The 55795-nt window shown below is 69.8% G+C and carries 59 protein-coding genes, 3 tRNA genes and 1 pseudogene (1 of these 63 cut by a window edge); 50 read left to right on the plus strand and 13 right to left on the minus strand.

The features are described 5' to 3' along the window. Nucleotides 1–216, plus strand: a pseudogene (locus N865_RS22965) (hypothetical protein); the annotation flags it as partial. Nucleotides 217–241: 25 nt separating this feature from the next. Here N865_RS22965 and N865_RS03005 read toward each other — a convergent pair. Next, entirely contained in the window at nucleotides 242–1582 is a 1341-nt protein-coding gene (locus tag N865_RS03005) for an AI-2E family transporter (protein WP_157557537.1), read from the minus strand. Nucleotides 1583–1713: 131 nt separating this feature from the next. Here N865_RS03005 and N865_RS03010 point away from each other — a divergent pair. The 6 genes from N865_RS03010 to N865_RS03035 all read left to right on the plus strand — a co-directional run bounded on the left by N865_RS03010 (nucleotide 1714) and on the right by N865_RS03035 (nucleotide 4294). Beyond that, a tRNA-Thr gene (locus tag N865_RS03010) sits at nucleotides 1714–1786 on the plus strand. A gap of 42 nt (nucleotides 1787–1828) precedes the next feature. Beyond that, nucleotides 1829–1902, plus strand: a tRNA-Met gene (locus tag N865_RS03015). Nucleotides 1903–2049: 147 nt separating this feature from the next. Then, nucleotides 2050–2220, plus strand: a complete 171-nt coding sequence (gene rpmG, locus N865_RS03020) for a 50S ribosomal protein L33 (protein ID WP_034801502.1) — start codon at nucleotides 2050–2052, stop codon at nucleotides 2218–2220. An 82-nt stretch (nucleotides 2221–2302) separates the two neighbouring features. Continuing rightward, on the plus strand, nucleotides 2303–2749 hold the full coding sequence (locus tag N865_RS03025) for an FAS1-like dehydratase domain-containing protein (protein WP_034801504.1): 447 nt from the start codon (nucleotides 2303–2305) through the stop codon (nucleotides 2747–2749). Continuing rightward, a complete protein-coding gene (locus tag N865_RS03030) occupies nucleotides 2749–3210 on the plus strand; it encodes a MaoC family dehydratase (RefSeq protein WP_051510020.1) in 462 nt (153 codons plus the stop codon). The genes N865_RS03025 and N865_RS03030 overlap by 1 nt, the downstream gene beginning before the upstream one ends. 10 nt (nucleotides 3211–3220) lie before the next feature. Further along, nucleotides 3221–4294, plus strand: coding sequence for a UDP-N-acetylmuramate dehydrogenase (locus N865_RS03035; RefSeq protein WP_034801506.1), 1074 nt, complete (start codon nucleotides 3221–3223; stop codon nucleotides 4292–4294). A gap of 109 nt (nucleotides 4295–4403) precedes the next feature. On the opposite strand, the gene N865_RS03040 is transcribed toward N865_RS03035, so the two are convergent. From N865_RS03040 to N865_RS03055, 4 genes are all read right to left on the minus strand, one after another. Continuing rightward, nucleotides 4404–5081, minus strand: a complete 678-nt coding sequence (locus tag N865_RS03040; RefSeq protein WP_157557538.1) for a DUF4352 domain-containing protein — start codon at nucleotides 5079–5081, stop codon at nucleotides 4404–4406. A 136-nt stretch (nucleotides 5082–5217) separates the two neighbouring features. Then, on the minus strand, nucleotides 5218–6243 hold the full coding sequence (locus tag N865_RS03045; RefSeq protein ID WP_034801510.1) for an adenosine deaminase: 1026 nt from the start codon (nucleotides 6241–6243) through the stop codon (nucleotides 5218–5220). A gap of 78 nt (nucleotides 6244–6321) precedes the next feature. Next, on the minus strand, nucleotides 6322–6858 hold the full coding sequence (locus tag N865_RS03050) for a DUF5709 domain-containing protein (RefSeq protein WP_051510022.1): 537 nt from the start codon (nucleotides 6856–6858) through the stop codon (nucleotides 6322–6324). Then, complete coding sequence (locus N865_RS03055; protein ID WP_051510024.1) at nucleotides 6855–8201, minus strand: PLP-dependent aminotransferase family protein; 1347 nt, start codon at nucleotides 8199–8201, stop codon at nucleotides 6855–6857. The genes N865_RS03050 and N865_RS03055 overlap by 4 nt, the downstream gene beginning before the upstream one ends. 270 nt (nucleotides 8202–8471) lie before the next feature. Between N865_RS03055 and N865_RS03060 the strand changes: the two genes are divergently transcribed. The 7 genes from N865_RS03060 (at nucleotide 8472) to N865_RS03090 (ending at nucleotide 15343) form a co-directional block, all read left to right on the plus strand. Then, nucleotides 8472–8544 (plus strand) — tRNA-Trp (locus N865_RS03060). A 156-nt stretch (nucleotides 8545–8700) separates the two neighbouring features. Further along, the gene (secE, locus tag N865_RS03065) at nucleotides 8701–8970 is read left to right on the plus strand and encodes a preprotein translocase subunit SecE (RefSeq protein ID WP_034801513.1); all 270 of its coding nucleotides are present in this window, start codon (nucleotides 8701–8703) and stop codon (nucleotides 8968–8970) included. Nucleotides 8971–9046: 76 nt separating this feature from the next. After that, a complete protein-coding gene (gene nusG, locus N865_RS03070) occupies nucleotides 9047–9925 on the plus strand; it encodes a transcription termination/antitermination protein NusG (protein WP_034801515.1) in 879 nt (292 codons plus the stop codon). A gap of 83 nt (nucleotides 9926–10008) precedes the next feature. Then, nucleotides 10009–10440, plus strand: coding sequence for a 50S ribosomal protein L11 (rplK, locus tag N865_RS03075; protein ID WP_034801518.1), 432 nt, complete (start codon nucleotides 10009–10011; stop codon nucleotides 10438–10440). Nucleotides 10441–10589: 149 nt separating this feature from the next. Next, on the plus strand, nucleotides 10590–11309 hold the full coding sequence (gene rplA, locus N865_RS03080; protein WP_034801520.1) for a 50S ribosomal protein L1: 720 nt from the start codon (nucleotides 10590–10592) through the stop codon (nucleotides 11307–11309). A gap of 625 nt (nucleotides 11310–11934) precedes the next feature. Further along, nucleotides 11935–13794 (plus strand): gamma-glutamyltransferase, encoded by a 1860-nt coding sequence (ggt, locus tag N865_RS03085; RefSeq protein ID WP_034801522.1) that lies wholly within the window; start codon nucleotides 11935–11937, stop codon nucleotides 13792–13794. Between the two features lie 346 nt (nucleotides 13795–14140). Continuing rightward, a complete protein-coding gene (locus N865_RS03090; RefSeq protein WP_034801523.1) occupies nucleotides 14141–15343 on the plus strand; it encodes a thiolase family protein in 1203 nt (400 codons plus the stop codon). A 105-nt stretch (nucleotides 15344–15448) separates the two neighbouring features. Here the strand turns inward: N865_RS03090 and N865_RS03095 are convergent, their stop codons facing one another. Beyond that, a complete protein-coding gene (locus tag N865_RS03095; protein ID WP_157557539.1) occupies nucleotides 15449–16297 on the minus strand; it encodes a DUF3152 domain-containing protein in 849 nt (282 codons plus the stop codon). A 367-nt stretch (nucleotides 16298–16664) separates the two neighbouring features. On the opposite strand from N865_RS03095, the gene rplJ reads away from it, so the two are divergent. Continuing rightward, nucleotides 16665–17276, plus strand: coding sequence for a 50S ribosomal protein L10 (gene rplJ, locus N865_RS03100; protein ID WP_034801524.1), 612 nt, complete (start codon nucleotides 16665–16667; stop codon nucleotides 17274–17276). A 60-nt stretch (nucleotides 17277–17336) separates the two neighbouring features. Then, nucleotides 17337–17723, plus strand: coding sequence for a 50S ribosomal protein L7/L12 (gene rplL, locus N865_RS03105; protein ID WP_034801527.1), 387 nt, complete (start codon nucleotides 17337–17339; stop codon nucleotides 17721–17723). 422 nt (nucleotides 17724–18145) lie between these two features. On the opposite strand, the gene N865_RS03110 is transcribed toward rplL, so the two are convergent. Both N865_RS03110 and N865_RS03115 read right to left on the minus strand, forming a co-directional pair. Next, entirely contained in the window at nucleotides 18146–19267 is a 1122-nt protein-coding gene (locus N865_RS03110; RefSeq protein ID WP_034801530.1) for a pyridoxal-phosphate-dependent aminotransferase family protein, read from the minus strand. Nucleotide 19268: 1 nt separating this feature from the next. After that, nucleotides 19269–20639: an FAD-binding oxidoreductase gene (locus N865_RS03115; RefSeq protein WP_322786050.1), complete on the minus strand. Its 1371-nt coding sequence runs from the start codon at nucleotides 20637–20639 to the stop codon at nucleotides 19269–19271. Nucleotides 20640–20747: 108 nt separating this feature from the next. Here N865_RS03115 and N865_RS03120 point away from each other — a divergent pair, with 108 nt between their 5' ends. The 3 genes from N865_RS03120 (at nucleotide 20748) to N865_RS03130 (ending at nucleotide 23937) form a co-directional block, all read left to right on the plus strand. Further along, on the plus strand, nucleotides 20748–21785 hold the full coding sequence (locus tag N865_RS03120; protein ID WP_157557540.1) for a hypothetical protein: 1038 nt from the start codon (nucleotides 20748–20750) through the stop codon (nucleotides 21783–21785). An 81-nt stretch (nucleotides 21786–21866) separates the two neighbouring features. Beyond that, a complete protein-coding gene (locus tag N865_RS03125; protein ID WP_034801542.1) occupies nucleotides 21867–22829 on the plus strand; it encodes a nitrilase-related carbon-nitrogen hydrolase in 963 nt (320 codons plus the stop codon). 100 nt (nucleotides 22830–22929) lie between these two features. Further along, on the plus strand, nucleotides 22930–23937 hold the full coding sequence (locus N865_RS03130; protein WP_034801543.1) for an agmatine deiminase family protein: 1008 nt from the start codon (nucleotides 22930–22932) through the stop codon (nucleotides 23935–23937). Nucleotides 23938–24026: 89 nt separating this feature from the next. On the opposite strand, the gene N865_RS03135 is transcribed toward N865_RS03130, so the two are convergent. Further along, nucleotides 24027–24716: a DUF4282 domain-containing protein gene (locus N865_RS03135; RefSeq protein WP_157557541.1), complete on the minus strand. Its 690-nt coding sequence runs from the start codon at nucleotides 24714–24716 to the stop codon at nucleotides 24027–24029. A gap of 428 nt (nucleotides 24717–25144) precedes the next feature. Here N865_RS03135 and rpoB point away from each other — a divergent pair, with 428 nt between their 5' ends. The 7 genes from rpoB (at nucleotide 25145) to tuf (ending at nucleotide 38182) form a co-directional block, all read left to right on the plus strand. Further along, nucleotides 25145–28627 carry a DNA-directed RNA polymerase subunit beta gene (gene rpoB, locus N865_RS03140; RefSeq protein WP_034801545.1) on the plus strand — a complete coding sequence of 1161 codons (3483 nt, stop codon included), beginning with the start codon at nucleotides 25145–25147 and terminating at the stop codon, nucleotides 28625–28627. A 122-nt stretch (nucleotides 28628–28749) separates the two neighbouring features. Next, nucleotides 28750–32646: a DNA-directed RNA polymerase subunit beta' gene (locus N865_RS03145; protein WP_034801546.1), complete on the plus strand. Its 3897-nt coding sequence runs from the start codon at nucleotides 28750–28752 to the stop codon at nucleotides 32644–32646. 114 nt (nucleotides 32647–32760) lie between these two features. Beyond that, on the plus strand, nucleotides 32761–33399 hold the full coding sequence (locus tag N865_RS03150; RefSeq protein WP_322786051.1) for a hypothetical protein: 639 nt from the start codon (nucleotides 32761–32763) through the stop codon (nucleotides 33397–33399). A 373-nt stretch (nucleotides 33400–33772) separates the two neighbouring features. Next, nucleotides 33773–34147 (plus strand): 30S ribosomal protein S12, encoded by a 375-nt coding sequence (gene rpsL / locus N865_RS03155; protein WP_020143255.1) that lies wholly within the window; start codon nucleotides 33773–33775, stop codon nucleotides 34145–34147. After that, on the plus strand, nucleotides 34147–34617 hold the full coding sequence (rpsG, locus tag N865_RS03160) for a 30S ribosomal protein S7 (protein WP_034801547.1): 471 nt from the start codon (nucleotides 34147–34149) through the stop codon (nucleotides 34615–34617). The genes rpsL and rpsG overlap by 1 nt, the downstream gene beginning before the upstream one ends. Before the next feature lie 150 nt (nucleotides 34618–34767). After that, a complete protein-coding gene (gene fusA / locus N865_RS03165) occupies nucleotides 34768–36885 on the plus strand; it encodes an elongation factor G (protein WP_034801548.1) in 2118 nt (705 codons plus the stop codon). Between the two features lie 103 nt (nucleotides 36886–36988). After that, nucleotides 36989–38182 (plus strand): elongation factor Tu, encoded by a 1194-nt coding sequence (tuf, locus tag N865_RS03170; RefSeq protein WP_034801550.1) that lies wholly within the window; start codon nucleotides 36989–36991, stop codon nucleotides 38180–38182. A 605-nt stretch (nucleotides 38183–38787) separates the two neighbouring features. Here the strand turns inward: tuf and N865_RS03175 are convergent. From N865_RS03175 to N865_RS03190, 4 genes are all read right to left on the minus strand, one after another. Then, entirely contained in the window at nucleotides 38788–39897 is a 1110-nt protein-coding gene (locus N865_RS03175) for a serine hydrolase domain-containing protein (protein WP_051510026.1), read from the minus strand. Nucleotides 39898–40000: 103 nt separating this feature from the next. Further along, complete coding sequence (locus N865_RS03180; RefSeq protein ID WP_051510029.1) at nucleotides 40001–40927, minus strand: LLM class flavin-dependent oxidoreductase; 927 nt, start codon at nucleotides 40925–40927, stop codon at nucleotides 40001–40003. Beyond that, nucleotides 40924–41760 (minus strand): class I SAM-dependent methyltransferase, encoded by an 837-nt coding sequence (locus N865_RS21570; protein ID WP_051510031.1) that lies wholly within the window; start codon nucleotides 41758–41760, stop codon nucleotides 40924–40926. Before N865_RS21570 ends, N865_RS03180 begins: the two co-directional genes overlap by 4 nt. Before the next feature lie 70 nt (nucleotides 41761–41830). Then, nucleotides 41831–42601, minus strand: a complete 771-nt coding sequence (locus N865_RS03190; RefSeq protein WP_051510034.1) for a DUF2785 domain-containing protein — start codon at nucleotides 42599–42601, stop codon at nucleotides 41831–41833. Between the two features lie 128 nt (nucleotides 42602–42729). Between N865_RS03190 and N865_RS03195 the strand changes: the two genes are divergently transcribed. The 24 genes from N865_RS03195 to N865_RS03310 all read left to right on the plus strand — a co-directional run. Continuing rightward, nucleotides 42730–44040, plus strand: coding sequence for a M18 family aminopeptidase (locus N865_RS03195; protein WP_034801552.1), 1311 nt, complete (start codon nucleotides 42730–42732; stop codon nucleotides 44038–44040). A 418-nt stretch (nucleotides 44041–44458) separates the two neighbouring features. Further along, the gene (rpsJ, locus tag N865_RS03200) at nucleotides 44459–44767 is read left to right on the plus strand and encodes a 30S ribosomal protein S10 (protein ID WP_009775966.1); all 309 of its coding nucleotides are present in this window, start codon (nucleotides 44459–44461) and stop codon (nucleotides 44765–44767) included. 13 nt (nucleotides 44768–44780) lie between these two features. Then, nucleotides 44781–45431, plus strand: coding sequence for a 50S ribosomal protein L3 (gene rplC, locus N865_RS03205; protein ID WP_034801554.1), 651 nt, complete (start codon nucleotides 44781–44783; stop codon nucleotides 45429–45431). A gap of 5 nt (nucleotides 45432–45436) precedes the next feature. Continuing rightward, nucleotides 45437–46042, plus strand: a complete 606-nt coding sequence (gene rplD / locus N865_RS03210) for a 50S ribosomal protein L4 (protein WP_034801556.1) — start codon at nucleotides 45437–45439, stop codon at nucleotides 46040–46042. Continuing rightward, complete coding sequence (gene rplW / locus N865_RS03215) at nucleotides 46039–46338, plus strand: 50S ribosomal protein L23 (RefSeq protein ID WP_034801558.1); 300 nt, start codon at nucleotides 46039–46041, stop codon at nucleotides 46336–46338. Before rplD ends, rplW begins: the two co-directional genes overlap by 4 nt. Nucleotides 46339–46369: 31 nt before the next feature. Continuing rightward, nucleotides 46370–47206: a 50S ribosomal protein L2 gene (gene rplB / locus N865_RS03220; RefSeq protein WP_026864142.1), complete on the plus strand. Its 837-nt coding sequence runs from the start codon at nucleotides 46370–46372 to the stop codon at nucleotides 47204–47206. Between the two features lie 15 nt (nucleotides 47207–47221). Then, nucleotides 47222–47503, plus strand: a complete 282-nt coding sequence (gene rpsS, locus N865_RS03225; RefSeq protein ID WP_034801560.1) for a 30S ribosomal protein S19 — start codon at nucleotides 47222–47224, stop codon at nucleotides 47501–47503. A 26-nt stretch (nucleotides 47504–47529) separates the two neighbouring features. Further along, nucleotides 47530–47898: a 50S ribosomal protein L22 gene (gene rplV / locus N865_RS03230; protein WP_051510037.1), complete on the plus strand. Its 369-nt coding sequence runs from the start codon at nucleotides 47530–47532 to the stop codon at nucleotides 47896–47898. After that, nucleotides 47898–48722 carry a 30S ribosomal protein S3 gene (rpsC, locus tag N865_RS03235; RefSeq protein ID WP_034801564.1) on the plus strand — a complete coding sequence of 275 codons (825 nt, stop codon included), beginning with the start codon at nucleotides 47898–47900 and terminating at the stop codon, nucleotides 48720–48722. The genes rplV and rpsC overlap by 1 nt, the downstream gene beginning before the upstream one ends. Before the next feature lie 2 nt (nucleotides 48723–48724). After that, nucleotides 48725–49144: a 50S ribosomal protein L16 gene (rplP, locus tag N865_RS03240; RefSeq protein WP_034801566.1), complete on the plus strand. Its 420-nt coding sequence runs from the start codon at nucleotides 48725–48727 to the stop codon at nucleotides 49142–49144. Continuing rightward, a complete protein-coding gene (gene rpmC / locus N865_RS03245) occupies nucleotides 49144–49521 on the plus strand; it encodes a 50S ribosomal protein L29 (protein ID WP_034801568.1) in 378 nt (125 codons plus the stop codon). The genes rplP and rpmC overlap by 1 nt, the downstream gene beginning before the upstream one ends. Next, on the plus strand, nucleotides 49518–49814 hold the full coding sequence (rpsQ, locus tag N865_RS03250; RefSeq protein WP_034801570.1) for a 30S ribosomal protein S17: 297 nt from the start codon (nucleotides 49518–49520) through the stop codon (nucleotides 49812–49814). Before rpmC ends, rpsQ begins: the two co-directional genes overlap by 4 nt. A 75-nt stretch (nucleotides 49815–49889) precedes the next feature. Next, a complete protein-coding gene (gene rplN / locus N865_RS03255) occupies nucleotides 49890–50258 on the plus strand; it encodes a 50S ribosomal protein L14 (protein WP_034801572.1) in 369 nt (122 codons plus the stop codon). Between the two features lie 2 nt (nucleotides 50259–50260). After that, on the plus strand, nucleotides 50261–50638 hold the full coding sequence (rplX, locus tag N865_RS03260) for a 50S ribosomal protein L24 (protein ID WP_034801574.1): 378 nt from the start codon (nucleotides 50261–50263) through the stop codon (nucleotides 50636–50638). 3 nt (nucleotides 50639–50641) lie between these two features. After that, entirely contained in the window at nucleotides 50642–51211 is a 570-nt protein-coding gene (rplE, locus tag N865_RS03265) for a 50S ribosomal protein L5 (protein ID WP_034801576.1), read from the plus strand. Between the two features lies 1 nt (nucleotide 51212). Continuing rightward, nucleotides 51213–51398, plus strand: coding sequence for a type Z 30S ribosomal protein S14 (locus N865_RS03270; protein WP_013493557.1), 186 nt, complete (start codon nucleotides 51213–51215; stop codon nucleotides 51396–51398). Between the two features lie 125 nt (nucleotides 51399–51523). Further along, the gene (rpsH, locus tag N865_RS03275; protein ID WP_034801578.1) at nucleotides 51524–51922 is read left to right on the plus strand and encodes a 30S ribosomal protein S8; all 399 of its coding nucleotides are present in this window, start codon (nucleotides 51524–51526) and stop codon (nucleotides 51920–51922) included. A gap of 12 nt (nucleotides 51923–51934) precedes the next feature. Next, nucleotides 51935–52471 (plus strand): 50S ribosomal protein L6, encoded by a 537-nt coding sequence (gene rplF, locus N865_RS03280; RefSeq protein ID WP_034801579.1) that lies wholly within the window; start codon nucleotides 51935–51937, stop codon nucleotides 52469–52471. Nucleotides 52472–52474: 3 nt separating this feature from the next. Continuing rightward, nucleotides 52475–52849, plus strand: coding sequence for a 50S ribosomal protein L18 (rplR, locus tag N865_RS03285; RefSeq protein ID WP_034801581.1), 375 nt, complete (start codon nucleotides 52475–52477; stop codon nucleotides 52847–52849). Between the two features lie 43 nt (nucleotides 52850–52892). Then, nucleotides 52893–53561 carry a 30S ribosomal protein S5 gene (rpsE, locus tag N865_RS03290; RefSeq protein ID WP_034801583.1) on the plus strand — a complete coding sequence of 223 codons (669 nt, stop codon included), beginning with the start codon at nucleotides 52893–52895 and terminating at the stop codon, nucleotides 53559–53561. Beyond that, a complete protein-coding gene (gene rpmD, locus N865_RS03295) occupies nucleotides 53561–53743 on the plus strand; it encodes a 50S ribosomal protein L30 (protein ID WP_034801586.1) in 183 nt (60 codons plus the stop codon). Before rpsE ends, rpmD begins: the two co-directional genes overlap by 1 nt. A gap of 2 nt (nucleotides 53744–53745) precedes the next feature. After that, nucleotides 53746–54228: a 50S ribosomal protein L15 gene (gene rplO, locus N865_RS03300; RefSeq protein ID WP_034801587.1), complete on the plus strand. Its 483-nt coding sequence runs from the start codon at nucleotides 53746–53748 to the stop codon at nucleotides 54226–54228. A 165-nt stretch (nucleotides 54229–54393) separates the two neighbouring features. Beyond that, the gene (secY, locus tag N865_RS03305) at nucleotides 54394–55719 is read left to right on the plus strand and encodes a preprotein translocase subunit SecY (RefSeq protein WP_034801589.1); all 1326 of its coding nucleotides are present in this window, start codon (nucleotides 54394–54396) and stop codon (nucleotides 55717–55719) included. After that, a protein-coding gene (locus N865_RS03310; RefSeq protein ID WP_034801591.1) for an adenylate kinase crosses the window boundary here: on the plus strand, nucleotides 55719–55795 show its start. It continues 493 nt past the right edge of the window; 77 of the gene's 570 nt are visible here — the first part of the coding sequence; it begins with the start codon at nucleotides 55719–55721; its stop codon lies off the right edge, out of view. Before secY ends, N865_RS03310 begins: the two co-directional genes overlap by 1 nt.

The following is a 55795-nucleotide window of genomic DNA, read 5'->3' on the forward strand; positions in this document are numbered from 1 at the left end:
ACCGCGGACCGGCAGGTGGCGGTCCTCAGCGCCCGCCAGGAGGAGGTCACCGAGGGCATCGCCGACCTCGAGCGTCAGCTCGCGACGGCTCGGGACCGCCTCGCCAGGGTCACGTCCGAGCTCACCGAGGCGAGCGGCATACGGGATGCGCGCGAGGCCGAGGAGGAGGCTGCGGAGACGGCGCTGCGCGACCTCGACGCCGAGGACACCGAGTGAGCCGGGCCTGGCCGTCCGGGCGGCGTCAGGCGGGGGTGTGGCGGCGCCGCCCCGTTGGCCTCGGGATGGTCATCCTCCGAGCGCGCCGGACCGGTTCGCGAGGGGCGCCGCCGGGGCCGTCAGGGTCGTCGCCGTCCTCCCTCCAGCGGGCCTCGCCCGGCTGGGGCTCGGCGATGTGCGGGAGCAGCTCGTACTTGTTGGAGTAGATCTCGAAGAGCGCGAGCATGAGCGCCGCCATGGGCACGGCGACGAACGCCCCGGCCACGCCGAAGAGCGCGGCGCCGAACATGACCGCGCCGAAGGACACCGCCGGGTGCATGTCGACGGCCTCCGCCGAGATGCGCGGCTCGAGCGTGACGTTCTCGACCTGCTGGTAGACGAGGGCGAAGGCGAGGACTGCGAGCCCCTGCCAGGGCTCGTCGCCGATGAGGCCGATGACGACCGGCAGGGCGATCGCGATGTAGGTGCCGATGGTCGGGACGAACTGGGCCACGAGCCCCGTCCAGATGCCGAGGGCGAGCCAGTAGTCCATCCCGATGATGAGCATGAAGACCGCGGCGAGCGACCCGCAGATCGTCGCGAGGACGAGCCGCGCCGAGATGTAGCCGCCGGTCTTGGCCACGGCGAGGTCCCAGGCGACGACGAAGACCTGCTGCCGCCGCGGCGGGACGAGACGGGCCACCCAGCGGCGCAGTCGCGGGCCGTCGGCGGAGAAGTAGAAGGTGAAGAACGAGAAGGTCAGCAGGCTCCCGGCCGTGGAGACGATGGCGCCGATCACCCCGATGAGGCCACCGGCGAGCCCCTGGGCGGCGTTGGCGATGGTCGACGAGGTGACCCCGAAGGTCTCGACGAGGGTCGTGTAGTCGAGCTTGAGCCCGAACCGCTCGTTGGCCCAGGCCGTGAGGTCCGCGATGAGCTGCGGGATGGACTTCGCGAACGTGGCGAGCTGCTCGCCGAGGAGCCGGCCGAACGAGATCAGGAAGACGATGCTGAAGAGCAGGACGCCGAGCATGACGATGCCGGTCGCGAGGCCGCGGCGCATCGACCGGCCGAGCCTGGAGACCGCCGGCTCCATGGCGATCGAGGCGAGCAGGGACATGACGAGCGTGAAGATGACCGTGCCGGCATCGTCGAGGACCCACCTGCCGAACGCGGCCAGGGCGACGACGACCACGAGGATCCACCCGGCCCGCCAGAGGCTGGTCCGGTCGAAGTGGATCCGCACGTCCATCGCGTCCTCAGGGATCTGCGGAGGGTCCTTGCGCAGCGAGGGGGCGATGTCGTGCATGCGTCCGTCTGGGCCGTCTCCATCGGCCCGGACACCCGGAACCGGGTCGGGGGCCTCACCCGTGTCGAGTCCGGTCATGCCTCGATCCTCTCAGGAGCAAGGGCCCGGGCGCAGTTGGGACATTCTCGATTTCGTATCCGCGCCCGGAAGCGTGTAGTCTCACCGACGCAACAGACCGGCCGCGGCGACGTTCTCAAGGCGCCGGTCTCGCCCCAATAGCTCAGTCGGCAGAGCGTTTCCATGGTAAGGAAAAGGTCTAGGGTTCGATTCCCTATTGGGGCTCTGGTCGGTCGGCCGCTCCGTGCGAGCGGCACGACAGCCCATGGCGGGGTAGCTCAGCTGGTTAGAGCGCACGACTCATAATCGTGAGGTCGCGGGATCGAGCCCCGCTCCCGCTACCGAGGCGCGAACCGGGCTCGAGCTCGATTTCTCGAATGGCCCGGTGTCGCGTAATCTTGACTGTCGCGCCTGCGTGTCGTCTTGCGACGCGGCGCGGAGCCCGTCGCAAGACCCGATTCAGTACGTTCCCGAAAGAGCAGGTTGCCGTGGCCAGCAAGAGCACCGACGTCCGTCCGAAGATCACCATGGCGTGCGTGGACTGCAAGGACCGCAACTACATCACGAAGAAGAACCGTCGGAACAACCCCGACCGCCTCGCGATGAACAAGTTCTGCCCGAAGTGCGGCAAGCACACGGAGCACCGCGAGACGCGCTGACCCAGCGCCCCAACGCTTCGACCGCTCCCTCGGCCCCCGGCCGGGGGAGCGGTTTCGTTCCTCCCGTGGATAGGGTGCGCGTATGCCGGTGAACGCAGACTTCCAGGGGCGGGTGTACCCGCCCACCGAGACCTACACGGTCAGTGCCGCCAAGATCCGAGAGTTCGCCGAGGCGGTCGGCTCGGCCGACCCGGTCCACACCGACGCCGCGGTGGCCCGCTCGCGCGGATACGCCGACGTCATCGCGCCGCCGACCTTCGCGGTCCTCATCGCGCAGCAGTGCGATGCGCAGCTGATCCGCGACCCCGAGGCCGGGATCGACTTCTCGCGCGTCGTCCACGGCGAGCAGAAGTTTACCCACCACCGTCCGCTCACAGCCGGCGACGCGATCACCGGGACGCTCCACGTCGACGCCGTCCGTGAGGCCGGTGGCCACGCGATGGTCACGACCCGCACCGAGCTCGCCACCGAGGCGGGAGAGGCCGTCTGCACGGCCACGTCGACGATCGTCATCCGAGGAGCAGAGTGATGGCCGCAGACCAGTCCCGGACCGAGCCCACCAGCCCCGCCGTGCGCACGTTCGCGGACGTCGCGGTCGGCGACGTCCTGCCCCCGAAGACGATCCACATCGACCGGGCGACGCTCGTCCGGTACGCCGGCGCGTCGCTCGACCGCAACCCGATCCACTGGGACGAGCGCTTCGCGAAGGGCGTCGGCCTGCCTGACGTCATCGCCCACGGCATGTTCACGATGGGCGCGGCGGCCACGGTCGTCACCGACTGGGTCGGCGACGCCGGACGCGTCGTCGACTACGGCGTGCGCTTCACCAAGCCCGTCGTCGTCCCCTACGAGTCGGGTGCCGACCTCGAGGTCTCGGGAGTCGTCAAGGCCGTCGACCCGGAGACCCGCAGGGTCACCGTCGAGCTCACGGCGACCGCAGCCGGCGAGAAGGTCCTCGGTCGGGCCCTCGCCGTGGCCCGGCTCGACTGAGCGGCAGACCGTGCAGGAGCACCACGACGTCCCCTTGTCGACGCTGACGACGATGCGGGTCGGCGGTCCGGCCGCCCGCGTCGTCACCGTGGAGACGACCGACGAGCTCGTCGACGCCGTCCGTGAGGTCGACGATGCCGACGAGCCGCTCCTCGTCGTGTCCGGCGGGTCCAACCTCGTCGTCTCCGACGCCGGCTTTGCCGGGACCGTCGTGCGCGTCGCGACGAGCGGGATCACGCCCGAGTCGGCGGACGCCTGCGGCGGCGCCGTCGTCCGCGTCGCGGCCGGCGAGGTCTGGGACGACGTTGTCGCCCGCGCCGTCGACGAGGGGTGGGCCGGCGTCGAGGGGCTGAGCGGCATACCTGGCCTGACGGGGGCGACCCCCCTGCAGAACGTCGGCGCCTACGGCCAGGACGTGTCCCAGACGATCGCCCAGGTGCGCACGTGGGACCGCGAGGAACAGGCCGTCAAGACGTTCTTCAACGCCGACTGCAGGTTCACCTACCGTCACTCGCGCTTCAAGGGGACCGACCGCTACGTCGTCCTCGACGTCCTGTTCCAGTTCGAGCTCGCCGATCTCTGCCGTCCCATCGCGTATGCCGCCCTCGCCGACGGTCTCGGGGTCGACCTCGGCGCCCGGGTGCCGTTGTCGGACGCGCGCGAGGCCGTCCTCGAGCAGCGTCGGCGCCGCGGGATGGTCCTCGACGTCGACGACCCCGACACGTGGTCGTGCGGGTCCTTCTTCACCAACCCGATCCTGACCCGCGACGAGTTCGACGCGTTCGCGGAGCGCGCGGCGCAGCGGCTGGGCTTCGATGCTCCGACCCCGCCGCGCTTCCCGGAGCAGGACGGCCGGGTCAAGACGAGCGCCGCCTGGCTCATCGAGAAGGCCGGCTTCGGCAAGGGCTTCGGGCTCCCCGGCCCCGCCGCGCTCTCGACGAAGCACACCCTCGCCATCACGAACCGCGGCGGCGCGACGGCCGCGGACGTCCTCGGCCTGGCCCGTCAGGTCCGCGCCGGGGTCCGGGAGGCGTTCGGGGTCGAGCTGGTCAACGAGCCGGTCCTCGTCGGCGAGAGCCTCTGAGCGCATTCCCTGTCGAGCGGACAGCGCACGACGCGGAACGGCCCCGGTCCAGTGGGACCGGGGCCGTTCCGCGTCGCGCGAGGCTCGGGGTGGTCGAGCGGTGGCGTGCTCAGCCGCTCAGCTTGACCGTGAAGGCCTGGGCGGGGATCGCCGAGTTGGTCGTGGTGACCTTGTACGACGGGCGCTGGAACTTGAGGACCACGGGTCCGGTCGAGCCCTTGTCGATCTTGAAGAAGAGCCAGCCGTCCTTGGTCTCGCCGCGCTTCGCGGTCGCGAGCGGGGTGCCGAACGTCGTGCCGAACTCCGTCGTCGGAGCGACGAAGGCCCCGGTCGGCCCGACCTGCAGGCTGAACATGGTCGGGTCGATCGTCGCCGAGTAGCGCTTGCCTGCGACGTTGTGCAGCGACACCCCGACGATCTCGAAGTTGGCTGCGCTGACGGGGTTGCCGGCGGGCCACGGGATCGAGCGCGAGAGGGTGACGGCGGTGATCGTGTGCCCGAGGACCGGGTCCTTGATCGTCGCGTTGATCTTCGTGTCGGTCCGCGTCGCCGTGGCCGACGGGGTGTCCGACGTCGTCGGGACGCTCGACGTCGTCGAGGAGCCGGTCGATGTGCCGGGCGCCGTCGTCGCTCCGGCGGGGGCGGTGGGAGAGGAGGTCACGGCGTCCTCACCGCTGCAGGCGCCGAGCGCGAGCAGCGGCACGAGGACGCCGGCTACGGCGAGGCGTCGCAGCGTGGTCGTGGGGTCGCCGAGGTGGCCGTGCTGGGGCGTCGTCAAAGGTGTCATGGCCCGACCAGCATGACCTCCGACGTGCGCGCGGGGCAAACCAGGACGCGGTCGTCGCGGTCAGCCATCGAGGATGCTCCGGTCCGTTCTGCCCCGGTTTGGTCACTCGGGCCACGCACGGTCATGGCCGAGCGCGTCACGTGGTCGTGAGCCACGTCTCGATGTCGGCCACGGCCGCCTTGCGGACGTGCTCGGGCGCCCTGCTGGCCGTCAGGGAGCTCGTCGCGAAGGCCGCGAGGCCGGCGTCGTCGAAGCCGAGGTCGCGGGCGGCGGCATACTGCGCCGCGAGGCGGCTGCCGAAGAGCAGCGGGTCGTCGGCCCCCAGCGCGATCCCGATCCCGGCGTCGACGAGTCGGCGCAGGGGGACCTCCGCGGCCGCGGCGTAGACCCCGAGCGCGACGTTGCTGCCGGGGCAGACCTCGAGGGTCACCCCCGCCTCGGCCACGGCGTCGAGGACCTGCGGATCCTCCACGCAGCGCACGCCGTGCCCGATGCGGTCCGGGGCGAGGTGCTCGAGGGTCTCCATGACCGACTGTGCCCCGAGGAGCTCGCCGCCGTGCGGGACGAGCGCGAGCCCCGCCCGACGCGCGATGGCGAAGGCGGGTGCATACTCCTCCGTCACGCCACGACGCTCGTCGTTGGACAGGCCGAAGCCGACGACCGTGCCCGCGTCGTCACCGGCATACCGCGCGGCGAGGCGGGCGAGGGTGCGCGCCTCCAGGGGATGGCGCATGCGGCTCGCGGCGACGACGACGGCCACGCCGATCCGGCCCGACGCGGAGACGGCCCTGGCCTCGTCGAGGACGATCTCGAGCGCCGGGGTGATCCCGCCCACGAACGGGGCGTAGGACGTCGGGTCGACCTGGATCTCGAGCCAGCGCGAGCCCTCGGCGGCGTCGTCCAGAGCCGCCTCGCGCACGACCCGGCGCATGTCCGACTCACCGCGGACGCAGGCCCGGGCCGCGTCGTAGAGCCGCTGGAAGCGGAACCACCCCCGCTCGTCGGTCGCCCGGGCGAGGTGCGGCGGCCAGGCGGTCAGGAGCGCGTCGGGCAGCCGGATGCCGTGGTGCACGGCGAGGTCGCGGACCGTCTCGACCCGCATCGAGCCGGTGAAGTGCAGGTGCAGGTGGGCCTTGGGCAGGTCCTGCACCGAGCGCGTCATGCGGGCCAGTGTGGCATCGCCGACCCCCGAGTGCTCCTGGGGGCCCGCTGCGCCGTCCGACCGGACCTCGAGAGCGGGTCAGCCCTCGTCGTCGCCCTCGTCGGACGCGGGGCCGCCGGTGTTGGCGATGATGTGCATCGCGGCCTCCTCGGCCGATGCGGCCGCGCCGTCGACACCCACGTCGCGGGCCCACACCTGGCTCTCCTCGTCCTCGTGGGCGCCCTCGTCGTCGGCGACGAGCCGCCCGGCCCGGGCGTCGCCCACCTCGGAGTCACCCAGCCAGTCGTCCTCGGCGTCGATGGAGTCGGGGTCGTCGCCGCCGACCCGCTCCTCGTCGAGACCGCTCTCGTTGAGCGGCGCCCCGTAGGCCGAGTTGGGGTCGGGCACCTCCTGCTGGATCCGCTGGTCGATCGTCTCGTCGAGGGACTGCTCGTAGGCGGTCGTGCCGAAGGCGGTGGAGCCCTGGGCCCTCTCGCTCGGGGAGTACCCCCGGTCGAGGGCGTCGTCGACGTCGTCGGCGTCGAGGGTGTCCTCGGGCTGGAGCTGGTCCTCGTCGTCGACGCTGTAGCTGGTCAGGTCGTCGTCGAGGTTCTCGTTGGGCACATCGCTGGTCATCGGGCCACTCCTTCGGTCTGCTGCACGCCTGTCGCGTCGTCCTCGGTGGGACCCGACCGGTCTGCCGTGATCTTCTCGGCCGCGGCGAGCGCGACGCAGGTCGCCACGCCGGCCATGGCCGTGCGCACCTCGTCGAGCACCGGGAACGTCGGTGCGAGGCGGATGTTGCGGTCGCGCGGGTCGTGGCCGAGCGGGAAGGACGAACCGGCGGGCGTCAGGGCGATGCCCGCCTCCTTGGCGAGCGCGACGACGCGGGAGGCGGTGCCGTCGAGGACGTCGAGGTTGACGAAGTAGCCGCCGGTCGGGCGGGTCCACTCGGCCACGCCCAGGCCCGCGAGGCCCGACGTCAGGGCCTCGTCGACCGCGGCGAACTTCGGGGCGATGATCTCGCGGTGCTTGCGCATGTGGGCGCGGACCCCTTCGGCATCCCCGAAGAACTCGACGTGCCGCAGATGGTTGACCTTGTCGGGCCCGATGGAGCCCATCGACAGGTGCTTGAGGTACCACGCGATGACGGGCTTCGACGCGGCGAGGACGGCGACGCCGGCACCCGCGAAGGTGATCTTCGACGTCGAGGCGAACATGATCGGCCGGTTCGGGTGCCCGGAGGCCGCCGCGAGCGTGAGGATGTCGGCGCTCTTCGCCTCGACCTCGGTGAGGTGGTGGAACGCGTAGGCGTTGTCCCAGAAGATCGTGAAGTCGGGCGCCGCGGTCGGCATCGCGGCGAGGCGTGCGGCGACCTCCTGCGAGACGACGGCGCCGGACGGGTTGGCGTAGGTCGGCACGATCCAGATGCCCTTGATGCTCGGGTCGTCCTTGACGAGCGCCTCGACGGCCGGCATGTCGGGACCGTCCTGGTGCATGTCGACGGTGACCATCTCGATGCCGAACGACGCGAGCATCGAGAAGTGCCGGTCGTAGCCGGGGACGGGGCAGATGAAGCGGACCTTCTCCTCCTGCGACCACGGCCGGGGCGAGTCGACGCCCCCGAAGAGGAGGAAGTCGACGATGGTGGAGTACATCATCGTCAGGCTGGAGTTGCCCCCGCAGATGACCTGGTCGGGGGAGGTCCAGAGCAGCTCGGCGAAGATCTCGCGGAGCTGGGCGAGGCCCTCGAGGCCGCCGTAGTTGCGCACGTCGACACCGTCGCGGTCCGTGGCCGTGCTCGGCAGGTGGAGCAGGTCGTTGGACAGGTCGAGCTGGGCCGGCGCGGGCTTGCCCCGCGTCAGGTCGAGCTTGAGGCCCCGGGCGCGCAACGCCGCGTAGGCCTCCTGCTGCTCGGCGAGGAAGCCGGCCAGCTCGTCGTCGGACAGGGACGCAAGGGGGGTGCGCGGGTCGGTCACCTCCCGATCCTCCCACTCCTTCGCGGCGTCGTGGCAGGACGGTCCGTATGCCGGGTGCCTGGCGCCCGACGTGGACGCGACGGCCCGCGAGTGGGTGTCGGCTACGTCTCCGTCGGGTTTCGGCAGGTCTTCGGCGGCGGTCCGGCAGGTCCTCACGGGGCCGGTTCGCCATGGCCCCTGATGTCCCGTATGATCTTCCTTCGGACGGCTGCCGCTGGCCACGCTGGCGCGTGCCGTCCACCCAGCCGAGGCACCCACCGGTCTCGGCAAAGGGCAATAGCTCAATTGGTAGAGCTCTGGTCTCCAAAACCAGCGGTTGGGGGTTCGAGTCCCTCTTGCCCTGCGCATCCGGTCGACGTCCACCAGGCGTCGACGGTGGTGTCCGCGTCGATGCGGTTGCATCGGCGCACATGGTCGTCGTGCAGATGGCGGCACGCGGCTCAGCCCAGCGTCCTGGGCACCTGTCGCGGGCCGGGTACCCAGGCAGAAAGAAGGAATCGTGACGGAGACGAGCGCCAAGCGCGGGTCCGGCCGGGCTGACAGGACCCGTGGCGGCAACCCCGTTTCTCGGTTCTTCGGCGCGGTGAGCCTCTTCGTGCGCCAGATCCTCGACGAGTTGCGCAAGGTCGTGCGCCCGACGGGTCCCGAGCTCGTCCGCTACACCACGGTCGTCGTCGTCTTCGTCGTCATCATGATGGCGCTCGTGTCGGTCCTCGACTTCGGCCTGAGCAAGCTCATCTCCTGGGTCCTCACGGGCACCCCGATCTGAGGTCGCCCGTGGCCGGCCCACGGAAGTCAGCACCAGCCCGAGAGGCTGGACCACCAGCAAGGAAGTAGGTCAGAGCGTGTCCGAGCAGATCGCCCCCGAGGGCGCAGCGAGCACCGAGCACATCGAGAGCGACGTCGAGGACCTCGGCGCCGAGTCCGGTGTCGCCTCGCAGGTCGACGCCTCGGACGCTGCCGACGCCACCGAGACCGAGTCCGTCCAGGCAGAGTCCGTCGAGACCGGGTTCGTCGAGCCTGAGTTCGTCGAGGCCGAGTCCGTCGAGACCGAGTCCGTCGAGACCGCCGCGGACGGGGCCGACGCGCCTGCCGCTGAGGCCGAGGCCGAGGTCGACCCCGTCGCCGCCTTCAAGGCCGACCTCCGCTCGCGCTTCGGCGACTGGTACGTCATCCACTCCTACGCGGGCTACGAGAACCGGGTCAAGACCAACCTCGAGACGCGCATCCAGACCCTCAACATGGAGGACTTCATCTTCGAGATCGAGGTCCCCATGGAGGAGGTCACCGAGATCAAGAACGGGCAGAAGAAGCTCGTCCGCCGCGTCCGGATGCCCGGATACGTCCTCGTCCGCATGGACCTCACCGACGAGAGCTGGGGCGCCGTGCGCCACACCCCGGGCGTCACCGGCTTCGTCGGCAACGCGCACCAGCCGGTGCCGCTGTCGATCGACGAGGTCTTCACGATGCTTGCCCCCAACCTGGAGACGGCCGCCGCCAAGGGCGAGTCCGGCGCCGCCGCTGCCTCCGCAGCCCCGAAGACGGCCGCCGTCGTCGACTTCGAGGTCGGCGAGTCCGTCACCGTCATGGAGGGTCCGTTCGAGACCCTCCCCGCCACGATCTCCGAGATCAACACCGACACGCAGAAGCTCAAGGTGCTCGTCTCGATCTTCGGCCGGGAGACCCCGGTCGAGCTCTCCTTCTCCCAGGTCGCCAAGATCTGACCGAAGGACGTCCGGTCCGCAAGGACGCTGCAACCGGGTCATCGCCCACGGCGTAGGCCCACCCACCAAGAAGGCAAGGAACCATGCCCCCCAAGAAGAAGGTCGCCGGCTTCATCAAGCTGCAGATCCAGGCCGGTGCGGCCACCCCGGCCCCGCCCGTCGGCCCGGCGCTCGGTCAGCACGGCGTCAACATCATGGAGTTCGTCAAGGCGTACAACGCCGCGACGGAGGCCCAGCGTGGCAACGTCATCCCGGTCGAGATCACGGTCTACGAAGACCGCTCGTTCACGTTCGTCACCAAGACGCCCCCGGCCGCCGAGCTCATCAAGAAGGCTGCCGGCGTCGCCAAGGGCTCCGGCGAGCCCCACAAGACCAAGGTCGCCAAGCTCTCGCGCGAGCAGGTCCTCGAGATCGCCCGCACGAAGATGGAGGACCTCAACGCCCACGACGAGGAGATGGCGGCCCGCATCATCGCCGGCACCGCTCGTTCGATGGGCATCGACACCGAGCTCTGAGCCGACCCGGTTCGAGCTCGACCACCGGCGCGAGCCAGCTCGCGCCGGTGGGCCCGCCCAGCGGCATACGGCCGAGGGAGCGGGCCCACGTGGGAGGACCAGCGCTGGTCCGTCACCACGACTCCACCAGGAAACCATCAGGAGCAGAAATGAAGCGCAGCAAGAACTACCGCGCCGCCGCCGAGCTCATCACGCCCGGCAAGATCTACGCGCCCCTCGAGGCCGTCCGCGTCGCGAAGCAGACCGCCAAGGCGAAGTACGACGAGACCGTCGAGGTCGCCATGCGCCTCGGCGTCGACCCGCGCAAGGCCGACCAGGCCGTCCGCGGCACGGTCAACCTCCCGCACGGCACGGGCAAGACCGCCCGCGTCCTCGTCTTCGCCAACGGCGACAAGGCCGACGCCGCCCGTGAGGCCGGCGCCGACTTCGTCGGCTCGGACGACCTCCTCGAGAAGGTCGCCGGCGGCTGGCTCGACTTCGACGCCGTCGTCGCCACGCCCGACCTCATGGGCAAGGTCGGTCGTCTCGGCAAGGTCCTCGGCCCGCGCGGCCTCATGCCGAACCCGAAGACCGGCACCGTGACGATGGACGTCGCCAAGGCCGTCACCGACATCAAGGGCGGCAAGATCGAGTTCCGCGTCGACAAGCACGCCAACCTCCACTTCATCATCGGCAAGGTCTCCTTCGACGAGGCCAAGCTCGTCGAGAACTACGCCGCCGCGCTCGAGGAGATCCTCCGTCTCAAGCCGTCCTCCTCCAAGGGCCGCTACATCGAGAAGGCCACCGTCTCCACGACGATGGGCCCGGGCATCCCGCTCGACTTCTCCAAGACGCGCAACCTCCTCGTCGAGGAGGACGCACAGGCCTGATCGCCTGAGCTTCTGCCGAGAGCCCGTCACCCCTCGTGGGTGGCGGGCTCTCGGCATCTGCGTATGCCGTTGGGCTGAGGCGGTGCGTCGCCTGCCGGCGCTCGCGGCGGGTGAGTCGCCTCCCGAGGCTCGCGGCGAGAGCGCGTGCCGTTGGGCTGGGGGGTGCGTCGCCTGCCGGCGCTCGCGGCGAGAGCGCGTGCCGTTGGGCTGGGGCGGCGCGTCGCCTGCTGGCACTCGCGGCGAGAGCGTCGACGGCCGGTTCGTCGCGATTGTGACCTTCCGGCGAACGCCGCCCGCCGCCGATGCCGCTCGCCCCGGCAGACGAAGCACCTGCGGATGGTGACGCGCGTTGCCCCTTCACCGAATCGTCATCGCCTTGGTTCGTCGTCGCGCCTCACCAACTCGGCCGGGGCGGACTTGTTCTGGGGTTTCGGCCCGGATCGCCTGGATTTGTTCGCCGGGGCGGACTTGTTCTGGGGTTTCGGCCCGGATGGCCGGATCTTCTTCGCCGGGGCGGACTTGTTGTGGTCTGGGGTGCGCGGATCCCTTCGCCTCTCGGAGCTCGCCCGGAACTGGGCGGGGCTCTCGGCCCGCTCGGGTGGGTCTGCGGGTCTACTTTCGACAGATGAGTCGACAAAACAGACGTAACAGGCGCTGGGTGGTCGCCCTCACGGCCACCGGACTCCCGCTCGCGCTCATCGCGCCCCAGGCTGCGGCTTCGGGAACGAGCGGCACAGGCTCCACGACCAACCGAGGGTGGCACGGCCACCCGACCGACCTGCCGAAGGTCCCCCTCATGGTCGGGGGCGGGGGAGCGGTCAGCTCCGTCGACCGCGACGCCTCCCAGGTGGGCATCGACGTTCTCGCGCGGGGTGGCAACGCGGCCGATGCCGCCATCGCCACGGCCGCGGCGCTCGGGGTGACCGAGCCTTACAGCACCGGCATCGGTGGTGGCGGCTTCCTCGTCTACCGCGACGCACGCACCGGGGCGGTCTCGACGATCGACGGCAGGGAGACGGCCCCGTCGACCTTCACGGACACGACGTTCACGAGCGGCGGTAAGCCGATGGACTTCACCACTGTCGTCAACTCCGGCCTCTCGGTCGGGGTGCCCGGAACGCCGGCCCTCTGGGACAAGGCCCTGCGCGACTTCGGCACGCTCTCGCTCAACGACGCGCTGAAGCCGGCCGAGCGCCTCGCAGCCCAGGGATTCGTCGTCGACCAGACCTTCCACGACCAGACCGTGGCCAACGCGGCACGGTTCGCGCGGTTCCCCGAGACGGCTCGGGTCTTCCTCCCGGGCGGGCAGGCGCCCGCGGTCGGCTCGACCTTCACGAACCCGGACATGGCTCGGGCCTACCGGACCCTGCGCACCCAGGGCGTCTCGGCGCTCTACGACGGTCCGCTCGGCCAGGCGATCGTCAACGAGTCCAACGCACCGCACACCGTGCCCGGGATGCCGGTCATGCCCGGGCAGCTGACGATGAACGACCTACGGGACTACCGAGCGCTGGCCAAGGCCCCGATCCACTCGCAGTACAAGGGCTTCGACGTCTACGGCATGCCCGTGCCGAGCTCGGGCGGCATCGCGGTGGCGGAGATCCTCAACCTGATGGCGGCGTACGAGGAGCGCACCGGGGTCCCGACAGGATCGCTGTCTCAGGTCGACTACCTCCACCGCTTCTCGGAAGCCTCGGCGACGGCGTTCGCCGACCGCAACCGGTATGTCGGTGACGTCCCCGGGGTTCCGGTGGCCGAGCTGACGAGCCGCGGCTTCGCGGCCGAGCGGGCCTGCCTGTTCAGCCCGTCTGCGGCCCAGCCCCGGCCGATCCCGTTCGGGTCTCCCGACGGCAGCTACAGGTCATGCGCTCCCGGAGTCGCAGCGCAGCCCTCGCCCCGCGAGGGCCTTTCGACGAGCCATCTGACGGTCATGGACCGGTGGGGCGACGTCGCCTCGTACACCCTGACGATCGAGCAGACCGGCGGCTCGGGCATCACGGTGCCGGGCTACGGGTTCCTGCTCAACAACGAGCTGACGGACTTCAACTTCACGCCGCTCACGCCCGGCGTGCCCGACCCGAACCTCCCGGGGCCGGGCAAGCGACCGCGTTCCTCGATGAGCCCGACGATCCTGCTCGACGACGGCAAGCCGTTCCTCGCCGTCGGGTCACCGGGTGGGGCGACGATCATCACGTCGACGAGCCAGACGATCCTCGGTTACCTTGACCGCGGTCTCCCGCTCGTCGACGCCATCGCGGCCCCGAGGCTGTCGTCGCGCAACGGCTCGAGCGAGGGTGCCGAGCCGGCGCTCCTCTCGGGTGACGCGGCCGCCGGTCTCGTCTCGCTCGGCCACAAGCTGAGCAATGCCGGAGAGATCGGGGCGGTCACCGCCATCCGGGCTCTCAGCGACGGCCAGTTCGAGGCCGCGGCCGAGACGGTCCGTCGCGGGGGTGGGTCGGCCATGGTGGTGCAGCCGCAACCGTGACGCATGTCGTGAGGGTCGGCGGGCGTGCAGCCCGTCGGCCCTCTCGGCTCGGGCGTGGCCCACGTGCGCGGGCCGGGCGGGCCCGACGCCCGACGGCCCTCGCGGCGAGAGCGTCGGCGGCCGGTTCGCGTTGAGGTTTCCGCTTCTGTGAGCCGGCCGCCGCCGATGCCGCTCGCGCCGTCAGGCCCCGTGCCCTCTCGTATGCTGCTCGGCACGTTGGGAGGCCGCGCGGGCCGGGGGTTTGGACCCAGCGGCATACGTCTCGTCGGACCGTCTGGGAGGGGTCGTAGGATCGGGGCTCGCCCGGCCCTGGTAGCGGTCGGGGTCGATGTGGAGGAGAGCCGCAATGCCCGAAGCGTTCGTCTACGACGCGGTCCGCACGCCGTTCGGTCGCTACGGCGGCGCCCTCGCGGGGATCCGGCCGGACGACCTCGCGGCACTGGTGGTCAGGGAGATCGTCGCGCGGGCGCCGGGTCTGCGGGGCGAGGGCGCGACGCAGGTCGACGAGGTCGTGCTCGGCAACGCGAACGGGGCGGGCGAGGAGAACCGCAACGTGGCGCGCATGGCATCGCTCCTCGCGGGCCTCCCGACGTCCGTTCCCGGCTCGACGGTGAACCGGCTCTGCGGGTCGAGCCTCGACGCGGCGATGATCGGGTCGCGGCAGATCGCGACCGGCGAGGCCGACGTCGTCATCGTCGGTGGTGTCGAGTCGATGTCCCGGGCGCCGTGGGTGCTGCCGAAGACCGACCGACCCTATCCCGCGGGCGACCTCGCCCTGTCCTCCACGACGTTGGGGTGGCGGCTCGTCAACCCCGCGATGCCGCCCGAGTGGACGGTGTCGTTGGGGGAGGCGACCGAGCAGCTGCGCGAGAGGTACGGGATCACGCGCGATCGGCAGGACGCGTTCGCGGCCCGGTCGCACGAGCTGGCCGCGGCGGCCTGGGACGACGGGTTCTACGACGACCTCGTCGTCGCGGTGCCCGGAGTGGACCTGGCCCGTGACGAGTCGATCCGGCCCGACACGACGGTCGAGCGGCTCGCCGGCCTCAAGACGGTCTTCCGGTCGGTCACGGACGGAGGCACGGTGACGGCCGGCAATGCGTCGCCGCTCAACGACGGCGCGTCCGCCGTCCTGCTCGGCAGCCTGGCCGCGCACGAGCGCCTCGGCCTCGACCCCGTGGCCCGGATCGCGGGTCGGGCGTCGAGCGCGCTCGAGCCGCATTTCTTCGGGTACGCCCCGGTGGAGGCCGCGAACCGCGCGTTGGCCCGCGCGGGCATCACCTGGGCCGACGTGTCGGCCGTCGAGCTGAACGAGGCCTTCGCCGCGCAGTCGCTGGCCTGCCTGGATGCGTGGCCGGTCGACCCTGAGATCGTCAACGGTCGGGGTGGGGCGATCGCCATCGGCCACCCGCTCGGGGCCTCGGGAGGGCGCGTGCTCGGCACCCTCGCCCGGAGCCTGCACCGCGGCGGTGGCCGCTGGGGAGTCGCCTGCATCTGCATCGGGGTCGGTCAGGGCCTGGCCGTCGTCCTCGAGAACGTCACCGGCTGACCGCCGCTCGAGGGGCGGGGTCGAGGGGCGGGATCGAGGGGCGGGATCGAGGGGCGGGGTCGAGCCACCGCTCCTCGTCATGCGTGCAGAGGTCGATCCCCGAGGTCAGGCGGCCTTCGGGGTGGGCCACGGCCACGCCGTGCAGCCCTTGAGGCCGTAGGTCTGCTGCATCATCACCGGGGCCACCTTCCCCGGCCCCGCGCAGTAGGCGTGCCCGTGTCCGATGCCGTGGCCGACCTCGTGGTTGACGAGGTAGATCCGGTATGTCGCGACATCCGCGCCGTAGGCGTCGGCGCCGAGCTGCCAGCGCCGGAGGTTGAGCACGACCCGGCCGCCGTTGTGGCAGCTGACCTGACCGCGGGTCTGGAGCGGGGCACACAGCTGGTCGGTCGTGTCGGGACTGGCCAGGGTGATCCTCAGGTCGACGTCTGCACCGCCCGCTGCCGCCGCGGCGGAGACGTTGACGAAACGCACGCCGTCGCGGGTCTGCCAGCCGCGAGGGTCGCCCAGGACGGTCGCGACGGTCGTCGCCACCTCGGTCGGGTTCACGCCGAGGCCACCCTCGATCTCGACCGTGTAGCGCACGAGGCGGCCCGACGACGTCGTGGCACGGACGGCGCTCGCTGGCACGTCGACGACGGTGAAGGTGCCGCTGCCGCGCTCGACGACGCGCGCGGCGCCGGCCTTCGCCGCCGCAGTGACCGTCGCGCCGGTGTCCGCAGGCACGCTCTCAGCCGCGTCGGCCGGGTCCGTCCCGCTCCCGACCGGCCGCGTCCCGACCTCGAACGAGTAGCGCGCCAGCGTGGCCACCTCACCCATCGGTGGAGGAGCCTGCTCGTCGGCCCTCGCGACCGACCACACGTCGGCGGCGATGCAGAGACCGACGGCGAGGCTCGCAGCGAGGCGTCGACGACGCACCTGCGCAGCTCGGCGCCCACCCCCACCACTCGGCATGGGGCCACGCTAGGGGAACGCCGAGGCGAATGCGAGAATGCTCCACGCCACGCCGGAACCGACGGCCGGATGACCGGTCCGCGAGGCCGCCCTGGCCACCCGACGCCGCCTGCGCGCGCGTGGCCGCCGCCCTCGATTTGGTCGCGGACGCACCGAGCACGTACCCTGATCATCGACCAATGACCGCCGGTTGGAGGACGTGGGCTCCACGCCCCTCCCGAAGGTTCCGCACGATGCGGGCAGCCAGCGCAGGACACGAAGCCCAACGGCATACGTCGGTATGCAGCCAAGCCCCGTGCGCCCTGCGCCGGGGCCTTTGTCGTGTTGGCCCTCTGCCGGCGGCGCAACGCAAGGGAAGGAGGCCCAGATGGCAAACGTCGAGAAGACGGCAGCCATTGCCGAGATCGCGGACAAGTTCCGTGAGTCCGGCGCGGCCGTTCTCACCGAGTACCGCGGCCTCACCGTCGCCCAGCTCTCGCAGCTGCGCAGCTCGCTCCGGGAACACGCCACCTATGCCGTGGTCAAGAACACGCTGACGGAGATCGCAGCCAAGGAGGCCGGTATCACGGCCTTTGACGGCCACCTCCAGGGCCCGAGCGCCATCGCCTTCGTGACCGGTGACCCGGTCGAGGCTGCCAAGGGTCTGCGTGACTTCGCCAAGGCACACCCCCTCCTCGTGATCAAGGCTGGCGTCCTCGACGGCAAGTCCTTGAGCCCCGAGGAGATCACGAAGCTTGCGGACCTCGAGTCCCGCGAGGTTCTCCTGGCCAAGATGGCGGGGGCCATGAAGGGCTCCCTCAGCAAGGCCGTCTACCTCTTTGCCGCACCTCTCGCGCAGACGGCCCGCCTGGTCGACGCCCTGCGCCAGAAGGTCGAGGCCGAGGGTCCCGCCACGCCGGCCGCCGCGGCCGACGAGGCTCCGGCTGCTGCCGACGCAGAGGCCACCACCGACGTCGCCGAGGGTGGCGACGAGAACTGACGTCACGTCGGTTCATCCATCACAACGCCACTCACGGCAATACACAGGAAGGAAGCCATCATGGCGAAGCTCAGCACTGACGAGCTCCTTGACGCTTTCAAGGAGATGACCCTCATCGAGCTCTCCGAGTTCGTGAAGCTCTTCGAGGACACCTTCGAGGTCACGGCTGCCGCTCCGGTCGCCGTCGCCGCCGCCGGTGTCCCCGCGGGCGCCGCTCCCGAGGCCGCCGAGGAGCAGGACGAGTTCGACGTCGTCCTCGTCGCCGCCGGCGACAAGAAGATCCAGGTCATCAAGGAGGTCCGCGCGCTCACGAGCCTCGGCCTCAAGGAGGCCAAGGACCTCGTCGACGGCGCTCCCAAGCCCGTCCTCGAGAAGGTCGACAAGGCTGCGGCCGAGAAGGCCAAGGAGCAGCTCGAGGGCGCCGGCGCCACCGTCGAGCTCAAGTGAGCCGTCCCGGCTAGCCGGGATCTCCAGCAGTACCGCGAAGGCGGGTCCGACTCCGGTCGGGCCCGCCTTCGGCGTTCAACGCTCATGGGGCCCGCACGGCACGACGGCGCTCGCGGCGAGAGCGTCGTCGGCCCACGTATGCCGCTCACTGACCTCCCAGCGGACGCGGGCCGCCGCCGATGCCGCTCCCACCGCCATGCCGCGCGGATCAACGGGCGCGGGGTCGCTCGGGCGGCCGATTCATGGGCGGCGCCATGGCAGGGGACGGGGCGTCGCCGCGAGACGATGCGCCGCCCATGCTCCTGAGGCCGCGTGAGCGGCTCTGCGCCCGTCTCGGCGGGCGGGCTTCCCGATGCCCATGCTCCTGAGGCCGCGTGAGCGGCCCCGCGTTCGGCTCGCTGAGGGTCTGAGAGACGCGGGGGTCAGGCGTGGGCGAGGGCGTCCTCGAGGGCGGTGATGACGAGGGCGACGCGGTCGCGGCGGGCGTTGTGGCCCATGAGGCCGATGCGCCAGACCGTCGAGGCGTACTGGCCGGCGCCCGCACCGATCTCGATGTCGTGCTTCTCGAGGAGATAGCGGCGGACGTCGGCCGAGTCGACACCGTCGGGCACGCGAACGGTGGTCAGCTCGGGCAGGCGGTGGCCCTTGGCCGCGAAGAGCTCGAGCCCGATCTCCTCCAGGCCGTCCTGGAGCAGCTGCCCGGCCTCGGCGTGCCGGGCCCAGACGTTCTCGAGGCCCTCGGCGGCGATGCGCTGGAGGGCGGCGTGGAGGCTCGCGACCATGGCCGTGGGTGCGGTGTGGTGGTAGGTCCGTTGGCCTGCTCCGGAGGCTTCGCCGACGTACCCGCCGAGGAGGCCGAGGTCGAGGTACCACGAGGACGGGCGCTCGACGCGCCGCTCGAAGGCGCGGTCGTTGATCGTGAAGGGTGCGAGCCCGGGGGCGACGCCGAGGCACTTCTGGGTGCCGGCGTAGCCGACATCGATGCCCCAGGCGTCGGCGCGCAGCTCGATCCCGCCGATGCTCGTCACGGCGTCGACGAGGAGGAGGGCGTCGCCCTTCGCCGCCCCCAGCGCGGCGACGTCGGAGCGGACGCCGGTGGATGTCTCGGCATGGACGGCGGCGATGATCTTCGGGCTCGGGTGCGCCGAGACGACACGCTCGACGTCGACCGGCTGACCCCACTCGTGGTCGACCGGGACCACCTCGGCGCCGTGGCGGGCGGCGACGTCGCACATCCGCTGTCCGAAGAGGCCGTTGACCGCGACGACGACCACGTCACCGGGGTGAACGAGGTTGACGAAGGCGGCCTCCATGCCGGCCGATCCGGTGGCCGACAGGGGCAAGGTCCGCCGGTTGTCGGTGCCCCATGCGAGGCGCAGCAGGTCGCACGTCTCGTCCATGATGGCGAGGAACTCGGGGTCGAGGTGACCGAGCAGGGGAGCGGCGAGGGCGAGGGTCGCCTCGGGATAGGGGTTGCAGGGTCCGGGGCCGAGGAGGTGGCGGTCGGCGAGCGGGCGGGCTGTCGAGGGGACCGGCGTGGTCATGTCAGAAACCTGCTCCCGGGTTGAGGATGCCCTTCGGGTCGAGGGCCTGCTTGATGCGGTGGGTGAGGGCCATGACGTCCGGGCCGAGCTGGTCGGGCAGGGCGGCCCGCTTGAGGCGGCCGACGCCGTGCTCGCCGGTGATGGTCCCGCCGAGTGAGATGGCGAGGGCCATGATCTCTGAGAACGCCTGCGCTGCACGGACCCTCGCCGCCGCGTCGCCTGCGGGGTGCACCACGATCGGGTGCGTGTTGCCGTCACCGGCATGGGCGACGACGGGGATCTCGACGGCGTTGCGCTCGGCGATGGCCGCGATACCGACGAGCAGCTCGGGCAGCAGGGGGACGGGGACCCCGACGTCCTCGAGCATGAGCGACCCCCGGCGTTCGATGGCCGGGAAGGCGGCTCGCCTCGCGGCGGCGAACATCTCGCCCTCGTCGGGGTCGTCCGTGACGAAGCACTCGACGGAACCGTGCGCGAGGCACATCTGCTCCATGTGGGCGATCTCCTCGGCGCGGGCCCCGCCCGGAGCGTCGGACTGGGCGAGGAGCATCGCTCCGGCCGTCCGGTCCAGGCCCATGGACTGGTAGTCCTCGACGGCGTTGATCGACGCCTGGTCCATGAGCTCCAGCATCGACGGACGCAGGGTCCGGCCGATGGCGACGACCGTCCGTGCCGCGACCTCCACGGTGGCGAAGGTCGCGACGAGCGTGGCGCGGGGCGACTGGGCCGGGACGAGCCGGAGGATGGCCCGCGTGACGATCCCGAGGGTGCCCTCGCTGCCGACGAAGAGCTTGAGGAGCGAGAGCCCCGCGACGTCCTTGATCCGCTGCCCGCCGAGCCGGACGAGGGTGCCGTCCGCGAGGACGACGTCGAGGCCGAGGACGTAGTCGGTCGTCACGCCGTACTTCACGCAGCACAGCCCGCCGGCGTTGGTCGCGACGTTGCCGCCGATCGAGCAGATCTCGAAAGACGAGGGGTCGGGCGGGTACCAGAGCCCCTCGACCGCCGCGGCCATCTTGACCTCGGCGTTGAGGGCGCCCGGCTCGACGATCGCCGTGCGCGTCGCCGGGTCGATCTCGATGGCCCGCATGCGCTCGAGGCTGAGGACGATGCACCCGTCGACGGCGTTCGAGCCGCCGGACAGCCCGCTTCCGGCGCCCCGGGGCACGACGGGGACGCCGCCGGCGCTGGCCCATCGCACGGTCTCCTGGACGTCGGCCGCGGTGCGGGCGCGGACCACGGCCAGCGGCATACCGGCGGTGTCGGACTGGGTCCAGTCGCGGCGGTAGGCCTCCATCGTCGCGGGCTCGGTGGTGAGCGCGCCCTCGCTGAGCGCGGCGCCGAGGTCGGCCAGGTCGGGCACAGTCGTCACGTCGCCACGGTAACCGCGCCGCCACCCCTGGTTCGATGTATCCCGCGGTCGAATACGACCCTGGGATACATCGAACCGGGGGTGGCAGTGGCCGGTAGGTTGACGCACATGGGATGGCTGTCGCGCAACAAGAGACCACAGGCTGCGGAGCCGGACGTTCCTGCGCCTGCCGCGGCTGATCCCGTCGGTCCCGTCGGTCCCGTCGTTCCCGAGGCAGGACCCGCGCCGGCCGCTGCCGCAGAGCCGGTGCCGGCGCCTCCCGCGGCCTCGCCGATGGGGGAGTACGGGCCACTCGTCACCGTGACCCGCTTCGAGCTGGCGCCCGAGGAGCTCGAGTGGCAGCTGCCCGTGACCGGCGAGCTCTACCGGGTCCTGCCGGGATCCGACCGGCCCGACTACTCCCTCATGGTGCTCGAGCGCCCCCTCCACTTCTACCCGGCTGCGGGCTTCGACATCGGCCGGGCGGCGCCGGAGCAGCGCGTCGAGGACCGCAAGGGTCGTCCCATGGTCCGCGTCAACGCGCTCCTGCTCTGCGCTCGCTACGTCGGCCAGCAGCTGCACGCGGGCATGGAGGACCTCGCCGTCAACATCGCCTACGTCGTCGACACCTCGCTCGCGCGGGACGCGGTCGTCGACTTCGCCAAGATCGAGTATGCCGCGACCGGCTTCCTCTCCGAGGGCCACGTCGGCCGGCCCACGCCGGCCGCTGCCGGCGAGACCACCGAGGGGACGACCGAGGAGGCGGTTCCGGTCGAGGTCGGCCAGCCGGAGCCGGCCGCCCTCGGGGAGCCGCTCGTCGAACCTCCGGCGGACGGCGTCGTGCCCGAGGGCCTGCCGCCGATGGTCGTCGTCGACGAGGTCGTGCCCGAGGTGGCCCGCCTGCTCAAGGAGGGCATCGAGCAGCAGCGGGGGAGCCGGGTCGAGCGGCTCACGGCCGTCCTGACGCTGGATGCGCAGCACCGGGTCAGCGGCCTGTCGGGCAACGCAGACGGCCAGTCGCCCGTGCCGACTCCGGAGACGTTCGAGCGGCTCAACGAGGCGCTCGCGCCACTCGCCGACCTCCCGCACCGGGACCCCATCGCGAGACTGACGATCCGCCTGGACGGCGAGCGGCTCACCTCAGACGTCGACTACGGCGGCGCCTGAGCGCGCCGGCGTGGAGGGCGGGCCCGGCGGCATACGGACGGGTCTCCGAGGCGCTCGGGGGCCTGCGGCATACTTCACGCTGTGAAGCTCATCCAGGCCAATGGTGTCCCCGAGTCCCTCGCCCGAGTCGACGAGCCGCAGACCGCCCCCGTGCGGGTCGCGCTCGTCCAGCACGCATGGGTCGATGACCCGGGCGAGCTCGTCGAGACGTTCCGCGACGGCATCCGCACGGCGGCGGAGGCCGGCGCGACGATCGTCTTCCTGCCGGAGCTGACGCTGTCGCGCTACCCCGCCGACACGCTCCCGGAGGGGACCCCCTCCGACATCGCGGAGGACCTCGAGACGGGCCCGACCGTGACGTTCGCCCGCGAGGCCGCCCGTGACTTCGGCGTCCACGTCCACGCCTCGCTCTACGAGCGCGCCGACCAGGGCGACGGCCTCGGCTTCAACACCGCCGTCGTCGTGGCACCGTCCGGTGAGGTCGTCGCGCGGACCCGCAAGACCCACATCCCCGTGACGGCCGGCTACTACGAGGACAAGTACTTCCGCCCGGGCCCCGCCGACGACGCCTACCCCGTCGTCGCCCTCGAGCAGCCGCAGGTCCGCCTCGGCCTGCCGACGTGCTGGGACGAGTGGTTCCCCGAGGTCGCCCGCCTCTACTCCCTCGGCGGCGCGCAGGTCCTCTGCTATCCGACCGCGATCGGCTCCGAGCCCGACCACCCCGACTTCGACACCCAGCCCCTGTGGCAGCAGGTCATCGTGGGCAACGGCATCGCCAACGGTCTCTTCATGGTCGTGCCCAACCGCTACGGCACCGAGGGCCTCATCACCTTCTACGGCAGCTCGTTCATCTCCGACCCCTACGGCCGGATCCTCGTCCAGGCCCCGCGCGACGAGGCGGCCGTCCTCGTCGCCGACCTCGACCTCGCCCAGCGGGGTGACTGGCTCGAGCTCTTCCCCTTCCTCTCGACGCGGCGTCCCGACTCGTATGCCGCCCTCACCGCCCCGATCCGTGACGAGCACCGTCGCGACGTGGCGGAGTGAGCACCCGAGCTGAGCACCCCGAGATGAGCACCCCGAGATGAGCATTGCCGCAGGTCAGGCGGGTTCCGGGAGCGGATCGTCCGCTCCCGGACCCTGGCGGATGCCCTCCGAGACGGCCCGCCACGAGTGCACGTGGATGGCCTGGCCGAGCCAGGGCTACACGCTCGGCGACACCCCGACCGAGGTCGAGGCGGCGAGGTCCACGTGGGCCGCCGTCGCCAACGCCGTCATCGAGTTCGAGCCGGTCCGGATGGTCGTCGTGCCGGCCGACCTCGAGGTCGCCGAGCGTCTCCTGCACCCCTCCGTCGAGCTCGTCCCGGCCGAGCTCGACGACGCGTGGATGCGCGACATCGGCCCGACGTTCGTGATCTCCGGTGACGGCGCTCTCGGGGCGGTCGACTGGGTCTTCAACGGCTGGGGCGCCCAGTCCTGGGCGTCCTGGGAGCACGACGCCCGGGTCGGCGCGTTCGTCGGCGGGCTCACGGGCGCGGAGGTCATCTCCTCGCCGCTCGTCAACGAGGGTGGCGGCATCCATGTCGACGGCCTCGGGACGGTGCTGCTCACCGAGACGGTCCAGCTCGACCCGGGCCGCAACCCCGGGCTGACGAGGGCGGACGTCGAGGCCGAGCTGGCTCGCACGATCGGCGCGACGACCGCCCTCTGGCTCCCGCGCGGCCTCACTCGTGACTACGACGAGTTCGGCACCCGGGGGCACGTCGACATCGTCGCGACGATCGCCTCGCCCGGTGTCGTGCTCCTCCACGAGCAGCAGGACCCGAGCCATCCCGACCATGCCGTCTCCCGCGAGCTGCGCGAGCTGCTGGAGGACGCGCGCGACGCCCGCGGCGAGCGGTTCGAGGTCATCGGGGTCCCGGCCCCGCGCACGCTGGCCGACGCGGAGGGCCCGGTCGACTGGTCCTACATCAACCACCTCGTCGTCAACGACGGCGTCATCGCCTGCACCTTCGGCGACGAGCAGGACGAGGCGTCGCTCGCGGTGCTCGCGGAGGCCTACCCGGGCCGGCGCGTGGTCGGCGTCGATGCCCGACCGCTCTTCGACCGTGGCGGCGGCATCCACTGCATCACCCAGCAGCAGCCGGCGGTCTGAGCGGCGCCGACGCCCGCGCCTTACGCCGCGGGGGTGTTCGGTGGCCTGAATGGTCACCGGACACCCCCGGGGGCGGTCTACGGGCCGAGTCAGGCCTGGGGGAGTCGCTTGTGGACGTCCTCGCTCATCCGGACGACGGAGATGGCGAACTCGAGGCCGATACGCACGACCGCGAGCCAGATGAAGGCGAAGAGCGCGCCGATGACGAGCACGATGACGCCGTAGCCGACGCTGTCGGTGAACGCGGTGATGACGTAGACGACGTAGATGACCGCGATCCAGATCGTGGCGAGCACGTAGACGAACTTCACGATCTTCGGCGTGACGAAGGTGTTGAACCCATAGTCGAAGAGCGCCTGGACGAAGCCGCCCGAGCCTCCGCCCATGCCGGCAGTGAGGCCCTGCACGGGTGCCGGCCCGGGTCCCGGCGTCGCCGCCCCGCCCGGCGCGGCGGCATACGACCCGCCGTATCCGCCCGCTGAGGCCAGCCCCGTGGCGGGCGGGGGCGGGACAGGCTCGGGGGAGCCCACGGGCGGCATCGCCACGGGCTCCGCTGCCGGCGGCGATGACGCGCCGAAGGACGGCTGCAGGGGCGCCGTCTCGGCGGGCTGTGGGGGTGGCGGCGGGAGCGGCGCCCCGGTGCCGGCGGGCTGCTCGGGCTGGAAGGCCCCGTCGCCGGGCTCGGGCTCGGAGGGGCGCTGCTCGGGAGGGTTCACGTCTGACACGGTCGTTCCCTTCACGTCACGCAGGGTGGAGACCCGGGTGGGTCCTGCGGCCATGCTAGGCACCCCGGAAGGGCCGCCGGCCTGAAGCGACCGAACCGGTCGTGGACGGCGCCCGGTCGGGCGCGTTCCGTGCTCGGCGAGAGGGTGCCAAAGGGGCCGCGCGACCCCGTCGAACGGGCCGCCACGGAGCAGGCTGATCCGGGCAGGCCTTGACGCGGAGGCCGCGGGGGGCCATATTTCAACGCGTTCCCTTCGCGGAGCTCCCGGTCCGGGGGGCGTCGCAGGTCGGTCCTTCGGGTGACGACCTCCGCCTCTTGACCCGGCTGGACACACCTGCCCTTGTGCGGGTAGGCTAAGCCTTTGCGCTGCCCATGCCCATCCTTCGCGACCATGACCACGATCTCCTCGTGCTCAGGACCCGCGAGCGGAGCCATGCGGTGACGCGGTCTGAAGATTCGAAAAGGCCCGTGGAAGGACCCTCCTTGGCTGCCTCGCGTACTGCGACGAACATGTCCACCGCACAGACCCCTTCGGGGCGTCTGTCCTTCGCGAAGATTCGCGAACCGCTCGAGGTCCCCGACCTCCTGGCCCTTCAGACGGAGAGCTTTGACTGGCTGCTCGGTAACGAGCGCTGGCAGGCTCGCGTCGCCGCGGCCAAGGCCGAGGGGCGTAACGATGTCCCCGACCGGTCCGGGCTCGAGGAGATCTTCGAGGAGATCTCCCCGATCGAGGACTTCAGCGGCTCCATGTCGCTGTCGTTCCGCGACCACCGCTTCGAGGAGACCCGCAAGACGATCGAGTCGTGCAAGGAGCGCGACCAGACGTACGACGCGCCGCTCTTCGTGACGGCCGAGTTCATGAACACCGTCACCGGCGAGATCAAGAGCCAGACGGTCTTCATGGGTGACTTCCCGCTCATGACCGAGCGCGGCACCTTCATCATCAACGGCACCGAGCGTGTCGTCGTCTCGCAGCTCGTCCGCAGCCCGGGCGTCTACTTCGAGCGCACGCCCGACAAGACGTCCGACAAGGACATCTACACGGCCAAGATCATCCCGAGCCGGGGTGCCTGGCTCGAGTTCGAGATCGACAAGCGCGACATGGTCGGCGTCCGCGTCGACCGCAAGCGCAAGCAGTCCGTCACGGTGCTGCTCAAGGCGCTCGGCTGGACCGAGGCGCAGATCCTCGAGGAGTTCGGCGAGTTCGAGTCGATGCGCCTGACGCTCGAGAAGGACCACACCCAGGGCCAGGACGACGCGCTGCTCGACATCTACCGCAAGCTGCGCCCGGGCGAGCCGCCGACCAAGGAGGCCGCGCAGACCCTGCTCGACAACCTCTACTTCAACTCCAAGCGCTACGACCTCGCCAAGGTCGGTCGCTACAAGATCAACAAGAAGCTCGGTCTCGACGGCTCGATCAACGACTCGACCCTCGCGATCGACGACATCGTCGCCACCATCAAGTTCATCGTCACGCTCCACGACGGCCAGGACTCGATGAAGGGCGTCAAGAACGGCGAGGAGGTCGACGTCCGCGTCGAGGTCGACGACATCGACCACTTCGGCAACCGTCGCCTGCGTTCCGTCGGCGAGCTCATCCAGAACCAGGTCCGCACCGGCCTGTCCCGGATGGAGCGCGTCGTCCGCGAGCGCATGACGACGCAGGACGTCGAGGCCATCACGCCCCAGACCCTGATCAACATCCGCCCGGTCGTGGCGTCGATCAAGGAGTTCTTCGGCACCTCGCAGCTCTCGCAGTTCATGGACCAGAACAACCCGCTCGCGGGTCTGACCCACAAACGTCGCCTGTCCGCGCTCGGCCCGGGTGGTATCTCCCGTGACCGCGCCCAGATGGAGGTCCGTGACGTCCACCCGTCGCACTACGGCCGCATGTGCCCGATCGAGACGCCTGAAGGCCCGAACATCGGCCTGATCGGCTCGCTCGCCTCCTACGGCCGGATCAACGCCTTCGGCTTCATCGAGACGCCGTACCGCAAGGTCGTGGGCGGTGTCGTCACCGACGAGATCCACTACCTGTCCGCCGACGAGGAGGACAAGTACGTCGTCGCCCAGGCCAACGCCGCCATCGACCTCGACGGCAACTTCGTCGACGACCGCGTGCTCGTCCGCACCAAGGGTGGCGAGGTCGAGCTGATCCCGGGCGCCGACGTCGACTACATGGACGTCTCGCCGCGCCAGATGGTCTCGGCCGCGACCGCGATGATCCCGTTCCTCGAGCACGACGACGCCAACCGTGCGCTCATGGGCGCCAACATGCAGCGTCAGGCCGTCCCGCTCGTCAAGAGCGAGGCCCCGCTCGTCGGCACCGGTATGGAGTACCGCGCCGCCGTCGACTCGGGCGACGTCGTCCGTGCCGAGAAGGCTGGTGTCGTCCAGGAGGTGTCGGCCGACCTCGTCACCGTCGCCAACGACGACGGCACGTACCAGACGTACCGCATCGCCAAGTTCGCGCGCTCCAACCAGGGCACGAGCTACAACCAGGTCGTCGTCGTCAACGAGGGCGACCGTCTCGAGGCCGGTGGCGTCATCGCCGACGGTCCCGCGACCGATGGTGGCGAGATGGCGCTCGGGCGCAACCTGCTCGTCGCGTTCATGTCGTGGGAGGGCCACAACTACGAGGACGCGATCATCCTCAGCCAGCGCCTGGTCCAGGACGACGTCCTCTCCTCGATCCACATCGAGGAGCACGAGGTCGACGCCCGTGACACCAAGCTCGGCCCCGAGGAGATCACCCGCGACATCCCCAACGTCTCGGAGGACGTCCTCGCCGACCTCGACGAGCGCGGCATCATCCGCGTCGGCGCCGAGGTTCGCGACGGCGACCTGCTCGTCGGCAAGGTCACGCCCAAGGGCGAGACCGAGCTGACCCCGGAGGAGCGCCTCCTGCGCGCGATCTTCGGTGAGAAGGCGCGCGAGGTCCGCGACACGTCGCTCAAGGTGCCCCACGGCGAGACCGGCACGGTCATCGGCGTCAAGGAGTTCCGCGCCGACCAGGGTGACGACCTGCCCCCGGGCGTCAACCAGCTCGTGCGGGTCTATGTCGCCAACAAGCGCAAGATCACTGACGGTGACAAGCTCGCCGGCCGTCACGGCAACAAGGGTGTCATCTCCAAGATCCTCCCGGTCGAGGACATGCCCTTCCTCGAGGACGGCACGCCGGTCGACGTCATCCTCAACCCGCACGGTGTGCCGCGACGCATGAACCTCGGGCAGATCCTCGAGCTGCACCTCGGCTGGGCCGCCTCCCGCGGCTGGAAGATCGAGGGCAGCCCGGACTGGGCCGCCCAGATCCCGGCCGACGCGCACGAGGCCCCCGCGGGCTCGCGCGTGGCGACGCCGGTCTTCGACGGCGCGTCTGAGGAGGTCGTCACCGGCCTGCTCGACTCGACGCTGAAGACGCGTGACGGGGTCCGCCTCGTCGACGCCTCGGGCAAGACGCGCCTCTTCGACGGCCGCTCCGGCGAGCCGTTCCCGGAGCCCGTCGCGGTCGGCTACATGTACATCCTCAAGCTCCACCACCTCGTCGACGACAAGATCCACGCTCGCTCGACGGGTCCGTACTCCATGATCACCCAGCAGCCGCTCGGCGGTAAGGCCCAGTTCGGTGGCCAGCGCTTCGGTGAGATGGAGGTCTGGGCGCTCGAGGCGTACGGCGCCGCCTACACGCTCCAGGAGCTGCTGACGATCAAGTCCGACGACGTCCCGGGCCGCGTGAAGGTCTACGAGGCGATCGTCAAGGGCGAGAACATCCCGGACTCGGGCATCCCCGAGTCGTTCAAGGTCCTCCTCAAGGAGATGCAGTCCCTGTGTCTCAACGTCGAGGTCCTGAGCTCCGACGGCACGACGATCGAGATGAAGGAAAGCGACGAGGAGGTCTTCCGCGCAGCGGAGGAGCTCGGCATCGACCTGAGCCGGCGCGAGCCGTCCAGCGTCGAAGAGGTCTGACCCAGGCCACCACCGACGAGCGGCACGTATGCCGCTGAGCGAGCTCAGCGGCATACGTGACCGAAGTCTTCGAACCAGTCAGACCACAGAGACTTAACGAGAGTTACGAGAGAAGGAACCACGTGCTCGACGTCAACTTCTTCGACGAGCTGCGCATCGGCCTTGCCACGGCGGAGGACATCCGCCAGTGGAGCCACGGCGAGGTCAAGAAGCCCGAGACCATCAACTACCGCACCCTCAAGCCGGAGAAGGAGGGCCTCTTCTGCGAGCGCATCTTCGGTCCGACCCGCGACTGGGAGTGCAACTGCGGCAAGTACAAGCGCGTCCGCTTCAAGGGCATCATCTGTGAGCGCTGTGGCGTCGAGGTCACGCGCGCCAAGGTGCGCCGCGAGCGGATGGGCCACATCGAGCTCGCCGCCCCCGTCACCCACATCTGGTACTTCAAGGGCGTCCCGTCGCGCCTCGGCTACCTGCTCGACCTCGCCCCGAAGGACCTCGAGAAGGTCATCTACTTCGCGGCCTACATGATCACGTCCGTCGACGAGGAGCAGCGGCACGCCGACCTGCCCTCGCTCGAGGCGCAGATCCAGGTCGAGAAGAAGGAGATCGAGAACCGTCGCGACGTCGACGTCAACGCCCGCGCCCAGAAGCTCGAGAAGGACATCGCCGAGCTCGAGGCCGAGGGTGCCAAGGCCGACATCAAGCGCAAGGTCCGCGACTCGGCCGAGCGCGAGATGAACCAGATCCGCAAGCGCGCCGACCAGCTGGTCGAGCGGCTCGAGCAGGTCTGGGACCGCTTCAAGAACCTCAAGGTCCAGGACCTCGAGGGCGACGAGATCCTCTACCGCGAGATGCGTGACCGCTTCGGTCTGTACTTCGAGGGTGGCATGGGCGCCGCCGCGATCCAGAAGCGCCTCGAGTCCTTCGACCTCGACGCCGAGGCGGAGCTCCTCCAGGAGATCATCGCGACCGGCAAGGGACAGAAGAAGACCCGCGCCATCAAGAGGCTCAAGGTCGTCAACGCGTTCCAGATGACGTCCAACCACCCGACCGGCATGGTCCTCGACGCGATCCCGGTCATCCCGCCGGACCTGCGCCCGATGGTCCAGCTCGACGGCGGGCGGTTCGCGACGTCGGACCTCAACGACCTCTACCGCCGCGTCATCAACCGCAACAACCGCCTCAAGCGCCTCCTCGACCTCGGCGCGCCCGAGATCATCGTCAACAACGAGAAGCGCATGCTCCAGGAGGCCGTCGACAGCCTCTTCGACAACGGCCGTCGTGGTCGCCCGGTGACGGGCCCCGGCAACCGTCCGCTCAAGTCGCTGTCCGACATGCTCAAGGGCAAGCAGGGCCGCTTCCGCCAGAACCTGCTCGGCAAGCGCGTCGACTACTCCGGCCGTTCGGTCATCGTCGTCGGCCCGCAGCTCAAGCTGCACCAGTGCGGCCTGCCCAAGCAGATGGCGCTCGAGCTGTTCAAGCCGTTCGTGATGAAGCGCCTGGTCGACCTCGACCACGCCCAGAACATCAAGTCGGCCAAGCGCATGGTCGAGCGCGCGCGCCCGGTCGTGTGGGACGTCCTCGAAGAGGTCATCACCGAGCACCCGGTCCTGCTGAACCGTGCACCCACCCTGCACCGACTCGGCATCCAGGCGTTCGAGCCGCAGCTCGTCGAGGGCAAGGCCATCCAGATCCACCCGCTCGTCTGCTCGGCCTTCAACGCCGACTTCGACGGTGACCAGATGGCCGTCCACGTGCCGCTGTCGGCGGAGGCGCAGGCCGAGGCCCGCATCCTCATGCTCTCGAGCAACAACATCCTCAAGCCGGCCGACGGTCGCCCCGTGACCATGCCGACGCAGGACATGATCACCGGCATCTTCCACCTCACCGACGCCATCGACGGTGGCGGCATCGGCGCGGGCCGGGCGTTCACGTCCCCGTCGGAGGCCCGGATGGCCTTCGACCGTGGCGAGATCCAGCTCGGCTCGATGATCAAGCTGCGCCTGACGGACGCCGTTCCGCCGGCCGGCTTCGAGCTGCCCGAGGGTGTCGAGGCGGGGGAGGACGGTCTCGTGCCGTCGATCACCCTCGAGACGACGCTCGGCCGCGCGATCTTCAACGACACGCTGCCGGTCGACTACCCGTTCGAGAACCGCCCGGTCGACCGCAAGCGCCTCTCGGCGATCGTCAACGACCTCGCGGAGCGCTACTCCAAGGTCCAGGTCGCCGCGTCCCTCGACGCCCTGAAGGAGGCCGGCTTCCACTGGTCGACCCGCTCGGGCTGCACCGTCGCCATCTCCGACGTCACGACGCCGGACAACAAGGCGGAGATCCTCGAGGGCTACGAGACGAAGGCTGCCAAGGTCCAGACGCAGTACGAGCGCGGTCTCATCACCGACGACGAGCGTCGCCAGGAGCTCGTCGAGATCTGGACGCAGGCGTCCAACCAGGTCGCCAAGGAGATGGAGACCAACTTCCCGCGCACGAACCCCATCTACCGGATGGTGTCCTCGGGCGCTGGTGGTAACTGGTTCCAGATCCGTCAGATCGCCGGTATGCGAGGCCTCATGGCCAACCCGAAGGGCGAGATCATCCCGCGCCCGATCAAGGCGAACTTCCGTGAGGGCCTCACGGTGCTCGAGTTCTTCATCTCGACGCACGGTGCCCGAAAGGGTCTGGCCGACACGGCGCTCCGTACCGCCGACTCGGGTTACCTCACGCGTCGTCTCGTCGACGTGTCGCAGGACGTCATCATCCGTGAGGACGACTGTGGCACCGACCGCGGCCTCAAGCTGCCGATCGCCCAGGTCAACGAGACCACGGGCACGCGCAGCCTGAGCGAGGTCGTCGAGGCCTCGGTCTACGCCCGGACGCTGGCCGAGGACGTCGAGGTCGACGGCGAGGTTCTCGCAGAGGCCGGCATCGACCTCGGTGACGTCGTCATCGGCGCGCTCTTCGCGGCCGGCGTCGACGAGGTCCGGGTCCGCTCGGTCCTCACCTGCGACAGCAAGGTCGGCACGTGCGCGAAGTGCTACGGCCGTTCGCTCGCGACCGGCAAGCTCGTCGACATCGGTGAGGCCGTCGGCATCATCGCGGCCCAGTCGATCGGTGAGCCCGGCACGCAGCTGACGATGCGTACCTTCCACACCGGTGGTGCGGCCGCGGCCGACGACATCACCCAGGGTCTGCCGCGTGTCGTCGAGCTCTTCGAGGCGCGCACCCCGAAGGGTGTCGCCCCGATCGCCGAGGCCACCGGCCGGATCGAGATCGAGGACACCGACAAGGCGCGTCGCATCCTGCTCACGCCCGACGACGGCTCCGAGCAGCACGCCTACCCGGTGAGCAAGCGCTCGCGCCTGCTCGTCGGCGACGGTGACCACGTCGAGGTCGGCACCAAGCTGGTCCAGGGCGCGATCGACCCCAAGCAGGTCCTTCGCATCCTCGGCCCGCGCGCCGCGCAGAAGCACCTCGTCGACGAGGTCCAGCGCGTGTACCGCCAGCAGGGCGTGTCGATCCACGACAAGCACATCGAGGTCATCGTGCGCCAGATGCTGCGCCGCGTGACGATCATCGAGTCCGGTGACGCCGACCTGCTCCCGGGTGAGCTCGCCGAGCGTGGCCGCTTCGAGGACGAGAACCGCAAGGCGATCGCCGAGGGTGGTCGTCCGGCCTCGGGTCGTCCGGAGCTCATGGGTATCACCAAGGCGTCGCTCGCGACCGAGTCGTGGCTGTCGGCCGCGTCCTTCCAGGAGACGACCCGGGTGCTCACGCAGGCCGCCATGGAGGCCAAGTCCGACCCGCTGCTCGGGCTCAAGGAGAACGTCATCCTCGGAAAGCTCATCCCTGCCGGCACGGGCCTGCCCCGCTACCGGAACATCAAGGTGGAGCCGACGGAGGAGGCCAAGGCCGCGATGTACTCCCTCCCGAGCTACGACGCCTACGACTACGCAGGCTTCGGCACGGGGACCGGCGAGGCGATCCGTCTCGACGACGAGGCCCTCGGCCTCGACCAGCTCTGACCGGGTCGGCCCTGACCGGCCGGCTCTGAGCAGCCTGTATGCCGCTGGGCCCGGTTCGCGCGAGATGCGCGGGCCGGGCCCAGCGGCATACCCGCACCTGACTAGGCTGAGCGCATGAGCGACGTGCAACGCGACGAGACCCAGCCCGAGGCCCTGCCCGGGGAGGCCCCCGTGGTGGAGCCCGTGGACGGGGCGGCCGAGGACGGGGCGGCCGAGGTGGCCGAAGGTGCACCCGAGAGCGCCGACGTCGGCACCGACGGTGAGCCGGCCGACGCGCCCGCGGCGATCATCGTGCTGACGGAGGAGGCGCTCAAGCCGGTCGACGTCGACAAGATCGTCGCGCTCCACGCGGACGAGGGGGCGACCTACCGGGTCCTCGTGCCGGCCGACACCGACCGCAACATGCTCTCGGAGTTCCTCGACCATCTCAGCCTCTTCGAGATGCGCGAGGCGCTCGACGCGCTCAAGCCCGTCGACCGCGAAGGGGCCCACGCCGACGCAGGCACGGCGCTGGCGACCTCGCTGGCGGAGTTCGAGCGCCACGGCGTCGTCGTCACCGGCGAGATCACCGGCGACGACCCCATGCCGACCCTCCTCGAGGAGGTGTCCCGCCTCAGCGCCAGCGAGGTCGTCGTCGTGACGGAGCCGCACGCCGTCGAGGACACCTTCCACACCGACTGGGCCTCGCGGGCCCGCGAGACCCTCGGCCTGCCCGTCCTGCACATGTATGCCGGCGACTGGCGCCTCGGCTGAGCCGTTGGGCCTGGCCCGGCCCGGGATGTCGCGAGAGGCCCGGCGTGGGATGCCGCCGAAAGGTCATCGGATTTGGTAGGCGTGCCCGCCCCCGGTACGCTTGAGGACTGTGTCTGAGGCATGCCCTCAGCCATGCTGCGATGACGGCTCCTGTGCCCTGCTCCGCATCGACCGGTGAGAGCCGGTTCCGCGGATGCATCACGAGTTGCCAGAGCACACCTTCCGCCGGGCAACCCACCCCTCGTCGTCGAGGGAGGGAAGTGCAGGGGGGAGAACCGTGCGCGACACACCCGACCTCGGGGGTCGCTCACGAACAGACAAGGAGTCGGTCCTCCCGGACCGGCCGACCACAGCAACGTACGGAGTAACCAGGTTGCCTACCATCAACCAGCTGGTCCGCAAGGGCCGCCAGGACAAGGCCTCCAAGGCCAAGACCCCGGCGCTCAAGGGCTCGCCCCAGCGCCGCGGCGTGTGCACCCGCGTGTACACCACCACCCCCAAGAAGCCGAACTCTGCCCTCCGCAAGGTCGCCCGTGTGCGCCTCAGCAGCGGCATCGAGGTCACGGCCTACATCCCGGGCGTCGGCCACAACCTGCAGGAGCACTCGATCGTGCTCGTGCGTGGTGGTCGTGTGAAGGACCTCCCCGGTGTTCGCTACAAGATCGTCCGCGGCACGCTCGACACCCAGGGTGTCAAGAACCGCAAGCAGGCTCGTAGCCGGTACGGCGCGAAGAAGGAGAAGAGCTGATGCCTCGTAAGGGACCCGCTCCGAAGCGCCCGCTCGTCGTCGACCCGGTCTACTCCAGCCCGCTCGTCACGCAGCTCGTCAACAAGATCCTCCTCGACGGCAAGAAGTCGATCGCCGAGACGATCGTCTACGGCGCCCTCGAGGGCTGCCGCCAGAAGACCGGCACCGACCCCGTCGCCACGCTCAAGCGTGCGCTCGACAACGTCAAGCCGGCCATGGAGGTCAAGTCCCGCCGCGTCGGTGGCGCGACCTACCAGGTGCCGATCGAGGTCAAGCCGGGCCGCAGCACGACGCTCGCCCTGCGCTGGCTCGTCGGCTACGCCCGTCAGCGTCGCGAGAAGACGATGACCGAGCGCCTCATGAACGAGATCCTCGACGCGAGCAACGGCCTCGGCGCCGCTGTCAAGCGCCGCGAGGACACCCACAAGATGGCCGAGTCCAACAAGGCCTTCGCGCACTACCGCTGGTGAACAGCGCCGTCGGGTCGGCGGGAGGCCGCCGACCCGACGGATCCGCGGAACCCGGCCCGGCGGCATACGGCCGCTGGAGCACCGCACCCGCAGCTGGGCCGACGAGGCCCGACACAGATTTCCCACCACGAATGAGACGAGACAACTGACGTGGCACTCGACGTCCTGACGGACCTCAAGAAGGTTCGCAACATCGGCATCATGGCGCACATCGACGCTGGCAAGACGACGGTGACGGAGCGCATCCTCTTCTACACCGGTGTCAACCACAAGATCGGTGAGACCCACGACGGTGCGTCGACCACCGACTGGATGGAGCAGGAGAAGGAGCGCGGCATCACGATCACGTCCGCCGCGGTCACCTCCTTCTGGAACGGCACCCAGATCAACATCATCGACACGCCCGGCCACGTCGACTTCACGGTCGAGGTCGAGCGCTCCCTGCGCGTCCTCGACGGCGCCGTCGCCGTCTTCGACGGCAAGGAGGGTGTCGAGCCCCAGTCCGAGACGGTCTGGCGCCAGGCCGACAAGTACGACGTGCCGCGCATCTGCTTCGTCAACAAGATGGACAAGCTCGGTGCCGACTTCTACTTCACCGTGCAGACGATCAAGGACCGCCTGGGTGCCGAGCCGCTCGTCATGCAGCTGCCGATCGGCGCCGAGAACGACTTCGTTGGGGTCATCGACCTCATCGAGATGCGTGCCCTCGTGTGGCCCGGCGACGCCAAGGGCGACGTGACCATGGGCGCCAAGTACGAGGTCCAGGACATCCCGGCCGACATGCAGGAGAAGGCCGACGAGTACCGCATGGCCCTCGTCGAGCGCGTGGCCGAGGCCGACGACGAGCTCATGGAGAAGTACCTCGGTGGCGAGGAGCTCACGGTCGACGAGCTCAAGGCCGGCGTCCGCAAGCTCACGGTCAGCTCCGAGCTGTACCCGGTGTTCTGTGGCTCCGCGTTCAAGAACCGCGGTGTCCAGCCGATGCTCGACGCCGTCGTCGCCTACCTGCCCTCGCCGCTCGACGTGCCCCCGATGATCGGCCACAAGCCGGGCAACGAGGAGGTCGAGCTGACGCGTGCGCCGAGCAAGGACGAGCCGTTCTCGGCCCTCGCCTTCAAGGTCGCTGCGCACCCGTTCTTCGGCACGCTGACCTTCATCCGCGTCTACTCCGGCCACATCTCCTCCGGCACCCAGGTCATCAACTCGACCAAGGGCAAGAAGGAGCGCATCGGCAAGCTCTTCCAGATGCACGCCAACAAGGAGAACCCGGTCGAGGACGCGCAGGCCGGCCACATCTACGCGGCCATCGGTCTCAAGGACACGACGACGGGCGACACCCTGTCCGACATCAACGAGCCGATCGTCCTCGAGTCGATGACCTTCCCCGACCCGGTCATCCAGGTCGCCATCGAGCCGAAGACGAAGGGTGACCAGGAGAAGCTCTCCACGGCCATCCAGAAGCTCTCCGCCGAAGACCCGACCTTCCAGGTCCACCTCGACGAGGACACCGGCCAGACCATCATCGCCGGCATGGGCGAGCTCCACCTCGACATCCTCGTCGACCGCATGAAGCGCGAGTTCAAGGTCGAGGCCAACGTCGGCAAGCCGCAGGTCGCCTACCGCGAGACGATCCGTCGCGCCGTCGAGAAGTACGACTACACGCACAAGAAGCAGACCGGTGGTTCGGGCCAGTTCGCCAAGGTCCAGGTGACCTTCGAGCCCTTGGGCGAGACCGAGGACGGCTCGATGTACGAGTTCGTCAACGCCGTCACCGGTGGTCGCGTCCCCCGTGAGTACATCCCGTCGGTCGACGCCGGTATCCAGGACGCCATGCAGTACGGCGTGCTCGCCGGCTACCCGCTCGTCGGCATCAAGGCGACCCTCGTCGACGGTGCCTACCACGACGTCGACTCGTCCGAGATGGCGTTCAAGATCGCCGGCTCGATGGTCCTCAAGGAGGCCATCAGGAAGGCGGACCCCGTGCTTCTCGAGCCGATGATGGCCGTCGAGGTGCGTACGCCCGAGGAGTACATGGGCGACGTCATCGGCGACATCAACTCCCGCCGTGGCCAGATCCAGGCCATGGAGGACATCAGCGGTGCCAAGGTCGTCCGCGGCCTCGTCCCGCTGTCGGAGATGTTCGGGTACGTCGGTGACCTGCGGTCGAAGACCCAGGGTCGCGCCAACTACTCCATGGAGTTCGACTCCTATGCAGAGGTCCCCAAGGCTGTCGCCGAGGAGATCATCAAGAAGACCCGCGGCGAGTGACAACGGGGCATCCCGTAGTCTCTTCCGAGGAATCCACCCCAACAGCGCCACGTCCTGCCCTGGTCGTACGGCGTAACACAAGAAAGTCCTGAGGAGGACCACAGTGGCGAAGGCAAAGTTCGAGCGGACCAAGCCGCACGTCAACATCGGCACCATCGGTCACATCGACCACGGCAAGACGACGCTGACGGCTGCGATTTCCAAGGTCCTGCACGACAAGTACCCGGACCTCAACCCCCAGTTCGCGTTCGAGGACATCGACAAGGCTCCCGAGGAGCGCCAGCGCGGTATCACCATCTCGATCGCGCACATCGAGTACCAGACGGCGACGCGTCACTACGCGCACGTCGACTGCCCCGGTCACGCTGACTACGTCAAGAACATGATCACGGGTGCGGCCCAGATGGACGGTGCGATCCTCGTCGTCGCCGCCACCGACGGCCCCATGCCGCAGACGAAGGAGCACGTCCTCCTGGCCCGCCAGGTCGGCGTCCCCTACATCGTCGTGGCGCTCAACAAGGCCGACATGGTCGACGACGAGGAGATCCTCGAGCTCGTCGAGATGGAGGTCCGTGAGCTCCTCTCGTCCTACGAGTTCCCCGGCGACGACCTCCCGGTCGTCCAGGTCTCCGCTCTCAAGGCCCTCGAGGGCGACGAGAAGTGGGGCCAGTCGGTCCTCGACCTGATGGACGCCGTCGACAACTCCATCCCGGAGCCCGAGCGCGACGTCGACAAGCCGTTCCTCATGCCCGTTGAGGACGTCTTCACGATCACCGGTCGTGGCACGGTCGTCACCGGCCGTATCGAGCGCGGCATCCTCAAGGTCAACGAGGAGGTCGAGATCGTCGGCATCCGTCCCGGCTCGACCAAGACGACGGTCACCGGTGTCGAGATGTTCCGCAAGCTCCTCGACGAGGGTCGCGCGGGTGAGAACGTCGGTCTGCTCCTTCGTGGCACCAAGCGCGAGGACGTCGAGCGCGGCCAGGTCATCTGCAAGCCGGGCTCGATCACCCCGCACACCGAGTTCGAGGCTCAGGTCTACATCCTGTCCAAGGACGAGGGCGGCCGTCACACGCCGTTCTACGACAACTACCGTCCGCAGTTCTACTTCCGTACGACGGACGTCACGGGTGTCGTTCACCTGCCCGAGGGCACCGAGATGGTCATGCCCGGCGACAACACCGACATGAAGGTCGAGCTCATCCAGCCGATCGCCATGGAGGACGGCCTCAAGTTCGCCATCCGTGAGGGTGGCCGCACGGTCGGCGCCGGTCGCGTCACCAAGATCCTCAAGTGATCTGACGCTGCTGACGCAGCACTTCGGAAGGGCCCGGTCCGCTTCGGCGGATCGGGCCCTTTCCTTTGGGCGCTGAGAGCGCCGGGTGCGCGCCGGGTGCGCCGGGTGGGCGACGCGGCTCGCGACGAGAGCGTCGGCGGCCGTATGCCGCTCACGCGTGCTTCCGGCGTCAGTGGCCGCCGCCGATGTCGCTCGCCACGTCACCCACCCTGCGCTGCCGATGTCGCTCGCCACGTCACCCACACCCCGCTGCTGCTGTCGCTCGCCACGTCACCCACACCCCGCTGCTGCTGTCGCTCGCCACGTCACCCACACCCCGCTGCTGCTGTCGCTCGCCACGTCACCCACACCCCGCTGCTGCTGTCGCTCGCCACGTCACCCACACCCCGCTGCTGCTGTCGCTCGCCACGTCACCCACACCCCGCTGCTGCTGTCGCTCGCCACGTCACCCACACCCCGCTGCTGCTGTCGCTCGCCACGTCACCCACACCCCGCTGCTGCTGTCGCTCGCCACGTCACCCACACCCCGCTGCTGCTGTCGCTCGCCACGTCACCCACCCCCCGCTGCTGCTGTCGCTCGCCACGTCACCCACCCCGCGCCGCGGCTACAGGGGTGGGAGGCCGAGGACCTCGCGGAAGGCGGTCTCGACCGCGTCTGCCCGGTCGTGGCCCCCCATGGTGCCGGTGACGAAGGCGAACGCGTACCCGTCCTGCGGGCAGGCCCATCCGAGGCTGCCGCCGATCCCGCCCATGCCGTAGCCGGCGTCGTCGACGGCGAACCCGAGGCCCCAGGCCCGCTCGGCGCCGCCCATGACGCGGTCGACTCCCCGAGCCTGGGCGGATGTGGACTTGTCCCGCAGGGATGGGGAGATGATCCGCCCGGCGAGCAGGGCGGCATACAGCCCGGCCACGCCGCGGGCCGTCCCGTGGCCGTTGATCGCGGGAATCTCCGCACGCCGGAAGGCGGCGCTGTTGACGGTGTCGGGGTCGAGGGCTCCCGGCGGGTTGAGCAGGGCTCGGCGCAGCAGGTCCGGGCGTTCGGGCGACTCCAGGTCGTCTGCGAGGTGGGCAACGCCGGTGAGGTCGACCGCGCGCGCGAGGTCGGCCTCGCCCAGGCCGACCTGGAAGTCGAGCCCGTTGGGTGCGCAGATCTCGTCGCGGAGGAAGCCGCCGAGCGTCCGGCCGTCGATGCGGCGGACGAGCTCACCGACGAGGTGGCCGTAGAAGAGCGCGCTCTCGCCGATCGCCATCCCGGACTGCCAGAGCGGCTCCTCGCGGGCGAGCTGCGCGCAGAGGGCGTCCCAGTCGAGCAGCAGGTCGGGCGAGGCGGGATCGGCGAGGGCGACAAGGCCGACCTGGTGGGAGAGCAGCTGGCGGACGGTCGCCCCAGCTCGGAACTCGGGCCAGTGTCGCTGGACCGGGTCGTCGAGGTCGAGCCGGCCTCTGTCGACGAGGACGAGGGCGCACAGGGCGGTGAACGCCTTGGTGACCGAGTAGGGCATGACGATGCTGTCGGGCTGCCAGGCCCGGGTCCGGCCGGCGTCGGCCCAGCCGCCCCAGAGGTCGACGACCCAGCGGCCGTCGTGCCAGGCCGCGACTGCGGCCCCGGTCCCGGACTGGGCCTCGACGACCTGCTGGAAGGCCTCGCGGACGGGCTCGAAGCCCTCTGCCACGATGCCGTCAACGCCGCCGGACTCCTCCCTCGCGCCATTCATGGCGCCAGCATGGCGTGACCCGGGGTTCCGCTCCACCGATTTCGGTGACGTATGCCGCTCGGCGGGCTCGTGCGCGGGACCGCGGGCGCGCCCGGGCCCACGGTCAGGCGCCGTCGAGGACGGTGAGGGCGCGGCCGACGATCTCGATCGAGTCGGTCGTGATGGGGTCGAGGACGAGCTGGACGTGGACCGCGCCCGCAGAGGCCATGGCGTGGAGGTGCTCGGAGATGGCCGCGGGGTCGCCCGGCACGGGTGTGACCGGGAGGTTGTAGGACCCGTCGCCCATCGTCCGGCCGACCCCGCCCTCGAGCTGGACGAGGACTGCCGCTGTCGCGCCGACGGCGCCGGGGGCGCGTCCGGCAGCCTGCGCCGACTCCTCGACCCGAGCCCTGAGGGCGACGAAGCCGTCGACGGTGTTGCCGTAGTCGCTCCACCACGTGTTCCACAGGTCGACGTGGGGCAGGCCGATCCGGAGCATCCGGGGGCTCGTCGAGCCGAGCATCAGGGGCGGCCCTCCCGGTCGTGACGGTCGAGGGTCGAGGACGCAGTCGACGACCTCGTGGTAGCGACCGCGGAAGTCCGAGCGACCGTCGCGGACGAGCTCCCGGATGATGGTGAACGCCTCCTCGAACCGGGAGACCCGATGGTCGAAGGGAAAGCCGAAGGCGGTGTACTCCCGCTCGTTCCAGCCGGCGCCGAGCCCGAGGACGATCCGGCCCCCGGAGATCGCGTCGACCGTGGTCGCCTGCTTGGCGAGCATCGCCGGTGCGTGGAAGCTGGTCGACGCGACGAACGGCCCGAGCTCGACGCGCTCGGTCACGGCCGCGAGCGCGGCGAGGGACGTCCAGGCCTCCCACGGCCCGCGGGTGACCCCGCCCGGGAGGTCGTAGAGGAGGTGGTCGCCGAGCCAGAGCGAGTCGAGCCCGACGTCCTCCGCCGTGCGCGCCATGGTGACGAGCTCGGGCCAGTCGACGCGTCGCTCCACCTCGGGGAGCTGCACGCCGACCTTGAGGGCGCGTGACGTGCTCATGCCACGCGGGCCGTCGTGTAGCGGACGTGCTGGGTGAGGTGGAGGCGCCCGTCGTCGCCGCGGTCGCCCTCGAGCGCCTCCTCGACCTCGGCGAGCACGCCCGGCAGCTCGCTCTCGGGCACGCTCGCCCAGACCTGGCGCAGCCCGACGCCCATCGTCCACGTGCGCCACGCTGTGGCGTCGGGGAGCGTGACGACGAGCGGCTCGACCACCGTCGCGACCTCGCTCGCCCCGCAGGCCGTGAAGAGGTCCTCGAGCAACTCCGAGCGTGCGAACGGTCCACGCGTGCCCGTCGTCCGCGGGTCGAGTACCCCGGCGGGGGCGTGTGCGAGGATCGCGGCCTCGGCGGCGGCCCAGTGCTCGTCGATGGCACCGAAGGTCGTGATCCCGAGGCGGCCCGAGCCCGGTCGCAGCAACTCGAGCCAGGCGCGCAGCGTGGACTCCGGGTCGGGGTCGAAGAAGAGCACGAGGGACGCGGTGACGACGTCGAAGCGCTCCGGGCCGAGGCTCGCCGGGCCGGCCTCGCCGACGACGGTGTTGATCCCCGTGACCCCGCGCTCGATGGCCTCCTGCTCGAGCAGGGCGATCATGGCGGGCGAGAGGTCGACGGCCGTGACGTGCCCGGTCGGTCCCACCGCCTCACGCAGCCGGAAGGTGACCGCCCCGCGGCCGGCCCCGATGTCGAGGGCGTGCTCGCCGGGCTGGGGCGCGAGGAGCGTCACGAGGCGCTCGCCGATGGGCCCGAACCACGGCACGCCGCTCTGGTCGTAGACGGGGGCGAGCTGGTCGAAGAGGGCGGCCACTCCGGCTCGCCGTTGCTGGGCCTCGGTCATGGCCACATCGTCCCCCGCGCAGGGCCGTGCGTCCCGGCTTCGGGCGAGGCGCTTCTCGCGTGGCGGGTCGTCACATCGCCGTGCCCATCCGCGTCAGTGGCTGGGGCCGCCAGAACCAGGGGGTGACCTCCGCGAGCAGGTCGGTGACACGCGCGCGCACGAGGGCGGCGTGCTTGATTCCCACGGCCTGCTCGTCGTGAACCACCTCCTGGCCGAGCGCGACGTGCAGCGACCTCAGGGTGTGCATGGTGTTGCTCGCCTCGGCCGGCACCGGGCCGGGGGAGCCCGACGCGAAGAGGTCGTGGACGTGTGCCAGCCACCCGGTCGCGGTCGCGGTGGACAGCCCCGGGCGGGCGAGCACGAGGCAGACGGCGCGGGCGACCCGGTCGTCCTCCTGGTCGCGCCAGACGTGGACGGTTGGGGCGACGAGCCGTCGGGCGAGCGCGTCGAGCAGGGCGTCGGGATCGCCGACGCCGGCCGCGCCGCAGGCGCCGATGAAGTCGGCACCGTGGGCCACGGCATGCACCCACCCGACCTCCGGGTCGTGACCGCGCAGGTCCTCCTCGCCGACGTACCACCGCGTCACGGCGGGAACCCACGTCGTGCCGAAGTCGCCTGCTGCGACGAGGGCGCCGAGGACGAGGGGCGCGAAAGAGCGGGCCTCGCTGCGCTCGTGGCCGAGGCGCTCGAGCATGGCGGAGGCGAGCCACGTCCGGTCGGCCGGGCCGAGGGCGCCGCCGCGCACGAGCCGGGCGAGAGCGGCATACGCCCCGGCGTCCCGGACGTCGGGATCCGGCGAGCCAAGGTCGTCGACAAGCGCGCGGAGAGAGATGTCGGGCACGGGCGCCGATCCTGCCACCGGCCGACCCGTCCCCGGCCGCCGGGGGCGCGGCCGACGGGAGCGGCCGACGGGGCCGCGGCCCGGGGCCGGGGAGGGCGGGACGCCGGCGGCGGATAGGGTCGGGGGCCATGGCGCACTCGTTCGACACCGACACCGAAGCCCAAGGACTCATCGACTACGTCGACGCGTCGCCGACTCCGTTCCACGCGTGCGCCCAGGCTGCGGCCCGCCTCGCAGAGGCCGGCTTCACGGAGGTCGTCGAGAGCGAGCCCTTCCCGACGGAGCCGGGGCGCCACTGGATCGTCCGGGGCGGGTCGCTCATCGCCTGGGACACGACGGGGGCCCATGGCGCGGGCGCCGGGCCGGCCGCGGGCTTCCGCGTCGTCGGGGCTCACACCGACAGCCCCAACCTCCGGCTCAAGCCGCACGCCGACCACGTCAAGGCGGGCTGGCAGATGCTCGCCGTCGAGCCCTACGGCGGTCTGCTCCACAACTCGTGGCTCGACCGCGACCTCGGCCTCGCGGGCCGGGTCGCCGTCCGCACGGCCGGGGGCGTCGAGGCGCGGCTCTTCCACGACACCGACCCGCTCCTGCGCGTCGCCCAGGTCGCGATCCACCTCGAGCGCGGCCAGAACGACGGGCTCGTGCTCAACCGCCAGCAGCACCTCGTGCCGCTCTGGGGCGTCGGCGACGAGCCCGGCGACGTCGTCGGCTACCTCGCCGAGCAGGTCGGCGCCGAGCGCGACGACCTCCTCGGCTGGGACGTCATGACCCACCCCGTCGAGCCGTCCTCGCGCATCGGGCGCGAGCGCGACCTCATCGCCGCTCCACGCCTCGACAACCTCGCCACGTCGTATGCCGCCGTGCGGGCGCTCGTCGACGCCGCCCGCTCCCAGCCGGGCCACGTGCCCGTCCTCGTCCTCTTCGACCACGAGGAGATCGGCAGCATGTCCGAGCGCGGCGCCATGTCGACGCTGCTCCCGTCGGTCCTCGAGCGGATCGTCGCGGCGGGCGGGGGGACACGCGACGACTACTGGCGCGCGATGGCGTCCACCGTCATCGCCTCCGGCGACATGGCCCACGCCACGCACCCCAACTATGCCGAGCTGCACGAGCCGATGCACCGCATCGCCGTCAACGGCGGCCCGGTCCTCAAGGTCAACACCAACCTGCGCTATGCCACCGACTCGATGGGGGAGGCCGCGTTCCGGCTCGCGTGCGAGCAGGCCGAGGTGCCGATGCAGACCTTCGTCGTGCGCAGCGACCTGCCGTGCGGCTCGACCGTCGGCCCGATGACCTCCGCCCTCACCGGCGCGACGACCGTCGACTTCGGCGCGCCGACCCTGTCGATGCACAGCGCGCGGGAGCTCTGCGGCGCCGAGGACCCCGCGATGTACGCCGGCGCGCTCAGCGCCTTCCTCGCCCCGCGCCGGGCCTGAGCGGGCCCCCGAAGGCGGCCCAGCGGCATACGGACCGGTGCGTCCTGGGGTGCCCGCGGGGGAGGTTCGCTGATGTGCTCCGGTGCCGCGACGCGCCATGGGATCAGCGGTGCCGGGCCGGGCTTGGCCGATTTGATACATGGATGCGCCCTCTGGCACACTGTTGAGGTTGCTTGACGCGCGTCGCTGACCCATGTCGGCGGCGCCGCCCCTCGCTGTGTGCGCCAAATGGTGTGCCGCTGGACTCGTCCGAGGCCCGAGGGAAGCGCAAGTTACCCGGTTCGGCCGGGCTCCAACCATGGTTGTGGCACTGAAGTGCGCACTTCCACCGCGAAGCGGGCGCGACACGCCCGACCGCGGGGGTCGGAGACCAAGGGAACCGGTCGCAAGAGTTCGGCGAGAGAGAGACGTAACGGAGATGGCGGGACAGAAGATCCGCATCCGCTTGAAGTCGTATGACCACGAGGTCATCGACAACTCGGCGCGCAAGATTGTCGACACGGTCACGCGTGCCGGCGCCACTGTGGTGGGCCCGGTTCCGCTGCCGACGGAGAAGAACGTCTTCGTCGTCATCCGGTCGCCGCACAAGTACAAGGACAGCCGCGAGCACTTCGAGATGCGCACCCACAAGCGCCTCATCGACATCATCGACCCGACGCCCAAGGCCGTCGACTCGCTGATGCGTCTCGACCTGCCGGCGGACGTCAACATCGAGATCAAGCTCTGAGGCGGTGGCTGAGATGACTGTTGCTCAGAAGACTGTCAAGGGCGTGCTCGGCGAGAAGCTCGGCATGACCCAGGTGTGGGACGCCGACAACCGGCTCGTCCCCGTGACCGTGGTCAAGGCCGGCCCCTGCGTCGTGACGCAGGTGCGCGCCGACGAGACCGACGGCTACTCCGCTGTCCAGATCGCCTTCGGTGCGATCGACCCGCGCAAGGTGAACAAGCCGATGACGGGCCACTTCGAGAAGGCCGGCGTGACGCCGCGCCGCCACCTCGTCGAGCTGCGCACGTCCGACGCGGGCGACTACGAGCTCGGCCAGGAGATCACCGCCGAGGTGTTCGAGGCCGGCCAGCGCATCGACGCAACGGGCACGACCAAGGGCAAGGGCTTCGCCGGTGTCATGAAGCGTCACGGCTTCGCCGGTGTCTCGTCCTCCCACGGTGCGCACCGCAACCACCGCAAGCCGGGTTCCATCGGCGGCTGCTCGACCCCGGGCCGTGTCTTCAAGGGCATGCGCATGGCTGGTCGCATGGGTGGCGTTCGCCAGACGACCCAGAACCTCCAGATCCACGCCGTTGACGCCGAGAAGGGTCTGCTGCTCATCAAGGGTGCCGTCCCCGGCCCCCGCGGTGGCATCGTCCTGATCCGCACGGCTGCGAAGGGCTGAACGACATGACGAACCTTCCTGCTGACATCTTCGATGTCCAGACCAACGTCCCGCTGATCCACCAGGTCGTGGTGGCCCAGCTCGCGGCGGCTCGTCAGGGCACGCACTCCACCAAGACCCGCGGCGAGGTCCGCGGTGGTGGCCGCAAGCCCTACCGCCAGAAGGGCACCGGCCGCGCGCGCCAGGGCTCGACCCGTGCGCCGCAGTTCGCCGGTGGTGGCGTCGTCCACGGCCCGCAGCCGCGCGACTACGTGCAGCGCACCCCCAAGAAGATGAAGGCCGCCGCCCTGCGCGGTGCGCTCTCCGACCGCGCTCGTTACGACCGCATCCACGTCGTCGACTCGATCGTCTCGGGTGACGTCCCCTCGGCGAAGGCCGCCGCGGCCGTTCTCGCCGGCCTGACCGAGCGCCCCAACCTCCTCGTCGTGCTCGAGCGCGGCAACGAGGTCGCGCTCAAGTCGGTCCGCAACCTCCAGAACGTGCACGTCCTCGTCGCCGACCAGCTCAACACGTACGACGTGCTCTGCGCCGACGACATCGTCTTCACCCAGGCCGCGCTCGACGCCTTCGTCGCCGGTCCGGTCAAGGCCGACAAGGAGGCCTCCAAGTGAGCATCCACGCCAAGGACCCCCGCGACATCCTGATCGCGCCGGTCGTCTCGGAGAAGTCGTACGGGCTGCTCGACGAGGGCAAGTACACCTTCGTCGTCGACCCGCGCGCCAACAAGACCGAGATCAAGATCGCCATCGAGCAGATCTTCAACGTCAAGGTCGACAAGGTCCACACCCTGAACCGTCAGGGCAAGTCTCGTCGCACCCGTTTCGGCATCGGCAAGCGCAAGGACACCAAGCGTGCGATCGTCTCCCTCCGCGAGGGCTCGATCGACATCTTCGGTGCCGGCGCCTGAGATCGACGAAAGAATCTGAGGACACACGAACATGGGTATCCGTAAGTACAAGCCGACCACGCCGGGCCGTCGTGGCTCGTCGGTCGCCGACTTCGTCGAGATCACGCGCAGCACCCCGGAGAAGTCGCTGGTCCGCCCGCTGAGCAAGACGGGTGGCCGCAACAACGCCGGTCGCATCACGACGCGTCACATCGGTGGCGGCCACAAGCGCGCCTACCGCGTCATCGACTTCCGTCGCCACGACAAGGACGGCGTGCCGGCCAAGGTCGCTCACATCGAGTACGACCCCAACCGCACCGCGCGCATCGCGCTCGTCCAGTACGCCGACGGCGAGAAGCGCTACATCCTCGCCCCCAACAAGCTGAAGCAGGGCGACCCGATCGAGAACGGCCCCGCGGCCGACATCAAGCCGGGCAACTCGCTTCCGCTGCGCAACATCCCGGTGGGTACGGTCGTCCACGCGATCGAGCTCAAGCCCGGTGGTGGCGCGAAGATCGCCCGCTCCGCGGGTGCTCGCGTGCAGCTCGTCGCCAAGGACGGCCCCTACGCCCAGCTGCGTATGCCGTCCGGTGAGATCCGCAACGTCGACGCGCGCTGCCGCGCGACCGTCGGCGAGGTCGGCAACGCCGAGCAGAGCAACATCAACTGGGGCAAGGCCGGCCGCATGCGCTGGAAGGGCAAGCGCCCGACCGTCCGTGGTGTCGCCATGAACCCGGTCGACCACCCGCACGGTGGTGGTGAGGGCAAGACGTCCGGTGGACGTCACCCGGTCAGCCCGTGGGGCCAGGCCGAGGGCCGCACCCGCAAGGGACACAAGGAAAGCGACAAGCTCATCGTGCGTCGCCGTCGTACTGGCAAGAAGCGCTGATAAGGAGCCTTTGGAATGCCTCGTAGCCTGAAGAAGGGCCCCTTCATCGACGACCACCTTCAGAAGAAGGTGGACGCCCAGAACGAAGCGGGCACCAAGAACGTCATCAAGACCTGGTCGCGTCGTTCGGTCGTCAGCCCGGACATGCTCGGTCACACCTTCGCCGTCCACGACGGCCGCAAGCACGTCCCGGTGTTCGTCACCGAGTCGATGGTCGGCCACAAGCTCGGCGAGTTCGCACCGACCCGCACGTTCAAGGGTCACGTGAAGGACGACAAGAAGGGTCGTCGTCGCTGATGGCCACCGAATCCAAGGAAGAAGTCATGGAAGCCAAGGCTTCGGCGCGGCACGTCCGTGTCACCCCGCAGAAGGCTCGCCGTGTCGTGGACATGATCCGCGGCAAGGGCGCCACCGACGCCGTCACCGTCCTGCAGTTCGCGCCGCAGGCGGCCTCGGAGCCGGTCAAGAAGGTGCTCGAGAGCGCCATCGCCAACGCCCGGGTCAAGGCTGACCGCGAGTCGGTCGCGTTCGACGAGCGCAACCTCGTCATCAGCGCCGCCTTCGTCGACGAGGGCCCGACCATGAAGCGGTTCCGCCCGCGTGCCCAGGGCCGCGCCGGTCGCATCAACAAGCGGACGAGCCACATCACCGTCGTCGTCACCCAGCCGGAGAACAAGAAGGGAGCCCGCTGATGGGTCAGAAGGTCAACCCCCATGGCTTCCGTCTCGGCATCACCACGGACCACAAGAGCCGCTGGTTCGCCGACTCGACGAAGTCGGGCCAGCGCTACCGCGACTACGTCAAGGAAGATGTCGCCATCCGTCGCCTGATGGAGAAGGGCATGGAGCGCGCCGGCATCTCCAAGGTCGAGATCGAGCGCACCCGTGACCGCGTCCGCGTCGACATCCACACCGCGCGTCCGGGCATCGTCATCGGTCGCCGTGGCGCCGAGGCCGACCGCATCCGCGGCGAGCTCGAGAAGCTCACGGGCAAGCAGGTCCAGCTGAACATCCTCGAGGTCAAGAACCCCGAGGTCGACGCCCAGCTGGTCGCCCAGGGCATCGCCGAGCAGCTCTCCGCCCGCGTCTCCTTCCGTCGCGCCATGCGCAAGGGCATGCAGTCCGCCCAGCGCGCCGGTGCCAAGGGCATCCGCGTCCAGGTCTCCGGCCGCCTCAACGGCGCCGAGATGAGCCGGACCGAGTTCTACCGCGAGGGTCGCGTCCCGCTCCACACGCTGCGCGCGCAGATCGACTACGGCTTCTACGAGGCTCGTACGACGTTCGGCCGCATCGGCGTCAAGGTGTGGATCTACAAGGGCGACATGACGGCGAAGGAGCTCGCGGCCCAGCAGGCCGCCGCCCCGCGCCCGTCCCGTGGCCCGCGTCGTGACGGCGCCGACCGCCCGAACCGCGCCCGTCGCGGTGACCGCAACGAGAACGCCGGCGCGCCGGCCGTGACCGACAACGCTGCTGCGGAGGCCCCGGCCGCCGCCAGCACCGAGAATGAGCAGGCCTGACCATGTTGATTCCCCGCCGAGTCAAGCACCGCAAGCAGCACCACCCGGACCGTCACGGTGCTGCCAAGGGTGGCACGAAGATCGCCTTTGGTGAGTACGGCATCCAGGCTCTCGAGCCGGCCTACGTGACCAACCGCCAGATCGAGTCCGCGCGTATCGCGATGACCCGCTACATCAAGCGTGGTGGAAAGGTCTGGATCAACATCTACCCGGACCGTCCCCTCACGAAGAAGCCCGCCGAGACCCGCATGGGTTCCGGTAAGGGTTCCCCCGAGTGGTGGATCGCCAACGTCAAGCCGGGCCGCGTCATGTTCGAGCTCTCGGGCGTGTCCGAGCCGGTTGCGCGTGAGGCCATGCGTCTCGCGATGCACAAGCTCCCCATGAAGTGCCGCTTCGTTCAGCGTGAGGGTGGTGACATCTGATGGCAGTTGGAACCAAGGACCTGGCTCCCGAGCAGCTGCGTGGTCTCGACGACACGAAGCTCGCCGACGAGCTGAAGAAGGCCAAGGAAGAGCTGTTCAACCTGCGTTTCCAGTCGGCCACCGGCCAGCTGGACAACCACGGCCGCCTGCGCGCGGTCAAGAAGGACATCGCGCGCATCTACACCGAGATGCGCGAGCGCGAGCTCGGCATCGGCTCGGCCCCCAAGGCGCCGGTGGCTCCGAAGGCGGACGCCAAGGCCGACAAGAAGGCCGAGAAGGACGCCGAGAAGGACGCCGAGAAGGCGGTCAAGGCCGAGAAGAAGGCCAAGAAGGCTGACAAGGCTGACAAGGCCGAGGCCGAGGAGGCCCAGGCATGAGCGACAAGAAGGACACCGTGACCGCGGACAGCACCGCCAGCGAGCGCAACTACCGCAAGACGCGTCAGGGCTACGTCGTCAGCGACAAGATGGACAAGACCGTCGTCGTCGAGGTCGAGGACCGCGTCAAGCACGCCCTCTACAGCAAGGTCATCCGTCGCACGAGCAAGGTCAAGGCGCACGACGAGAAGAACGAGGCCGGCATCGGCGACCGCGTGCTCATCATGGAGACGCGTCCGCTCTCCGCGACGAAGCACTGGCGTGTCGTCGAGATCCTCGAGAAGGCCAAGTAAGCCAACCCCCATTTCCGTTCGGCCAGGCTCGTCTGGGCAACCAGTGAGAACCGGCACGACGACAGGAGTTAGACAGTGATTCAGCAGGAGTCGCGACTGCGCGTCGCCGACAACACCGGTGCCAAGGAACTCCTTTGCATCCGTGTTCTCGGTGGTTCGGGCCGTCGATACGCCGGCATCGGCGACACGATCGTCGCCACCGTCAAGGACGCCATCCCGGGCGGCAACGTCAAGAAGGGTGACGTCGTCAAGGCGGTCATCGTCCGCACGGTCAAGGAGCGTCGCCGCGCCGACGGTTCCTACATCAAGTTCGACGAGAACGCAGCGGTCATCCTCAAGAACGACGGTGACCCGCGTGGCACCCGCATCTTCGGCCCGGTGGGCCGCGAGCTGCGCGAGAAGAAGTTCATGAAGATCATCTCGCTCGCTCCGGAGGTGCTGTGAACATGGCGAAGTCCACCAGCAAGATGAAGATCAAGAAGGGCGACCTCGTCCAGGTCATCTCCGGCCGCAGCCAGAAGAACGGCGGCGACCGGGGCAAGCAGGGCAAGGTCATCGCGGTCTACCCGGAGACCCAGCGCGTGCTGGTCGAGGGCATCAACCGCGTCACCAAGCACATCAAGGCCGGGGCCACCGCGCGTGGCACCCGGACCGGTGGCCTGACCCACACCGAGGCTGCGATCCACGTGAGCAACGTGGCCATCGTCGACCCGGAGTCGAAGAAGCCGACCCGCATCAAGACGCGTGTCGAGACCGTCGAGCGCGGCGGCCGCCAGAAGGCGTCCCGCGTCCGTGTCGCGGTCAAGTCGGACAAGGACCTCTGAGCCATGACTGAAACCACCACCACGGCGGCGAAGCCGCGCCTCAAGCAGCGCTACCAGGACGAGATCAAGTCCGCGCTGCTGTCCGAGTTCAGCTACGACAACGTCATGCAGGTGCCGGGTGTCGTCAAGGTCGTCGTCAACATGGGTGTCGGCGACGCGGCCAAGGACAGCAAGCTCATCGAGGGTGCCGTCCGTGACCTCACGGCCATCACCGGCCAGAAGCCGGTCGTGACCAAGGCCCGCAAGTCCATCGCCCAGTTCAAGCTCCGTGAGGGCATGCCGATCGGCGCGCACACCACGCTCCGCGGCGACCGCATGTGGGAGTTCCTCGACCGTCTCGTGTCGATCGCCCTCCCGCGCATCCGCGACTTCCGTGGCCTCTCGCCGAAGCAGTTCGACGGTCGGGGCAACTACACGTTCGGCCTGACCGAGCAGTCGATGTTCCACGAGATCGACCAGGACAAGATCGACCGGGTCCGGGGCATGGACATCACCGTGGTCACCACGGCGACCAACGATGACGAGGGTCGCGCGCTGCTCAAGGCGCTCGGCTTCCCCTTCAAGGAGAACTGACATGGCCAAGACCGCGCTGATCAACAAGGCGAACCGGAAGCCGAAGTTCAAGGTCCGTGCGTACACCCGCTGCCAGAAGTGCGGCCGTCCGCACTCGGTGTACCGCAAGTTCGGCCTGTGCCGCATCTGCCTTCGCGAGATGGCGCACGCGGGCGAGCTGCCGGGCGTGACCAAGAGCTCCTGGTAATCCAGTCCCAGCTCAAGACCAGACCACACACCTCTGACACCGTAGGTCGGCCACAGCGGCATACCGCTGAAAAGGGCAGCTAGCCCGAGGTCGAAACCCCGGTGAGGAAGGGCGGAGAAGCCCAAATGACCATGACTGACCCGATTGCGGACATGCTGACCCGCGTCCGGAACGCCAACTCGGCGCACCACGACGTCGTCTCCATGCCGTACTCGAAGCTCAAGAAGAACATCGCCGAGATCCTCCAGGCCGAGGGCTACATCGCCTCCTGGAAGGTCGAGGAGGCGGAGGTCGGCCAGACGCTGACCATCGACCTCAAGTACGGCCCGAACCGTGAGCGCTCCATCGCCGGAGTGCGCCGCGTCTCGAAGCCGGGTCTGCGCGTCTACGCCAAGTCGACGAACCTGCCCAAGGTTCTCGGCGGGCTCGGCGTCGCGATCCTTTCGACGTCGTCCGGCCTCCTCACGGACCGCCAGGCACACGAGAAGGGCGTGGGTGGGGAAGTCCTCGCCTACGTCTGGTAAGGAGACACTGACATGTCGCGTATCGGACGACTCCCTGTCTCCATCCCGTCGGGTGTGGACATCGCCATCGACGGCCAGGACGTCGTGGTCAAGGGCCCGAAGGGTGAGCTCGCCCTCACGGTTCCCGCCCCGATCACGGTCGAGAAGGGTGACGAGGCCCTCGAGGTCAAGCGCCCCAACGACGAGCGTGACTCGCGGTCGCTCCACGGCCTGACCCGCTCGCTCATCAACAACATGGTTCTCGGTGTCACCGAGGGCTACGAGAAGAAGATGGAGATCCACGGCACGGGTTACCGTGTCGCGGCGAAGGGCTCGGACCTCGAGTTCTCGCTCGGATACTCGCACCCGATCCTCATCCAGGCTCCCGCCGGCATCAGCTTCGCCGTCGAGAACCCGACGCGTTTCTCGGTGCAGGGCATCGACAAGCAGCTCGTCGGTGAGGTCGCGGCCAACATCCGCAAGCTGCGCAAGCCCGACCCGTACAAGGGCAAGGGCGTTCGCTACGCGGGCGAGCAGATCCGTCGCAAGGTTGGAAAGGCCGGTAAGTAAGCCATGGCAATGATCATCAAGCGCGGCAAGAGCAAGGCTGCCGCCCGCATCCGTCGCCAGGTGCGCGGTCGCAAGAAGATCGCTGGCACCGCGGCCCGTCCCCGCCTCGTCGTGTCCCGCTCGAGCCGGCACCTCTTCGTCCAGGTCGTCGACGACACGGTCGGCAAGACCGTGGCGTCCGCCTCGACGATGGAGGCCGACCTGCGTGCGTTCGACGGTGACAAGACGGCCAAGGCCAAGAAGGTCGGCGAGCTCGTCGCCGCCCGGGCCAAGGACGCCGGTGTCGAGGCCGTCGTGTTCGACCGTGGTGGCAACAAGTACCACGGCCGCGTCGCGGCGATCGCCGAGGGTGCCCGTGAAGGTGGGCTGTCCCTGTGAGCAAGCACATCGTGAAGGCAATTGTTGAGATGAGGAACATCTGATGCCCGGACAGCAGCGTCGAGGCACCGGCCCCGCCGGTGAGCGCGGCGGCGAGCGCGGCGACCGCAACGAGCGTCAGGACCGCCGCGGCGGTCGTGACAACCGCGACAGCCGTGACGCCGAGAAGAACCAGTACGTCGAGCGCGTCGTGACGATCAACCGCGTCGCCAAGGTCGTCAAGGGTGGTCGTCGCTTCAGCTTCACCGCTCTCGTCGTCGTCGGCGACGGTGACGGCACCGTGGGCATCGGCTACGGCAAGGCCAAGGAAGTTCCCGCGGCCATCGCCAAGGGCGTCGAGGAGGCCAAGAAGGGCTTCTTCAAGGTCCCGCGCATCCAGGGCACGATCCCGCACCCCGTCCAGGGTGAGGCGGCCGCTGGTGTCGTCATGCTCCGTCCCGCCGCTCCCGGTACCGGTGTCATCGCCGGTGGCCCGGTCCGTGCGGTCCTCGAGTGCGCCGGCATCCACGACGTCCTCAGCAAGTCGCTGGGCTCGGACAACGCCATCAACATCGTGCACGCGACGGCGCAGGCCCTGCGTGAGCTGGAGCGTCCCGAGTCCGTCGCGGCCCGCCGCGGCAAGACCCTCGAGGAGGTGGCCCCGGCCGCCATGCTCAAGGCTCGCGCCGCCGGCATCGCCGAGGCCAAGGCTGCCGAGAAGGCGGGTGCGTGATGGCTCGTCTCAAGGTGACCCAGATCCGTTCCGAGATCGGTGGCAAGCAGAACCAGCGTGAGACGCTGCGCAGCCTCGGTCTGAAGCGCATTGGCGACGTCGTCGTCAAGGAGGACCGTCCCGAGATCCGCGGGATGGTCAAGACGGTCACGCACCTCGTGGCCGTCGAGGAGGTTGACTGACCATGGCTGACAACGCCAAGAAGTCGGGCGAGTCCGCCCTCAAGGTCCACCACCTGCGTCCTGCCCCCGGTGCCAAGACCGCCAAGACCCGCGTCGGTCGTGGTGAGGGCTCCAAGGGCAAGACCGCCGGTCGCGGCACCAAGGGCACGAAGGCCCGTTACCAGGTCCCGGAGCGTTTCGAGGGCGGCTCGATGCCGATGCACATGCGCCTCCCGAAGCTCCGTGGCTTCAAGAACCCGTTCCGCACCGAGTACCAGGTCGTGAACCTGGACCGCCTGCAGGTCCTCTTCCCCGAGGGTGGCCAGGTCTCGGTCGAGGACCTCGTCGCCAAGGGTGCCGTCCGTGACGGCCACCCGGTGAAGGTCCTCGGCACGGGTGAGATCTCCGTCAAGGTCGAGGTCGAGGCGCACAAGTTCTCGGCTTCCGCCAAGGAGAAGATCGAGGCCGCCGGCGGCTCGGTCAAGGCACTCGCCGACGGCGAGTGACGACACCACACATCGTGTGAGACAGCGCCCCGGGCGCCCAGCCCGCGGCCGACGAGATGTCGGCGATCGCGGACGGGATGCTCGGGGCGCTGTGTCTGTGCGTTAACCTTCCACGGATTGCTTGACTTGACCCCGCGCCCACCGGCGCGGCCCCAGGAGGACCCAGTGCTCGCCGCTTTCGCTCGCGCGTTCCGTACCCCGGACCTGCGCCAGAAGCTGCTCTTCACCCTCGGCATCATCGCGCTGTTCCGGCTCGGTTCCCACGTCCCCGTCCCGGGCGTGAGCTACCAGCTGGTGCAGAACTGCCTCAAGGCCACCAAGGCGACAGGCGGGAGCGACCAGAGCGGGTTCCTCAACCTGGCCAACCTCTTCAGCGGCGGCGCGCTGCTCCAGCTGTCGGTCTTCGCGCTCGGGATCATGCCGTACATCACGGCGAGCATCATCATCCAGCTCCTGACGGTCGTCATCCCGCGCTTCGAGGCGCTCAAGGAGGAGGGCCAGTCGGGGCAGACGAAGCTGACCCAGTACACCCGCTACCTGACGATCGGCCTCGCGATCCTCCAGTCGGCGACGCTCGTGACCTTCGCGCGCAACCCCTCCACTCTTTTCGGCGCCGGCTGCGACACGATCATGACCGACCAGTCGACGGTCACGATCCTCATCATGGTCCTGACGATGACGGCCGGAACCGGCCTCATCATGTGGTTCGGCGAGCTCGTCACCGACCGCGGCATCGGCAACGGCATGTCGCTCATGATCTTCACCTCGATCGCCGCCGGCTTCCCCGCCTCGCTCTGGTCGATCAAGGAGAACAAGGGCTGGGGCACGTTCCTCGGCATCCTCATCATGGGGATCTTCGTCATCGCGGCCGTCGTCTTCGTCGAGCAGTCGCAGCGCCGCATCCCGGTCCAGTACGCCAAGCGCATGGTCGGTCGCCGGATGTACGGCGGCACGTCGACCTACATCCCGCTCAAGGTCAACATGGCCGGTGTCATCCCGGTCATCTTCGCCTCGTCGCTCCTCGCGCTGCCCGGCCTCATCGCCCAGTTCAACACGAAGGCCGACGGCACCGGTCCGGGGTGGGCCCAGTGGGTACGCGACAACCTCGTGCGCGGCGACCACCCGATCTACATGCTCCTCTACGTCGGGCTCATCCTCTTCTTCACGTTCTTCTACGTGTCGATCACGTTCAACCCGACCGAGGTCGCCGACAACATGAAGAAGTACGGCGGCTTCATCCCAGGTATCCGCGCCGGGCGACCCACGGCCGAGTACCTCAGCTACGTCCTCAACCGGATCACCGTTCCGGGTGCCCTCTATCTCGCCCTGATCTCCTTGATCCCCCTCATCGCGCTCGTCCTCGTCGGCGCGAACCAGAACTTCCCGTTCGGGGGTACCTCGATCCTCATCGTCGTCGGCGTGGGTCTCGAGACGGTCAAGCAGATCGAGGCGCAGCTCCAGCAGCGCCACTACGAAGGGTTCCTCCGCTGATGCGACTGATCATCCTCGGGCCTCCCGGTGCCGGAAAGGGCACGCAGGCCGCCCGGATCGCCGAGCGCCTCGCCAT

Origin of the sequence: Intrasporangium oryzae NRRL B-24470, assembly GCF_000576595.1 — a bacterium.
GTDB classification, from domain to species: Bacteria; Actinomycetota; Actinomycetes; order Actinomycetales; family Dermatophilaceae; genus Intrasporangium_C; species Intrasporangium_C oryzae.

Coding starts and splice junctions, on each gene's coding strand:
- N865_RS03005 (WP_157557537.1), bottom strand. CDS start 1,582: ATGACCGGACTCGACACGGGTGAGGCCCCCGACCCGGTTCCGGGTGTC.
- N865_RS03025 (WP_034801504.1), top strand. CDS start 2,303: ATGCCGGTGAACGCAGACTTCCAGGGGCGGGTGTACCCGCCCACCGAG.
- N865_RS03030 (WP_051510020.1), top strand. CDS start 2,749: ATGGCCGCAGACCAGTCCCGGACCGAGCCCACCAGCCCCGCCGTGCGC.
- N865_RS03040 (WP_157557538.1), bottom strand. CDS start 5,081: ATGACACCTTTGACGACGCCCCAGCACGGCCACCTCGGCGACCCCACG.
- N865_RS03045 (WP_034801510.1), bottom strand. CDS start 6,243: ATGACGCGCTCGGTGCAGGACCTGCCCAAGGCCCACCTGCACCTGCAC.
- N865_RS03050 (WP_051510022.1), bottom strand. CDS start 6,858: ATGACCAGCGATGTGCCCAACGAGAACCTCGACGACGACCTGACCAGC.
- rplK (WP_034801518.1), top strand. CDS start 10,009: ATGCCCCCCAAGAAGAAGGTCGCCGGCTTCATCAAGCTGCAGATCCAG.
- rplA (WP_034801520.1), top strand. CDS start 10,590: ATGAAGCGCAGCAAGAACTACCGCGCCGCCGCCGAGCTCATCACGCCC.
- ggt (WP_034801522.1), top strand. CDS start 11,935: ATGAGTCGACAAAACAGACGTAACAGGCGCTGGGTGGTCGCCCTCACG.
- N865_RS03090 (WP_034801523.1), top strand. CDS start 14,141: ATGCCCGAAGCGTTCGTCTACGACGCGGTCCGCACGCCGTTCGGTCGC.
- N865_RS03095 (WP_157557539.1), bottom strand. CDS start 16,297: ATGCCGAGTGGTGGGGGTGGGCGCCGAGCTGCGCAGGTGCGTCGTCGA.
- rplJ (WP_034801524.1), top strand. CDS start 16,665: ATGGCAAACGTCGAGAAGACGGCAGCCATTGCCGAGATCGCGGACAAG.
- rplL (WP_034801527.1), top strand. CDS start 17,337: ATGGCGAAGCTCAGCACTGACGAGCTCCTTGACGCTTTCAAGGAGATG.
- N865_RS03110 (WP_034801530.1), bottom strand. CDS start 19,267: ATGACCACGCCGGTCCCCTCGACAGCCCGCCCGCTCGCCGACCGCCAC.
- N865_RS03120 (WP_157557540.1), top strand. CDS start 20,748: ATGGGATGGCTGTCGCGCAACAAGAGACCACAGGCTGCGGAGCCGGAC.
- N865_RS03130 (WP_034801543.1), top strand. CDS start 22,930: ATGCCCTCCGAGACGGCCCGCCACGAGTGCACGTGGATGGCCTGGCCG.
- N865_RS03135 (WP_157557541.1), bottom strand. CDS start 24,716: ATGGCCGCAGGACCCACCCGGGTCTCCACCCTGCGTGACGTGAAGGGA.
- N865_RS03150 (WP_322786051.1), top strand. CDS start 32,761: ATGAGCGACGTGCAACGCGACGAGACCCAGCCCGAGGCCCTGCCCGGG.
- rpsG (WP_034801547.1), top strand. CDS start 34,147: ATGCCTCGTAAGGGACCCGCTCCGAAGCGCCCGCTCGTCGTCGACCCG.
- N865_RS03175 (WP_051510026.1), bottom strand. CDS start 39,897: ATGAATGGCGCGAGGGAGGAGTCCGGCGGCGTTGACGGCATCGTGGCA.
- N865_RS03180 (WP_051510029.1), bottom strand. CDS start 40,927: ATGAGCACGTCACGCGCCCTCAAGGTCGGCGTGCAGCTCCCCGAGGTG.
- N865_RS21570 (WP_051510031.1), bottom strand. CDS start 41,760: ATGACCGAGGCCCAGCAACGGCGAGCCGGAGTGGCCGCCCTCTTCGAC.
- N865_RS03195 (WP_034801552.1), top strand. CDS start 42,730: ATGGCGCACTCGTTCGACACCGACACCGAAGCCCAAGGACTCATCGAC.
- rpsJ (WP_009775966.1), top strand. CDS start 44,459: ATGGCGGGACAGAAGATCCGCATCCGCTTGAAGTCGTATGACCACGAG.
- rplC (WP_034801554.1), top strand. CDS start 44,781: ATGACTGTTGCTCAGAAGACTGTCAAGGGCGTGCTCGGCGAGAAGCTC.
- rplD (WP_034801556.1), top strand. CDS start 45,437: ATGACGAACCTTCCTGCTGACATCTTCGATGTCCAGACCAACGTCCCG.
- rplB (WP_026864142.1), top strand. CDS start 46,370: ATGGGTATCCGTAAGTACAAGCCGACCACGCCGGGCCGTCGTGGCTCG.
- rpsS (WP_034801560.1), top strand. CDS start 47,222: ATGCCTCGTAGCCTGAAGAAGGGCCCCTTCATCGACGACCACCTTCAG.
- rplV (WP_051510037.1), top strand. CDS start 47,530: ATGGAAGCCAAGGCTTCGGCGCGGCACGTCCGTGTCACCCCGCAGAAG.
- rpsC (WP_034801564.1), top strand. CDS start 47,898: ATGGGTCAGAAGGTCAACCCCCATGGCTTCCGTCTCGGCATCACCACG.
- rplP (WP_034801566.1), top strand. CDS start 48,725: ATGTTGATTCCCCGCCGAGTCAAGCACCGCAAGCAGCACCACCCGGAC.
- rpmC (WP_034801568.1), top strand. CDS start 49,144: ATGGCAGTTGGAACCAAGGACCTGGCTCCCGAGCAGCTGCGTGGTCTC.
- rpsQ (WP_034801570.1), top strand. CDS start 49,518: ATGAGCGACAAGAAGGACACCGTGACCGCGGACAGCACCGCCAGCGAG.
- rplX (WP_034801574.1), top strand. CDS start 50,261: ATGGCGAAGTCCACCAGCAAGATGAAGATCAAGAAGGGCGACCTCGTC.
- rplE (WP_034801576.1), top strand. CDS start 50,642: ATGACTGAAACCACCACCACGGCGGCGAAGCCGCGCCTCAAGCAGCGC.
- N865_RS03270 (WP_013493557.1), top strand. CDS start 51,213: ATGGCCAAGACCGCGCTGATCAACAAGGCGAACCGGAAGCCGAAGTTC.
- rpsH (WP_034801578.1), top strand. CDS start 51,524: ATGACCATGACTGACCCGATTGCGGACATGCTGACCCGCGTCCGGAAC.
- rplF (WP_034801579.1), top strand. CDS start 51,935: ATGTCGCGTATCGGACGACTCCCTGTCTCCATCCCGTCGGGTGTGGAC.
- rplR (WP_034801581.1), top strand. CDS start 52,475: ATGGCAATGATCATCAAGCGCGGCAAGAGCAAGGCTGCCGCCCGCATC.
- rpsE (WP_034801583.1), top strand. CDS start 52,893: ATGCCCGGACAGCAGCGTCGAGGCACCGGCCCCGCCGGTGAGCGCGGC.
- rpmD (WP_034801586.1), top strand. CDS start 53,561: ATGGCTCGTCTCAAGGTGACCCAGATCCGTTCCGAGATCGGTGGCAAG.
- rplO (WP_034801587.1), top strand. CDS start 53,746: ATGGCTGACAACGCCAAGAAGTCGGGCGAGTCCGCCCTCAAGGTCCAC.